General features: G+C 60.8%; 49 protein-coding genes, 1 tRNA gene and 2 pseudogenes. 20 read left to right on the forward strand and 32 right to left on the reverse strand.

What is annotated here, in order from left to right:
* Positions 1-182: 182 nt before the first annotated feature.
* The 6 genes from prpD to G7025_RS24960 all read right to left on the reverse strand — a co-directional run bounded on the left by prpD (position 183) and on the right by G7025_RS24960 (position 8401).
* A complete protein-coding gene (gene prpD, locus G7025_RS24935; RefSeq protein ID WP_181081670.1) occupies positions 183-1667 on the reverse strand; it encodes a 2-methylcitrate dehydratase in 1485 nt (494 codons plus the stop codon).
* A 31-nt stretch (positions 1668-1698) separates the two neighbouring features.
* Positions 1699-2889: a 2-methylaconitate cis-trans isomerase PrpF gene (prpF, locus tag G7025_RS24940; protein WP_181081671.1), complete on the reverse strand. Its 1191-nt coding sequence runs from the start codon at positions 2887-2889 to the stop codon at positions 1699-1701.
* An 11-nt stretch (positions 2890-2900) separates the two neighbouring features.
* A complete protein-coding gene (acnD, locus tag G7025_RS24945) occupies positions 2901-5495 on the reverse strand; it encodes a Fe/S-dependent 2-methylisocitrate dehydratase AcnD (protein WP_181081672.1) in 2595 nt (864 codons plus the stop codon).
* A gap of 136 nt (positions 5496-5631) precedes the next feature.
* Positions 5632-6759: a bifunctional 2-methylcitrate synthase/citrate synthase gene (prpC, locus tag G7025_RS24950; protein ID WP_181081673.1), complete on the reverse strand. Its 1128-nt coding sequence runs from the start codon at positions 6757-6759 to the stop codon at positions 5632-5634.
* 41 nt (positions 6760-6800) lie between these two features.
* Positions 6801-7694, reverse strand: a complete 894-nt coding sequence (gene prpB, locus G7025_RS24955) for a methylisocitrate lyase (RefSeq protein ID WP_122772418.1) — start codon at positions 7692-7694, stop codon at positions 6801-6803.
* On the reverse strand, positions 7691-8401 hold the full coding sequence (locus G7025_RS24960) for a GntR family transcriptional regulator (RefSeq protein ID WP_181081674.1): 711 nt from the start codon (positions 8399-8401) through the stop codon (positions 7691-7693). The genes prpB and G7025_RS24960 overlap by 4 nt, the downstream gene beginning before the upstream one ends.
* 268 nt (positions 8402-8669) lie before the next feature.
* On the opposite strand from G7025_RS24960, the gene rloA reads away from it, so the two are divergent.
* The 6 genes from rloA (at position 8670) to G7025_RS24990 (ending at position 14054) form a co-directional block, all read left to right on the forward strand.
* Positions 8670-9206, forward strand: a complete 537-nt coding sequence (rloA, locus tag G7025_RS24965) for a retropepsin-like aspartic peptidase RloA (RefSeq protein WP_181081675.1) — start codon at positions 8670-8672, stop codon at positions 9204-9206.
* A 5-nt stretch (positions 9207-9211) separates the two neighbouring features.
* The gene (gene rloB / locus G7025_RS24970) at positions 9212-10744 is read left to right on the forward strand and encodes an osmotic stress tolerance membrane protein RloB (protein WP_181081676.1); all 1533 of its coding nucleotides are present in this window, start codon (positions 9212-9214) and stop codon (positions 10742-10744) included.
* Positions 10744-11730, forward strand: coding sequence for an alpha-L-glutamate ligase-like protein (locus G7025_RS24975; protein ID WP_034099736.1), 987 nt, complete (start codon positions 10744-10746; stop codon positions 11728-11730). Before rloB ends, G7025_RS24975 begins: the two co-directional genes overlap by 1 nt.
* A 98-nt stretch (positions 11731-11828) precedes the next feature.
* The gene (gene pabB, locus G7025_RS24980; protein ID WP_181081677.1) at positions 11829-13172 is read left to right on the forward strand and encodes an aminodeoxychorismate synthase component I; all 1344 of its coding nucleotides are present in this window, start codon (positions 11829-11831) and stop codon (positions 13170-13172) included.
* A 223-nt stretch (positions 13173-13395) separates the two neighbouring features.
* Entirely contained in the window at positions 13396-13698 is a 303-nt protein-coding gene (locus tag G7025_RS24985) for a type II toxin-antitoxin system HigB family toxin (RefSeq protein ID WP_181081713.1), read from the forward strand.
* Complete coding sequence (locus tag G7025_RS24990) at positions 13698-14054, forward strand: helix-turn-helix domain-containing protein (RefSeq protein ID WP_040269126.1); 357 nt, start codon at positions 13698-13700, stop codon at positions 14052-14054. Before G7025_RS24985 ends, G7025_RS24990 begins: the two co-directional genes overlap by 1 nt.
* A 66-nt stretch (positions 14055-14120) precedes the next feature.
* Here the strand turns inward: G7025_RS24990 and thrH are convergent.
* Positions 14121-14737 (reverse strand): annotated as a pseudogene (gene thrH / locus G7025_RS24995) (bifunctional phosphoserine phosphatase/homoserine phosphotransferase ThrH).
* Positions 14738-14888: 151 nt separating this feature from the next.
* Between thrH and G7025_RS25000 the strand changes: the two are divergent.
* The 3 genes from G7025_RS25000 (at position 14889) to G7025_RS25010 (ending at position 18362) form a co-directional block, all read left to right on the forward strand.
* Complete coding sequence (locus G7025_RS25000) at positions 14889-15623, forward strand: phosphoadenylyl-sulfate reductase (RefSeq protein WP_181081678.1); 735 nt, start codon at positions 14889-14891, stop codon at positions 15621-15623.
* A 467-nt stretch (positions 15624-16090) separates the two neighbouring features.
* Positions 16091-17620, forward strand: a complete 1530-nt coding sequence (locus G7025_RS25005) for an NCS1 family nucleobase:cation symporter-1 (protein WP_181081679.1) — start codon at positions 16091-16093, stop codon at positions 17618-17620.
* Positions 17621-17633: 13 nt separating this feature from the next.
* The gene (locus G7025_RS25010; protein WP_181081680.1) at positions 17634-18362 is read left to right on the forward strand and encodes an aspartate/glutamate racemase family protein; all 729 of its coding nucleotides are present in this window, start codon (positions 17634-17636) and stop codon (positions 18360-18362) included.
* 13 nt (positions 18363-18375) lie between these two features.
* Here the strand turns inward: G7025_RS25010 and G7025_RS25015 are convergent, their stop codons facing one another.
* On the reverse strand, positions 18376-19299 hold the full coding sequence (locus tag G7025_RS25015) for a LysR family transcriptional regulator (RefSeq protein WP_181081681.1): 924 nt from the start codon (positions 19297-19299) through the stop codon (positions 18376-18378).
* A gap of 126 nt (positions 19300-19425) precedes the next feature.
* Between G7025_RS25015 and G7025_RS25020 the strand changes: the two genes are divergently transcribed.
* Positions 19426-20172, forward strand: a complete 747-nt coding sequence (locus tag G7025_RS25020) for a 3-oxoacyl-ACP reductase family protein (protein ID WP_181081682.1) — start codon at positions 19426-19428, stop codon at positions 20170-20172.
* Positions 20173-20219: 47 nt separating this feature from the next.
* Here the strand turns inward: G7025_RS25020 and G7025_RS25025 are convergent, their stop codons facing one another.
* The gene (locus G7025_RS25025; RefSeq protein WP_181081683.1) at positions 20220-20906 is read right to left on the reverse strand and encodes an HAD-IA family hydrolase; all 687 of its coding nucleotides are present in this window, start codon (positions 20904-20906) and stop codon (positions 20220-20222) included.
* Between the two features lie 164 nt (positions 20907-21070).
* Between G7025_RS25025 and G7025_RS25030 the strand changes: the two genes are divergently transcribed.
* The 3 genes from G7025_RS25030 (at position 21071) to G7025_RS25040 (ending at position 23202) form a co-directional block, all read left to right on the forward strand.
* On the forward strand, positions 21071-21649 hold the full coding sequence (locus G7025_RS25030) for a DUF4337 domain-containing protein (protein WP_181081684.1): 579 nt from the start codon (positions 21071-21073) through the stop codon (positions 21647-21649).
* 115 nt (positions 21650-21764) lie between these two features.
* Positions 21765-22100, forward strand: a complete 336-nt coding sequence (locus G7025_RS25035) for a hypothetical protein (protein WP_181081685.1) — start codon at positions 21765-21767, stop codon at positions 22098-22100.
* A gap of 61 nt (positions 22101-22161) precedes the next feature.
* Positions 22162-23202 (forward strand): DMT family transporter, encoded by a 1041-nt coding sequence (locus G7025_RS25040; protein ID WP_181081686.1) that lies wholly within the window; start codon positions 22162-22164, stop codon positions 23200-23202.
* 15 nt (positions 23203-23217) lie between these two features.
* Here the strand turns inward: G7025_RS25040 and G7025_RS25045 are convergent, their stop codons facing one another.
* Complete coding sequence (locus tag G7025_RS25045; protein ID WP_181081687.1) at positions 23218-24783, reverse strand: sensor domain-containing diguanylate cyclase; 1566 nt, start codon at positions 24781-24783, stop codon at positions 23218-23220.
* Positions 24784-24945: 162 nt separating this feature from the next.
* Here G7025_RS25045 and G7025_RS25050 point away from each other — a divergent pair, with 162 nt between their 5' ends.
* Positions 24946-25323, forward strand: a complete 378-nt coding sequence (locus G7025_RS25050) for a c-type cytochrome (RefSeq protein ID WP_181081688.1) — start codon at positions 24946-24948, stop codon at positions 25321-25323.
* A gap of 111 nt (positions 25324-25434) precedes the next feature.
* Here the strand turns inward: G7025_RS25050 and G7025_RS25055 are convergent.
* Positions 25435-25524 (reverse strand) — tRNA-Ser (locus tag G7025_RS25055).
* A gap of 320 nt (positions 25525-25844) precedes the next feature.
* Here G7025_RS25055 and G7025_RS25060 point away from each other — a divergent pair.
* The 3 genes from G7025_RS25060 to G7025_RS25070 all read left to right on the forward strand — a co-directional run bounded on the left by G7025_RS25060 (position 25845) and on the right by G7025_RS25070 (position 28548).
* Positions 25845-26537, forward strand: coding sequence for a crotonase/enoyl-CoA hydratase family protein (locus G7025_RS25060; protein WP_034099749.1), 693 nt, complete (start codon positions 25845-25847; stop codon positions 26535-26537).
* Positions 26538-26749: 212 nt separating this feature from the next.
* Positions 26750-27472: a 1-acylglycerol-3-phosphate O-acyltransferase gene (locus G7025_RS25065; RefSeq protein ID WP_181081689.1), complete on the forward strand. Its 723-nt coding sequence runs from the start codon at positions 26750-26752 to the stop codon at positions 27470-27472.
* Positions 27473-27576: 104 nt separating this feature from the next.
* On the forward strand, positions 27577-28548 hold the full coding sequence (locus G7025_RS25070; RefSeq protein WP_181081690.1) for a magnesium and cobalt transport protein CorA: 972 nt from the start codon (positions 27577-27579) through the stop codon (positions 28546-28548).
* On the opposite strand, the gene G7025_RS25075 is transcribed toward G7025_RS25070, so the two are convergent.
* The 3 genes from G7025_RS25075 to G7025_RS25085 all read right to left on the reverse strand — a co-directional run bounded on the left by G7025_RS25075 (position 28526) and on the right by G7025_RS25085 (position 32723).
* Complete coding sequence (locus tag G7025_RS25075) at positions 28526-29269, reverse strand: amidotransferase (RefSeq protein WP_181081691.1); 744 nt, start codon at positions 29267-29269, stop codon at positions 28526-28528. The two genes, G7025_RS25070 and G7025_RS25075, sit on opposite strands and share 23 nt — an antisense overlap.
* An 84-nt stretch (positions 29270-29353) precedes the next feature.
* Positions 29354-31501, reverse strand: coding sequence for a 3-hydroxyacyl-CoA dehydrogenase NAD-binding domain-containing protein (locus G7025_RS25080; RefSeq protein WP_181081692.1), 2148 nt, complete (start codon positions 31499-31501; stop codon positions 29354-29356).
* A 16-nt stretch (positions 31502-31517) separates the two neighbouring features.
* Complete coding sequence (locus G7025_RS25085) at positions 31518-32723, reverse strand: acetyl-CoA C-acetyltransferase (RefSeq protein WP_181081693.1); 1206 nt, start codon at positions 32721-32723, stop codon at positions 31518-31520.
* Positions 32724-33368: 645 nt separating this feature from the next.
* On the opposite strand from G7025_RS25085, the gene G7025_RS25090 reads away from it, so the two are divergent.
* Positions 33369-34175: a c-type cytochrome gene (locus G7025_RS25090; protein ID WP_181081694.1), complete on the forward strand. Its 807-nt coding sequence runs from the start codon at positions 33369-33371 to the stop codon at positions 34173-34175.
* A 50-nt stretch (positions 34176-34225) separates the two neighbouring features.
* Here the strand turns inward: G7025_RS25090 and G7025_RS25095 are convergent, their stop codons facing one another.
* From G7025_RS25095 to G7025_RS25165, 15 genes are all read right to left on the reverse strand, one after another.
* Positions 34226-35029 carry a transglutaminase family protein gene (locus G7025_RS25095; protein ID WP_181081695.1) on the reverse strand — a complete coding sequence of 268 codons (804 nt, stop codon included), beginning with the start codon at positions 35027-35029 and terminating at the stop codon, positions 34226-34228.
* On the reverse strand, positions 35026-35976 hold the full coding sequence (locus G7025_RS25100; RefSeq protein ID WP_181081696.1) for an alpha-E domain-containing protein: 951 nt from the start codon (positions 35974-35976) through the stop codon (positions 35026-35028). Before G7025_RS25100 ends, G7025_RS25095 begins: the two co-directional genes overlap by 4 nt.
* 4 nt (positions 35977-35980) lie before the next feature.
* Positions 35981-37390: a circularly permuted type 2 ATP-grasp protein gene (locus G7025_RS25105; protein WP_181081697.1), complete on the reverse strand. Its 1410-nt coding sequence runs from the start codon at positions 37388-37390 to the stop codon at positions 35981-35983.
* A gap of 70 nt (positions 37391-37460) precedes the next feature.
* Entirely contained in the window at positions 37461-37664 is a 204-nt protein-coding gene (locus G7025_RS25110; protein WP_181081698.1) for a hypothetical protein, read from the reverse strand.
* Positions 37665-37801: 137 nt separating this feature from the next.
* Positions 37802-38143, reverse strand: a complete 342-nt coding sequence (locus tag G7025_RS25115; RefSeq protein ID WP_181081699.1) for a ribonuclease E inhibitor RraB — start codon at positions 38141-38143, stop codon at positions 37802-37804.
* A 214-nt stretch (positions 38144-38357) separates the two neighbouring features.
* On the reverse strand, positions 38358-38594 hold the full coding sequence (locus G7025_RS25120) for a hypothetical protein (protein ID WP_181081700.1): 237 nt from the start codon (positions 38592-38594) through the stop codon (positions 38358-38360).
* 103 nt (positions 38595-38697) lie between these two features.
* Complete coding sequence (locus tag G7025_RS25125; RefSeq protein WP_181081701.1) at positions 38698-39303, reverse strand: START domain-containing protein; 606 nt, start codon at positions 39301-39303, stop codon at positions 38698-38700.
* 41 nt (positions 39304-39344) lie between these two features.
* Positions 39345-39599, reverse strand: a complete 255-nt coding sequence (locus tag G7025_RS25130) for a YkgJ family cysteine cluster protein (RefSeq protein ID WP_181081702.1) — start codon at positions 39597-39599, stop codon at positions 39345-39347.
* Between the two features lie 162 nt (positions 39600-39761).
* Positions 39762-40250 (reverse strand): translation initiation factor 2, encoded by a 489-nt coding sequence (locus tag G7025_RS25135; protein ID WP_181081703.1) that lies wholly within the window; start codon positions 40248-40250, stop codon positions 39762-39764.
* A gap of 114 nt (positions 40251-40364) precedes the next feature.
* Positions 40365-41804: an aminotransferase-like domain-containing protein gene (locus G7025_RS25140; RefSeq protein WP_017527404.1), complete on the reverse strand. Its 1440-nt coding sequence runs from the start codon at positions 41802-41804 to the stop codon at positions 40365-40367.
* A gap of 335 nt (positions 41805-42139) precedes the next feature.
* Positions 42140-42955 (reverse strand): OmpA family protein, encoded by an 816-nt coding sequence (locus tag G7025_RS25145; RefSeq protein ID WP_181081704.1) that lies wholly within the window; start codon positions 42953-42955, stop codon positions 42140-42142.
* On the reverse strand, positions 42952-43314 hold the full coding sequence (locus G7025_RS25150; protein ID WP_181081705.1) for a DUF4398 domain-containing protein: 363 nt from the start codon (positions 43312-43314) through the stop codon (positions 42952-42954). The genes G7025_RS25145 and G7025_RS25150 overlap by 4 nt, the downstream gene beginning before the upstream one ends.
* 9 nt (positions 43315-43323) lie before the next feature.
* Complete coding sequence (locus G7025_RS25155; RefSeq protein WP_181081706.1) at positions 43324-44142, reverse strand: substrate-binding periplasmic protein; 819 nt, start codon at positions 44140-44142, stop codon at positions 43324-43326.
* 82 nt (positions 44143-44224) lie between these two features.
* Complete coding sequence (locus G7025_RS25160; protein WP_181081707.1) at positions 44225-45154, reverse strand: electron transfer flavoprotein subunit alpha/FixB family protein; 930 nt, start codon at positions 45152-45154, stop codon at positions 44225-44227.
* A gap of 2 nt (positions 45155-45156) precedes the next feature.
* Positions 45157-45906, reverse strand: a complete 750-nt coding sequence (locus G7025_RS25165; protein ID WP_181081708.1) for an electron transfer flavoprotein subunit beta/FixA family protein — start codon at positions 45904-45906, stop codon at positions 45157-45159.
* 517 nt (positions 45907-46423) lie between these two features.
* Between G7025_RS25165 and G7025_RS25170 the strand changes: the two genes are divergently transcribed.
* The gene (locus tag G7025_RS25170) at positions 46424-48088 is read left to right on the forward strand and encodes an electron transfer flavoprotein-ubiquinone oxidoreductase (protein ID WP_181081709.1); all 1665 of its coding nucleotides are present in this window, start codon (positions 46424-46426) and stop codon (positions 48086-48088) included.
* Positions 48089-48250: 162 nt separating this feature from the next.
* Here G7025_RS25170 and G7025_RS25175 read toward each other — a convergent pair whose 3' ends face one another.
* The gene (locus G7025_RS25175) at positions 48251-49144 is read right to left on the reverse strand and encodes an AraC family transcriptional regulator (protein WP_181081710.1); all 894 of its coding nucleotides are present in this window, start codon (positions 49142-49144) and stop codon (positions 48251-48253) included.
* Between the two features lie 222 nt (positions 49145-49366).
* Between G7025_RS25175 and G7025_RS25180 the strand changes: the two genes are divergently transcribed.
* Positions 49367-50419 (forward strand): NAD(P)-dependent alcohol dehydrogenase, encoded by a 1053-nt coding sequence (locus G7025_RS25180; RefSeq protein ID WP_181081711.1) that lies wholly within the window; start codon positions 49367-49369, stop codon positions 50417-50419.
* Here G7025_RS25180 and G7025_RS25185 read toward each other — a convergent pair whose 3' ends face one another.
* Both G7025_RS25185 and G7025_RS25190 read right to left on the reverse strand, forming a co-directional pair.
* Positions 50420-51223 (reverse strand): IclR family transcriptional regulator, encoded by an 804-nt coding sequence (locus G7025_RS25185; protein WP_181081712.1) that lies wholly within the window; start codon positions 51221-51223, stop codon positions 50420-50422.
* 356 nt (positions 51224-51579) lie between these two features.
* A pseudogene (locus G7025_RS25190) lies at positions 51580-51684 on the reverse strand (L-arabinose ABC transporter permease AraH); the annotation flags it as partial.

Below are 51684 nucleotides of genomic sequence, written 5' to 3' on the forward strand. Positions count from 1 at the left end.
AGGTCAAAAGCGAGAGCAAGAGCGGCTCGCTTCGCATCGTGGTTAGGGTTGGTGGCTGCATGTCTTCGGTGAAAACATAGCCTGAGAAAATGAGGTTCTTGTAGTGAACGGGCTTGCTGTGGTGAGCAGGCTTGTCAAATCGTCGCACCGCCCCTGCCACAGGTTTAGCTCGGCGCATCCTGCTAGATCACGAACAAGTCCACGAAACGGTTGACCGGGGTGGCTTCAAGCTTCGCCTGATCCTTGCACAACGCAAAAATCTCGGCACTGCGCTGCGCGGTAAACCGCGTGGCCAGGTTGGCCTTGAACTTGTCTTCCAGCAATGGAATGCCCTGCGCCCGACGGCGGCGATGACCTATCGGATATTCCACCGCCACCTCTTCGGTGCAAGTGCCATCGGTAAAGAACACTTGCACCGCATTGGCAATCGAACGCTTGTCGGCCTCCAGGTATTCACGGCTGTAGCGCGGGTTCTCGACGATGACCATCTTGTTGCGCAGCACGTCGATGATCGGGTGCGCGGCATGGAAAGTATCCTCGTAGTGCTCGGCCACCAGGTTGCCGAACGCCAGGGGCACGGCGGTCATGTATTGCAGGCAGTGGTCGCGGTCGGCGGCGTTGGCCAGGGGGCCGACCTTGGAGATGATACGAATCGCTGACTCATGGGTAGTGATCACGATGCGTTCGACCTCGTGCAGGCGGTCCCTGACCTGCGGATGCAACCTCACCGCGGCTTCGCAGGCGGTCTGCGCGTGGAACTCGGCGGGAAAGCTGATCTTGAACAGCACGTTCTCCATCACATAGGTGCCATAAGGCTGACTCAAGCTGAATGCACGCTGGTCTTCGGGCTTGAGCGCCAAGTCCTTGTTGGTGTGGCTGAACAGTACGTCATAGAAACCCCATTGCGGCGCACTCAGCACCCCCGGGATGCCCATTTCGCCACGCAGCGCGATATCCGCCAGGCGTACGCCGCGACTTGAAGCGTCCCCCGCCGCCCAGGATTTGCGCGAACCGGCATTCGGCGCGTGGCGGTAGGTGCGCAACGCCTGGCCGTCAACGAATGCATGGGACAGCGCCGACAATAACTGCTCGCGATTGGCGCCCATCAGTTTGGCGCTGACCGCGGTGGAGGCGACTTTCACCAGCAGCACATGGTCGAGGCCGACACGGTTGAACGAATTTTCCAGGGCTAGCACGCCCTGGATTTCATGGGCCATGATCATCGCCTCCAGCACCGCGCGCAGGGTCAAGGGCGCATCGCCATTGGCCACGCGCTTTTGCGAGAGGTGATCGGCCACGGCGAGGATGGCGCCCAGGTTATCCGAAGGGTGGCCCCATTCGGCGGCGAGCCAGGTGTCGTTGTAGTCGAGCCAGCGCACGAGGCAGCCGATGTCCCACGCGGCCTTGACCGGGTCCAGCCGGAATGAAGTACCCGGCACCCGCGCGCCGAACGGCACCACCGTGCCCTCCACCATCGGCCCCAGATGCTTGGTGCATTCGGGGAAACGCAGGGCCAGCAGGCCGCAGCCGAGGGTGTCCATCAGGCAGTGGCGTGCGGTGTCCAGAGCGGCCTGGGATGCGATCCGATAATCGAGAACGTAATCGGCGATGTCCTGCAGGACCTGATCATAGTCAGGACGGTTGTTCTGGTCGACGTTGGCGCTCATGGCAGTTCTCCACAAGGATTGGTGTTGCGCTTTAGAAGGAGCCCCCGGGTACGCGCACGAAGCCTTCCATCAATACCCGGGCACTGCGGCTCATGATGGCCTTCTTCACCACCCATTCACCGTCCACCTGGGTGGCCTCGGCCCCCACGCGCAAGGTGCCGGACGGATGCCCGAAGCGCACGGCGTTGCGCTCGATGCCACCGGCCGCCAGGTTGACCAGCGTCCCGGAAATCGCCGCCGCCGTGCCGATCGCCACCGCCGCCGTCCCCATCATGGCGTGGTGCAACTTGCCCATCGACAGCGCGCGCACCAGCAAATCCACGTCGCCGGCCTTGATCGCCTTACCGCTGGAGGCCACGTAATCGGCGGGTTTGGCCACGAACGCGACCTTGGGCGTGTGCTGACGCTGGGCGGCTTCGTCCAGATGCTTGATCAAGCCCATGCGCAGAGCGCCATGGGCGCGCACGGTCTCGAACATCGCCAGGGCCTTGGGGTCGCTGTTGATCGCGCCTTGCAGTTCGGTGCCGGTGTAACCGAGGTCTTCGGCGTTGATAAAAATCGTCGGGATGCCGGCGTTGATCAGCGTGGCCTTGAACGTGCCGACGCCCGGCACCTCCAGCTCGTCCACCAGGTTGCCGGTGGGGAACATCGAGCCGCCTCCGCCCTCTTCGTCCGCCGCCGGGTCCATGAATTCCAACTGCACTTCGGCGGCCGGGAAGGTCACGCCGTCCAGTTCGAAATCGCCGGTTTCCTGTACCGCGCCGTCGGTGATCGGCACGTGGGCAATGATGGTTTTGCCGATATTGGCCTGCCAGATGCGCACCACGGCCACGCCATCGCGCGGCACACGGGCCGGGGCCACCAGCCCGGCGCTGATGGCGAACGAACCCACCGCCGCCGACAGGTTGCCGCAGTTGCCGCTCCAGTCCACGAAGGGCTTGTCGATGGAGACCTGGCCGAACAGGTAATCCACGTCGTGATCGGCGCGGGTGCTCTTGGCCAGGATCACCGTCTTACTGGTGCTGGACGTGGCGCCGCCCATGCCGTCGATTTGCTTGTCGTAGGGATCGGGGCTGCCGATCACTCGCAACAACAAGGCGTCGCGTGCCGCACCCGGCACCTGCGCCGACGCGGGCAGGTCCAGGAGGCTGAAAAAAACGCCCTTGCTGGTGCCGCCACGCATATAGGTGGCGGGGATTTTGATTTGCGGTGCGTGTGCCATGGTCATCCTCCTCAGGCGGTCGCCGCCGATTCCAGGAAGTCCTGGGCAAAACGCTGCAATACGCCACCCGCCTCGTAGATCGACACTTCTTCGGCGGTGTCCAGGCGGCAGGTGACCGGCACTTCGACACGGGCGCCATTCTTGCGGTTGATCACCAACGTCAGTTGCGCGCGCGGGGTGCGTTCGCCGACCACATCATAGGTTTCACTGCCGTCGATCTGCAGGGTGTGCCGGTTGGTACCCGGCAGGAACTCCAGCGGCAACACACCCATGCCCACCAGATTGGTGCGGTGGATACGCTCGAACCCTTCGGCGGCAATTGCTTCCACGCCGGCCAGGCGCACGCCCTTGGCCGCCCAGTCACGGGACGAGCCCTGGCCGTAGTCGGCGCCGGCGATGATGATCAGCGGCTGTTTGCGCTCCATGTAGGTTTCGATGGCTTCCCACATCCGCGTGACCTTGCCTTCGGGCTCGATGCGCGCCAGGGAACCCTGCTTGACCTTGCCGTTTTCCACCACCATTTCGTTGAACAGTTTCGGGTTGGCGAAGGTGGCGCGCTGCGCGGTCAGGTGGTCGCCACGGTGAGTGGCATAGGAGTTGAAGTCGACCTCCGGCAGGCCCATTTTCGCCAGGTACTCACCGGCGGCGCTGTCGAGCATGATCGCGTTGGACGGCGACAGGTGGTCGGTGGTGATGTTGTCCGGCAGCACCGCCAGCGGCCGCATGCCCTTGAGCGGCCGCGCCCCGGCCAGCGCGCCTTCCCAGTACGGCGGACGACGGATATAGGTGCTCTGCGGACGCCAGTCGTACAGCGGCGCGACTTTCGGGCCGGTGTCCTCGTGGATCGCGAACATTGGGATATACACCGCGCGGAACTGCTCCGGCTTGACCGACGCCTGGACCACCGCGTCGATTTCTGCGTCGCTCGGCCAGATGTCCTGCAGGCGGATCTCCTTGCCGTCGGCGTCGAAGCCCAGCACGTCTTTCTCGATATCGAAACGGATGGTGCCGGCAATCGCATACGCCACCACCAGCGGCGGCGAGGCGAGAAAGGCTTGCTTGGCGTACGGGTGGATGCGCCCATCGAAGTTACGATTGCCCGACAGCACGGCGGTGGCGTACAGGTCGCGGTCGATGATTTCCTGCTGGATCGCTGGGTCGAGCGCGCCGGACATGCCATTGCAGGTAGTGCAGGCGAACGCCACCACGCCAAAACCGAGTTTTTCCAGTTCATGGCCCAGGCCGGCTTCTTCCAGGTACATCGCCACGGTTTTCGAGCCTGGCGCCAGGGACGACTTGACCCACGGCTTGCGCGTGAGCCCCAGTTTGTTGGCGTTGCGCGCCAACAGGCCTGCGGCAATTACGTTGCGCGGGTTGCTGGTGTTGGTGCAACTGGTGATGGCGGCAATGATCACCGCACCGTCGGGCATTTGGCCGGGCACTTCGTCCCATTGGCCGCTGATGCCTTTGGCGGCCAGGTCGCGGGTGGCGACGCGGGCGTGCGGGTTGCTCGGGCCGGCCATGTTGCGCACCACGCTGGACAGGTCGAAGGTCAGGCCGCGCTCGTATTGCGCGCCCTTGAGATCGTCGGCCCACAACCCGGTATGGCGAGCATATTGCTCGACCAGCGCGACCTGCTGGTCTTCGCGGCCGGTGAGTTTGAGGTAGGCAATGGTCTGTGGGTCGATGTAGAACATCGCCGCCGTGGCGCCGTATTCCGGGGCCATGTTGGAGATGGTTGCGCGGTCGCCGAGGGTCAGTTTGGACGCGCCCTCACCGAAGAATTCCAGCCAGGCGCCGACCACTTTTTGTTGACGCAGAAACTCGGTCAGCGCCAGCACCATATCGGTGGCGGTGATGCCAGGCTGCAGTTCTCCGGTCAGTTCCACACCCACGCTTTCCGGCAGGCGCATCCACGACGCGCGGCCGAGCATCACGCTTTCGGCTTCCAGGCCGCCGACGCCGATGGCGATCACGCCCAGGGCATCCACATGCGGGGTATGGCTGTCGGTGCCGACGCAGGTATCGGGGAACGCCACGCCGTCGCGCACCTGGATCACCGGGGACATTTTCTCCAGGTTGATCTGGTGCATGATGCCGTTGCCCGGTGGGATCACGTCGACATTCTTGAAGGCTTTCTTGGTCCATTCGATAAAGTGGAAACGGTCTTCGTTGCGACGGTCTTCGATGGCGCGGTTTTTCTCGAACGCGTCCGGGTCGGAACCACCGGCTTCGACGGCCAGGGAGTGGTCGACGATCAGCTGTGTCGGCACCACCGGATTGACCTGCGCCGGATCACCGCCTTGCAGGGCGATGGCATCGCGCAGGCCGGCGAGGTCGACCAGTGCGGTCTGGCCGAGAATGTCATGACACACCACACGCGCCGGAAACCACGGAAAATCCAGATCGCGCCTGCGCTCGATCAACTGGCTCAGGGAGGCGTTGAGGGTGGCAGGCTCGCAACGGCGCACCAGGTTCTCGGCGAGTACACGAGAGGTATAAGGCAGCGTGGCATAGGCGCCGGGACGGATGGCGTCGACCGCCGCACGGGCGTCGAAGTAATCCAGGCGACTGCCGGGGAGCGGTTTGCGAAATTCAGTGTTCATCGTCAGGACTCGGTCACGGTGATTGCAAAAGGAGGACCTGCTCCGATCCAAAATTGAAATGCGACTTAATGTGGGAGGGGGCTTGCCCCTCCCACACTGGGTCCGGTTTCCACTTCGGGATCGTCGGTATTCCCATTCAGCGACGTTCGATTGGCACGAACTTGCGCTGCTCCACGCCGACGTACTCGGCGCTTGGACGGATGATGCGGTTGTTGGCGCGCTGCTCAAATACGTGGGCCGCCCATCCTGTAAGCCGCGAGCACACGAAGATCGGCGTGAACAGCTTGGTCGGGATGCCCATGAAGTGGTACGCCGAGGCATGGTAGAAGTCGGCGTTGGGGAACAGTTTCTTCTGTTCCCACATGGTTTTGTCGATGGCTTCGGAGACCGGGAACAGCACGGTGTCGCCTACTTCATCGGCGAGTTTTTTCGCCCAACCCTTGATCACTTCGTTGCGCGGGTCGCTGTCTTTGTAGATCGCGTGGCCGAAGCCCATGATTTTGTCCTTGCGCGCCAGCATGCCGAGGGTGCCTTCCACCGCTTCTTCGGCCGAGGCGAAGCGCTCGATCATCTCCATCGCCGCTTCGTTGGCGCCGCCGTGCAGCGGGCCGCGCAGGGAACCGATGGCGGCGGTGACGCAGGAATACAGGTCCGACAAGGTCGAGGCACAGACCCGCGCGGTGAACGTCGAGGCGTTGAATTCATGTTCGGCGTAGAGAATCAGCGATACGTTCATGACTTTTTCATGCAGCTCGCTCGGTTTCTTGCCGTGCAGCAGATGCAGGAAGTGAGCGCCGATGCTCGGCTCGTCGCTCACGCAGTCGATGCGCTTACCGTCGTGGCTGAAGCGATACCAGTAGCACATGATCGCCGGGAATGCGGCGAGCAGGCGGTCGGTGACATCGCGCTGGGCGCCGAAGTCTTTTTCCGGCTCGATATTGCCCAGAAACGAGCAACCGGTGCGCATCACGTCCATCGGGTGGGCGTCGGCGGGGATACGTTCGAGCACTTCTTTGAGCGCCTGCGGCAGGTCGCGCAACGTGCTCAGCTTGGCACTGTAGGCCGCCAATTCGGTTTTGCTCGGCAACTCGCCGTACAACAACAGGTAGGCGACTTCTTCGAATTGCGCGTCGGCGGCCAATTCACGCACGTCGTAGCCGCGATAGGTCAGGCCGGCACCGGCCTGGCCCACGGTGGACAGTGCAGTCTGCCCGGCCACCTGGCCACGCAGGCCGGCGCCACTCAATACTTTTGCTTCAGCCATGGTTCTTCTCCAATTTTGTAATTATCAGGGAGGCGCTGCGCTTATTTCTTGGCGGCGAACAGCGCGTCGAGCTTCTGCTCGAAGGTGTGGTAGTCGATGCGATCGTAAAGCTCCATGCGCGTTTGCATGGTGTCGATCACGTTCTGTTGGGTGCCGTCGCGACGGATCGCGGTGTACACGTTTTCGGCGGCCTTGTTCATGGCGCGAAAGGCCGAGAGCGGGTACAGCACCAGGGAAACATCCGCAGATTTCAACTGTTCGGTGGTGTACAACGGGGTCGAGCCGAATTCGGTGATATTGGCCAGGATCGGCGCTTTTACCCGCGCGGCGAACAGTTTGTACATCTCAAGCTCGGTGATCGCTTCCGGGAACACCATGTCGGCACCGGCTTCGATGCACGCAGCGGCACGCTCCAGCGCGGACTCCAGGCCTTCGACGGCGAGGGCATCGGTGCGCGCCATGATCACGAAACTGTCATCGGTGCGCGCGTCCACGGCGGCCTTGATGCGGTCGACCATTTCCTGCTGGGATACGATTTCTTTGTTCGGACGATGGCCGCAGCGCTTGGCGCCCACCTGGTCTTCGATATGAATGGCGGCCGCGCCGAACTTAATCATCGACTTGACCGTGCGCGCCACGTTGAAGGCCGAGGAACCGAAGCCGGTGTCCACATCCACCAACAGCGGCAAATCGCACACGTCGGTGATGCGCCGCACGTCGGTCAGTACGTCGTCCAGCCCGGTGATACCCAGGTCCGGCACGCCCAGGGAACCGGCGGCCACCCCGCCACCCGAGAGATAGATGGCCTTGAAGCCGGCGCGCTTGGCCAACAGCGCATGGTTGGCGTTGATCGCGCCGACGACCTGCAACGGGTGCTCGCTGGCCACCGCGTCACGGAAGCGCTGGCCGGGTGTGCTTTTGTTGTTCGAACTCATGACTCACCTCTATCAGGGGCGCCGCCTGGGAAATGACGGGCAATATTGCGTTTGGAAGCGCCGATATGCCGGCGCATCAATAACTCGGCCAGTTCGCCGTCGCGATCGGCAATCGCATCAAGAATGCGGTGATGCTCGGCAAACGCCTGGCGGGGGCGGTTGGGCGTGGTGGAGAACTGGATGCGGTACATGCGCACCAACTGGTACAGCTCGCCGCAGAGCATCTGGGTAAGCGTGCGGTTGCCCGCGCCTTGAATGATGCGGTAATGAAAGTCGAAGTCGCCTTCCTGCTGGTAGTAGCCGACACCGGCCTGGAACGCCGCGTCCCGCTCATGGGTGTGCAGCACCTGGCGCAGCTCTTCAATCTCGGCATCGGTCATGCGCTCGGCGGCCAGGCGACAGGCCATGCCTTCCAGGGATTCGCGGATTTCGTACAGTTCGATCAGCTCGGCATGGCTGAGCGAAACCACCCGCGCGCCTACGTGCGGCACCCGCACCAGCAGGCGCTGGCCTTCCAGGCGGTGGATCGCTTCACGCAGCGGGCCACGGCTGATGCCGTAGGTGCGCGCCAGCTCCGGTTCGGAAATCTTGCTGCCGGGGGCGATCTCACCTTTGACGATGGCTGCCTGGATCCGCCGAAAGACGTTCTCCGACATCGTTTGGGACTCGTCTGACGCCACCGTCGGAAGTTCTGATTGAACCGGCATATTGTCGACACCTTGAAAACCAATGCGGCAAAAACTAGCCAATCAATCACGCTTAGTCAAAGAATAAATGCATATTGTCGACAATCGTCTAATAACCTCGACGTGTCGCTTAGGAGCATGGCCGGCTGCCAGCGCTGGCGCCAGAAAAGCATCATGCTAGAATGCCCGCCGCCTTTGCCTGACATCGCTTGATGAAACGGCGCACCAGAGATTGCGCAGTCATGCCAGTCGCCATGAATGAACATCGCACTGCACCGCGTCAGGATCTATGAGACTCAAGCCCCTCCCCCTAATGTTTTGCCTGTTGTCCATCCCGAGCCTCGGCGCCGCCGCCGAGAAGACCGTGTATGGCCTCAACGAATATGCCCAATTGGCCGGTATCGACCTGGAAGTCGCCGCCAAATTGGACACCGGTGCCAAGACCGCCTCCCTCAGCGCCCGCGATATCAAGCGTTTCAAACGCAACGGCGAATCCTGGGTGCGCTTCTACCTGGCCATCGACACCGCCCATTCCCACCCCATCGAACGCCCCCTGGCCCGCGTCAGCAAGATCAAGCGCCGCGCCGGTGACTACGACCCCGATGAGGACAAGAACTACACCGCCCGCCCGGTGATTGCCCTGGATATCTGCATGGGCACCGCTTTACGCAGCATAGAAGTGAACTTGACTGACCGCAGCGCTTTCCAATATCCGCTGCTGATCGGCTCCGAAGCGCTCAAACGCTTTGATGCGCTGGTCGACCCCAGTCTTAAATATGCAGCAGGCAAACCTGCCTGCGCCGCCGACGCTCATACCGCCGAGTAAACCGAATGCGCTCTCTGACCCTGCACCTGAAAATCCTCATCACCCTTCTGGTGGTGCTGGGCATTTCGGTCACCGCCTACCAGATCTTCGTGCTGGGGATCCCCGTGACCGAGGACGCCACGGATGACCTGTGGAACATCGACGCCAAGGTCGAGTTCGTCGCCAGCCCCAAGGACCCGGTCAAGATCCAGATGTTCGTGCCGCCGTTGAGCCGTGACTTCGTCAGCCTCAACGAGAGCTTCATCTCCAATAACTACGGGGTGAGCGTCAACCGCATCGACGGCAATCGCAAGGTCACCTGGTCGGCGCGCCGGGCCAAGGGCAACCAGACCCTGTATTACCGCCTGGTGCTGACCAAGCGCTACAGCGGCGAAAAAGCCAAGATCAAAGGCCCGACCTTCCGTGACAGCATCGCCGTGGAAGGCCCGGAAAAAATCGCCGCCGAAGCCCTGCTGGCGCCGATCCGCCAGCACTCGGCCGACGTCGAGACCTTTATCACCGAAGCCATCAAGCGCACCAATAACCTCAACGATGACAATGTGAAGCTACTGCTGGCGGGCGACCCCTCGACGCCGCACAAAGCCAAGATCGTCGAGCTGCTGCTGTCCATCGCCCACGTGCCGGTGGAAAAAGTCCACACCATCCGCCTGGTCGCCGACCAACCGCAAACCCCGGAACTGTGGCTGCGCAGCTTCAATGGCAACGACTGGCTGTACTTCAACCCGGAAACCGGCGAACCGGGCCTGCCCGCCGACCGCCTGCTGTGGTGGACCGGCGATGAAAACCTGATCACCGTCGATGGCGGCAAGAAAGCCATGGTCACCTTCAGCCTCAACAACAGCGAAATGAACGCGATTCGCCTGGCCAAGCTGACCGACGAAAACACCGACGCCAATTTCCTCGAATACTCGCTGTACGGCCTGCCGCTGCAGACCCAGCAGACCTTCATGATCATGGTGATGATCCCGATCGGCGTGCTGGTGATCCTGATCCTGCGCAACCTGATCGGCCTGCAGACCCTGGGCACCTTCACCCCGGTGCTGATCGCCCTGGCGTTCCGTGAAACACAGCTGGGCTTCGGGATTGTGTTGTTCACCATCATCACCGCGCTGGGGCTGTCCCTGCGCTCGTACCTGGAACACTTGAAACTGCAGATGCTGCCGAGGTTGTCGGTGGTGCTGACGTTTGTGGTGGTGTTGATCGCCGCGATCAGCCTGTTCAGTCATAAGTTGGGGCTGGAGCGCGGCTTGTCGGTGGCGCTGTTCCCGATGGTGATCCTGACCATGACCATTGAACGCCTGTCGATTACCTGGGAAGAACGCGGCGCCAGCCATGCCCTGAAAGTGGCGATCGGTACGCTGTTCGCTGCGTCCCTGGCACACATCATCATGAGCGTGCCGGAGCTCATCTACTTTGTGTTCACCTTCCCGGCGATCCTGCTGATCCTGGTGGGCTTCATGCTGGCCATGGGTCGTTATCGCGGCTATCGCCTGACCGAACTGGTGCGGTTCAAGGCCTTCCTCAAGGCTGATTCGTAATGTTCGGCTTCTGGAAGACCTGGAAAGCCCTGGAGGCGCGGGGGATCATGGGCATCAACCGGCGTAATGCCGACTACGTGCTCAAGTACAACAAGCGCAGCCTGTACCCGATCGTGGATGACAAGATCATCACCAAGGAGCGGGCGCTGGCGGCCGGCATCCATGTGCCGGAAATGTACGGGGTGATCTCCACCGAAAAGGAAATCGACAAGCTCGACGAGATCATCGGCGGGCGCAGCGATTTCGTGATCAAACCGGCCCAGGGCGCCGGCGGTGACGGCATCCTGGTGGTGGCCGACCGCTTTGAAGGGCGCTACCGCACGGTGTCCGGCAAGATCATCAGCCACGAGGAGATCGAACATCAGATTTCCAGCATTCTCACCGGGCTGTACTCCCTGGGCGGCCACCGCGACCGCGCGCTGATCGAATACCGCGTGGTGCCCGACCAGATCTTCAAAAGCATCAGTTACGAAGGCGTGCCGGACATCCGCATCATCGTGCTGATGGGGTACCCGGTAATGGCCATGCTGCGCCTGCCGACCCGGCAGTCCGGCGGCAAGGCCAACCTGCACCAGGGCGCAATCGGCGTGGGCGTCGACCTGGCCACCGGCCTGACCCTGCGCGGCACCTGGCTGAACAACATCATTACCAAACACCCCGACACCACCAACGCGGTGGACGGCGTGCAATTGCCCAACTGGGACGGTTTCATGAAGCTCGCGGCGGGCTGCTATGAACTGTGCGGGCTGGGCTATATCGGCGTGGACATGGTGCTCGACCAGGAAAAAGGCCCGCTGATCCTGGAGCTGAATGCACGGCCGGGGCTGAATATCCAGATCGCCAACGACTGCGGCCTGACCTTGCGTACCCATGCGGTAGAGGCGCGGCTGGAAGAACTGAAGGCTGCCGGCGTGACGGAAACCGTGGAAGAGCGGGTGAAGTTCGTGCAGGCGATGTTCGGCCATATTCCGCCCGTTGAAGGCTGATCCGGCCTTCGAACTGTCTATCCCCGACATCCCCTCTAGGAGCAAATCCTACAGGGGACTACAATCCCCTCCCCCGCGTCCTGGCTGATCCACCCCGCATGTCGACCTGCACCGTTTATCCGCTGCCCTACCGGGCCAACCCCGCTGAGTATTTCGCGGCGATTCGCCACGCCCCCGGTGCGGTGCTGCTCGACAGCGGCCGCCCGACGGCCGACCGCGGCCGCTATGACCTGCTCAGCGCCTGGCCGGAGACCACGTTGACGGTATCGCCTGACGAAAGCGGTGAGCATTTCCTGCAACGCCTGCGGGAAAACCTTACGCAGTTGGGTAAGGCCGACCTGCCGGCAGGATATGACCTGCCGTTTGCCGGCGGTTTGATCGGCTATTTGAGTTATGACTTCGGCCGGCATCTGGAGCAGATGCCGACCCTGGCGGTAGACGATCTGCATCTGCCGGATGCACGCTTGGGCCTGTATGCCTGGGCGCTGGTCAGTGATCACCTGGCGCAGACCAGCCAATTGGTGTTTCATCCGGCCCTGATCGACAGCGAACGGCAACGGTTAATGGCGCGGTTCACTCAAGCGCCCGTCGCCACTTCGGCCACCTTCGGGCTCCAGGGGCCGATGACGCCGGATATCACAGCGCAGGCGTACCGCCAGGCCATCGTGCGCATCCAGGACTATATCCAGGCCGGCGACTGCTACCAGGTCAATTTCGCCCAGCGCTTTCGCGCGCCGTGCAGCGGCGATCCCTGGGCCGCTTACTGCGCGTTGCGCGAAGCCTGCCCGACACCGTTTTCCGGGTTCCAGAGCCTGCCCGACCAGGGCGCGGTTCTCAGCCTGTCGCCGGAACGCTTCGTGCACATCAGCGAGCGTCGGGTCGAAACCCGCCCGATCAAGGGCACCCGCCCGCGCGGCCACACACCCGAAGAAGACGCCGCCCACGCCGCGGACCTGCTGGCCAGCCCCAAGGATCGCGCGGAAAACCTGATGATCGTCGACCTGCTGCGCAACGACCTGGGCCGTACCTGCCGCACCGGTTCGGTCAGCGTGCCGCAGCTGTTCAGCCTGGAAAGCTACCCCAACGTGCACCACCTGGTGAGCAGCGTCATCGGCACCCTCGCCGACGACAAGGACGCCCTGGACCTGATCGCCGGCAGCTTCCCCGGCGGCTCCATCACCGGCGCGCCGAAAATCCGCGCCATGCAGATCATCGATGAACTGGAACCGACCCGGCGCGGCCTGTACTGCGGCTCGCTGATGTACCTGGACGTACGCGGCGAGATGGACAGCTCGATTGCCATCCGCAGCCTGTTGGTCAAGGACGGGCAAGTGTGCTGCTGGGGCGGCGGCGGGATCGTGGCGGACTCGCAGTGGGAGGCGGAGTATCAGGAGTCGTTGACGAAGGTGGCGGTGTTGTTGCGGACGTTGGAAGGGTTGTAGAGGCTGGGGAGTCGACTGGGGGCAAGCCCTCTCCCGCTGGAAAAAGCCTGAATCAGAACCGCGCTGGACTGGGTTCGAGGGGGAGGATAGGTTCCAAATCCGACTATCCACCGCCGGTTGTGAAGGACCACATGAAGCGACTGTCTGCTTGCCAGAAATCATTTCCTCGTTTGCATATCCCCTTGACCGCACCTATCATCTCCCAAATTGGGAGGACGCGGCGATGAGAATAATTGCGCGGTCCACCCTGCGAACATTCTGGGAAAGCCATCCCGCTCATACCGATGCAAAAGCCCCCCTCACCGAATGGTATCGCCACGTGGAACAGGCCATTTATCCGACACCGCAAGCGCTGAAAGCACAGCTCAGGACAGCAAGCATTCTGAAGAGTGGCAGAGTTGTATTTAACGTGGGCGGCAATAAGTATCGAATGATCATGGCTATCGATTATCAGCGACAACTTGGCTTCATACGTTTCGTGGGAACCCATGCGCACTACGATCAAATCAATGCGGAGACCATCTGATGAACATCAAACCCATTCATAGTCAGGAAGATCTGACCGCCGCGCTCGCACGCGTCGAGCAGCTATGGGGCGCAGAAGCCGGCTCGCCCGAAGGTGATGAACTGGAGATCCTGGCCATCTTGATCGAGAAATACGAGGCCGAACACTTCCCGATGCCTGGGTCGGATCCAGTGGAAGCGATTAAATTCCGCATGGAGCAGTTGGGCATGACAGCCCGCGATCTTGAGCCTTTCATTGGTACGAGCGGGCGTGTTTCCGAAGTGCTGAATCACAAGCGCAAGTTGAGCTTGTCGATGATCAAACGCCTACATGAAGGCCTGCGCATTCCTTACGAAAGCTTGCTGGCAGGCAATTGAGGCTCAGGCTTAACTTGCGCCCCATCGGGGCTTGCACCGATGGGGCCCTCAGTCGCGCTAAAAGCTTTAAAGACTCAACGACCGATTCGACGCCTTGATAAATTCCTGCTTCAACGCCTCGAACGTATGCACCGCCGGAAACTGCGGGAATTCGCGGATCACATTGTCCGGCGCATGGAACAAAATCCCCTGGTCAGCCTCACCCAACATAGTGGTGTCATTGTAGGAATCGCCGGCGGCGATCACGCGGTAGTAGAGGCTCTTGAAGGCCAGTACCGATTGGCGCTTGGGGTCTTTCTGGCGCAGTTGGTAGCTCACCACGCGATCGGTCTCGTGGTGATGAGGCGGTGGCAGAGCAAGGTCGGGAAACCCAGCTGGCGCATCAGCGGCTGGGAAAATTCATAGAAGGTGTCGGACAGGATCACCACCTGGAAGCGTTCGCGCAGCCAGTTGACGAACTCGACGGCGCCCTCCAGCGGCTTGAGGCTGGCGATCACTGCCTGGATATCGGCGAGTTTCAGGCCGTGTTCGTCGAGGATGCGCAGGCGCTGTTTCATCAGCACATCGTAGTCGGGAACGTCCCGGGTGGTGGCCCGCAGGGATTCGATGCCGGTTTTTTCGGCGAAGGCGATCCAGATTTCCGGCACCAGCACCCCTTCCAGGTCAAGGCAGGCGATTTCCACAAGACACTCCATATTGGTGTTATTGGTTGAGCGAACAAAAGGACTGCCGAACTCTAGCGATTCAAGCCCGTGGCCGCAACGCAGGACGGTTTTTGGTACCATCGCCCACCTATAGAGCGCTCAGCGCCACTGACCTGCAGGAACCGTGCTGATGAACCAAGCCTTCGACGTCGTTGGACTCGCCGCGACTTACGCCAATAAATCTGCCCAGGACATCCTCAAACTGGCGTTCAGCCAGTTCGGCGACGACCTGTGGATCTCTTTCAGCGGTGCCGAGGATGTGGTGCTGGTGGACATGGCCTGGAAGCTGAACAAAAACGTCAAAGTGTTCAGCCTCGACACCGGTCGCCTCCATCCGGAGACCTACCGGTTTATCGAACAGGTCCGTGAGTTCTACAAGATCGACATCGAACTGATCTCGCCCGACCAGAGCAAGCTGGAACCTTTCGTCAAGGAAAAGGGGCTGTTCAGCTTCTATAAGGACGGTCACGGCGAGTGCTGCGGTATCCGCAAGATCGAGCCGTTGCGCCGCAAACTCGCCGGCGTCAGCGCCTGGGCCACCGGCCAACGCCGCGACCAGAGCCCCGGCACTCGCAGCCAGGTGGCGGTGCTGGAAATCGACACAGCGTTTTCCACCCCGGAACGCACCTTGTACAAGTTCAACCCGCTGGCGCAGATGAGCAGCGAAGAAATCTGGGGCTACATCCGCATGCTGGAGCTGCCTTACAACAGCCTGCACGAACGCGGCTTTATCAGCATCGGCTGCGAGCCATGCACCCGCCCGGTGTTACCGAACCAACACGAACGCGAAGGCCGTTGGTGGTGGGAAGAAGCCACGCAGAAAGAATGCGGGCTGCACGCCGGGAATATCATCAGCAAAGCCTAAGGGCTGACGCAGTTAAATAGGTGGGAGGGGGCTTGCCCCCGATAACGGTGGATCAGCCAGCTTAGCGCTGTCTGACACTGCGCTATCGGGGGCAAGCCCCTCCCACATTTGTTTTGAGTTTAACTTTTCGATGTACACACACTTGTAACCATAGGTGCCATTTATGTGTGCAATTCTCAGAAATCCGCACCATAAGGTAACACCGGTTCCGCATCATCCTGCGTACTGGCGAATAGCCCTGCCTCAACAGAAAAATAAATAGCTGTTCAAACGGTCAATTTATATCGCTTTGAATTCAGATAGTTATTTATCCCACCTATAAAAACGAAATTACCCACAGTTTTGATAGATCCAAAACTGGCACGCATGTGGCTTAAGGTGAAAAGCGCTTTGTATACAATAAATACAAAACCTACATACACTTTGCCATCCGCGGCTTTGCTGCAGATGCCTTGGAGCCTGCCGGAATGCGTACAAGCCTCTCGAATGACATCGCACTGGATCTGCCCTCCTGCGCCGTGAACCATCAGGCCATGAGCCCTGGCCCGCTGGTGCTGAGCCCGCGCCTGCACAACAAGGACCTGGCGCCGACCAAGGTGGAAGGCCGCCGCTGGGGGCGCTACAGCATCTTTGCGCTGTGGACCAACGACGTGCACAACATCGCTAACTATTCATTCGCCATCGGCCTATACGCCCTGGGCCTGGGCGGCTGGCAGATACTGCTGTCCCTGGGGATCGGTGCGGCGCTGGTGTACTTCTTCATGAACCTGTCGGGGTACATGGGGCAAAAAACCGGCGTGCCGTTTCCCGTGATCAGCCGCATCAGCTTCGGTATCCATGGGGCGCAGATACCGGCGTTGATCCGTGCGGTGATCGCGATTGCCTGGTTCGGTATCCAGACCTACCTGGCTTCGGTGGTTTTCCGCGTGCTGCTGACAGCGATTCATCCAGGCTTTGCCGATTACGACCACAACTCGATCCTCGGCCTGTCGACCCTGGGCTGGGTATGTTTCGTGGCGATCTGGTTCGTGCAACTGGTGATCCTGGCCTATGGCATGGAAATGGTGCGGCGCTATGAAGGGTTTGCCGGCCCGGTGATTCTGCTGACCATGGCCGCCCTGGCCGGCTGGATGTACTTCCAGGTGGACGGCCATATTGCCTGGTCGGTCCGCGAGCCGCTGAGCGGCGGTGAGATGTGGCGCAATATCTTTGCCGGCGGCGCGCTGTGGCTGTCGATCTACGGCACGCTGATTCTCAATTTCTGCGATTTCGCGCGGTCCTCGCCGTGCCGCAGGACCATCGTGGTCGGCAACTTCTGGGGCCTGCCGGTGAATATCCTGGTGTTCGCCGCCATCACCGTACTGCTGTGCGGCGGGCAGTTCCAGCTCAATGGTCGAGTGATCGAGAGCCCCACCGAGATCATCGCGGCGATCCCCAACACCCTGTTCCTGGTGCTCGGTTGCCTGGCCTTCATGATCGTGACGGTGGCGGTGAATATCATGGCCAACTTCGTCGCGCCGGCCTTTGTGCTGAGCAACCTGGCGCCCAAGTACCTGAATTTCCGCCGCGCCGGGCTGATCAGCGCCACCGTGGCGGTGCTGATCCTGCCGTGGAACCTCTACAACAGCCCGCTGGTGATCGTGTACTTCCTTTCGGGCCTGGGCGCTCTGCTCGGGCCGCTGTATGGCGTGATCATGGTCGATTACTGGCTGATCCGTAAAAGCCAGGTGAACGTGCCGCAGCTCTACAGCGAAGACCCACTGGGCGCCTATTACTACAGCCGTGGGGTCAACTTGCGCGCGGTGGCGGCGTTTATTCCGGCGGCAGTGATCGCCATCCTGCTCGCCTTGCTGCCGGGGTTCGCCAGTGTATCGCCGTTTTCCTGGCTGTTTGGCGCCGGTATTGCAGGACTGCTGTACCGGCTGATCGCCAAGCGCCAGCCTTTCTATGCCGATGTCAGCGGCGAAAGCATTGCAGTCGATAACGTCAGTCATTAATCAAGGACACCCCATGCGCATCCTCGTGGTCAACGTCAACACTACCGCCTCCATCACCGAAACCATTGCCCAACAGGCGCGGGCCGTGGCGGCACCGGGCACCGAGATTGTCGGGCTCACCCCGTATTTCGGCGCCGAATCGGTGGAGGGCAACTTCGAAAGCTACCTGGCTGCCATCGCCGTGATGGACCGCGTGATGGCCTATGACCAGCCGTTCGACGCGGTCATCCAGGCCGGCTACGGCGAACACGGTCGCGAAGGCCTGCAGGAGTTGCTCAACGTGCCGGTGGTGGACATCACCGAAGCGGCCGCCAGCACTGCCATGTTTCTTGGCCATGCGTACTCGGTGGTGACCACCCTGGACCGCACCGTGCCATTGATCGAAGACCGCCTGAAACTGGCCGGCCTGTACGCGCGCTGTGCCTCGGTACGCGCCAGCGGCATGGCCGTGCTGGAACTGGAAGAAGACCCATTGGCCGCCATGGAGGCCATCGTGCGCCAGGCCGAGCGGGCCATCCACGACGACAAGGCCGAGGTAATCTGCCTCGGCTGCGGCGGGATGGCCGGGCTGGATGAGCAGATTCGCCAGCGCACCGGCGTGCCGGTGGTGGACGGCGTAACGGCGGCGGTGACTATTGCCGAATCGCTGGTGCGACTGGGGTTGTCGACGTCGAAGATCAGGACCTATGCCACGCCAAGGCCGAAGAAGGTGATCGGCTGGCCGGGGATGTTCGGGCGATAGGCCCACGATTCGATTAAACCGCGCTGAACCGCTGCCCCAGACGCTGTTCGGCAAACTGCTCGATGATGAAATCCACAAAGGCCCGGGTTTTGCCGGGCAGCAGCTTGTGCTCGGCGTAGTAGATGGAAATATTGCCATCGTCCACATACCACTCAGGCAGCACCCGCACCACCGCGCCACTGTCCAGAAACGGCACCGCCATGGGCATGCTCACCAGCGCAATGCCCAGGCCCTGGGCGCTGGCGCAGCAGGCGGCTTCGGAGTCGCTCAGGGTCATGCGCGGTTTGAGTGTGAGGGGGCGCTGTTCACGCTCGGGACCGGTCAACTGCCAGGTGCGCACGCGGCCGGTTTGCGGCGAGCGGATCAGGATGCCCAGGCAGCGCCCCAGGTCTTCGGGCCCTCGCACCAGCGGGCGTGTGGCCAGGTAACCCGGCGACGCCACCAACACTCGATGGGCTGGCGCCAGTTTGCGCGCCACCACGCCCTGAGGCAGTTCGAAGCCACCACCGATGGCCGCATCGAAGCCCTGGCCGATCAGGTCTACCTGGCGATTATCAAAGTGCCAGTCCGGGCTGATATCCGGAAAGCGTTCGATGAATCGCGCCAACAATGGCATCACATAACGATTGCCGAACACAGTGCCCATGCTCACCTTGAGTGTGCCCACAGGCCGCCCTTCGGCGCTGGCCAGGTTGGCTACGGCGTTCTGGATGGTGATAAGGCTGCCGCTGACTTCATCGAGGAACAGCTTGCCGGCTTCGGTGAGGGTCAGGCGCCGCGTGCTGCGCTGAAACAGACGCACACCGAGGCGCGCTTCAAGCTTGGCCACGCTTTTGCCCACCGCCGCAGGGGTCAGGCTCAAGTGCCGCGCAGCCTCGGCAAAGCTGCCGCCTTCGGCGCTGCGCACAAAGCATTCGATACTGCCAAAGCTTTCCATATCGCCCCACTCTAAACTTCTGGTTTACACAGACTATAGCAATCACGGTCTACCGGCCTGAGCGAGCGAGGTCGATACTCGGCTGCAACCACAAGGCATACCGCCTTGAACAGACAGGAGATCGACATGACTGCACACACCCTCAACGGCAAAGTCGCCTTGATCCAAGGCGGCTCGCGCGGCATCGGCGCCGCGATCGTCCAGCGCCTGGCCGCCCAAGGCGCTGCCGTGGCCTTTACTTACGTCAGCTCGGCGGCCAAGGCTGAGGCTTTGCAGAACAGCGTGATCAACGCCGGCGGCCAAGCCCTGGCCATTCACGCCGACAGCGCCGATGCCGCCGCGATCCGCAACGCGGTCACCGCCACCGTCGAGGCATTCGGCCGTCTGGATATTCTGGTGAACAACGCCGGCGTGCTGGCCATCGCCCCGCTGGAAGACTTCACGCTGGAAGACTTCGACCAGACCCTCGCGATCAACGTGCGCAGCGTATTCATCGCCACCCAGGAAGCCGCCAAGCACATGAGCGAAGGCGGCCGCGTGATCAATATCGGCAGCACCAACGCCGAGCGCATGCCCTTCGGTGGCGGCGGGCCGTATGCCATGAGCAAAGCCGCGCTGGTCGGTTTGACCAAGGGCCTGGCACGAGACCTGGGGCCGCGTGGCATCACCATTAACAACGTGCAGCCTGGGCCGGTGGACACCGACATGAACCCGGCCAACAGCGACTTTGCCGAGAGCCTGATCGGCTTGATGGCCATTGGGCGGTACGGACATGTGGAGGAGATCGCCAGTTTTGTGGCGTATCTGGCGGGGCCGGAAGCGGGATATATCACAGGCGCGAGCCTCACCATCGACGGTGGCTTCAGCGCCTGACCCAGTGCAGGAGGGGCTTGCCCCTCTCACCTGTTGACCGTGTCGATTCAGGTCATCGGCGGTAAGCCATAGGCCGCCAGATCAAAGTCCGCGAGCTTGCGGATGATCTGGTCGGCGTGGTGGTACTTGCTGTCGGCCATGGCTTCATCGGGCACGGCGATGGCAGTCATCTGGGCGGCCTTGGCAGCGGTCACGCCGAACGGCGAATCTTCGAACACCAGGCAATCTTTGGGATCGACACCCAGGCGGCGCGCGGCGGTGAGGAAGATGTCCGGCGCGGGCTTGGCCGCGCCGACTTCCGGGTCGTCCGCCGTGACGATGGTGTCGAACAACGCAAACCACTCGCGGTGCAAGGTGGTCTTGTGTCCGAACGAATTGCGCGACGAGCTGGTGCCCACGGCAATCGGGATGTTGTGCGCTTTCAAGTGCCGCACCAAAGCCTCAGCGCCGGGCATGCCAAGGGCCTTGGGGAAACGCTCGCTCATCAGCGGTTCGCGGATCTGCAGAAACTCGGCCGGAGTGATCGGCAGTTCCAGCGCCTTGACCACGTATTCAGCCAGGTCCTGAGCCCCACGCCCGATGATGTGCTGCTTGATACCCCAGTCGTAGGTACGGCCGTAGCGTTCGGCGATAATCTGCGTCACTTCGGTGTAGATGCCTTCGGTATCCAGCAATAACCCGTCCATATCGAAAATCACGGCCTTGATCGGGACAGCGGTACGCGGTGCATTCATCACAACGGATCCTTGGGAGAACGACTAAAAGGGTTCAGCACAATAACGGTGACACCGACACGCGGGCAACCTTTAGGGCGCGGTTGATCCCGCGTCGCGTACAGGATCGCGACAGCTTGGCTGGTGAAGAATCAGTATCCCTCACGCCGTTCACAGACGCCGCCATGTCCGAAGCCTTCGAAGTCCCGAGCCCCCACGAAAAACATATCGAACACACCACCGAACACGCCCACGCCCGCGGGGATAGTTTCGCCAGTCGCATCGCCGTGATGACCGCGTTGATGGCCACCCTCGGCGCCATGCTCAGCTACCAGGCCGGTTCCACCGAGAGTGAAGCGGCGATGGACAAGAACAACGCCGCGATCATCAAGACCGAAGCCGCCAACCAGTGGAATTACTACCAGGCCAAGTCCAGCCGACAAAACCTGGCGGAGCTGGCCACCCATATCCCCGGCGTGGATGCCGCGCATTACCGGGAAGAGATCGAACGCTACAAAAACCAGAAGGAGGCCGTGCGCCAACAGGCAGAAAAGCTTGAAGCCACTTCACGGGAGTGGGATGAAAAATCCGAACAGGCGCTGCATCGGCACCACCGCTGGGCCCAGGCGATGACTGCGATTCAGATCGCGATTTCGTTGGCGGCAATTACTTTGTTGACGAGGAAGGAATGGTTGAAGCGGCTTTCTTATACGGCCGCAGGCGTGGCCATGGTGCTGGGCGGGTTGGCGTGGCTGCATGTTTAGCCAGCGCGGCGTGAGCGAGCCTAATCGTTCAGATTCGTTTCAATTCGTCAGAGCAGCGATTACAGTACGCGCCCCCAGGAATTGAATCCTGGGCTTTAGTTCATGGAGTTACACAGTGAAGTACGTCAGCAAAGTGGTTGCAGCAGCAGTACTCGGTTTCACCCTGGCCGGCTGCACCGGCACCGCCATCAAATCCCCACAGTACGACAGCAGCCAATACACCGTGCTGGGTCACAGCGAAGCCAGCGCCACCGGCATCATGTTGTTCGGCCTGATCCCGATCGGTCAGAACAGCCGTTTCGTGCGCGCGCAGCAAGCCGCCATCCAGGCTAAAGGCGGCGACGCGCTGATCAATACCCAAGTGCAGGAAAAATGGTTCTGGGCCTGGGTGCTCAGCGGCTACACCACCAAGATCTCCGGTGATGTGGTCAAGCTGAAAACCGCGCACTAAATCGCCCGGGCGCTCGCCCACGCCCGCGACGTATCATGGGCCGACCTTTCGAGGATGGCCCATGAACCTCAGTATCGTTTACGCCCTCTGCGCCGCCGCCCTGTTCGGTGCCAGCACCCCGCTCGCGAAACATTTCGGCATGGGCCTCTCGCCCCTCCTGCTGGCCGGTTTGCTGTACCTCGGCAGCGGCCTCGGCCTCGGCGTGGTACGCCTGATCCGCGATCGCGGCTGGCGGCCCAGCGGGCTGAAGCCCCTTGAATGGCCCTGGCTGCTGGGCGCCATCCTCTTCGGCGGCATCCTCGGCCCCGTTGCCCTCATGTATGGTTTGATCCGCACCGCAGGCGCGACCGCTTCACTGCTGCTCAACCTGGAATCGGTACTTACCGCCCTGATCGCCTGGCTCGTGTTCCGAGAGAACGCCGACCGCCGTATCGTGCTGGGGATGATCGCGATTGTGCTGGGCGGCGTGGTGTTGTCGTGGTCCGACGGCGTCGGCGCCGGTCACGACTGGAGCGGGCCGCTGGCGGTCGCGCTGGCCTGCCTGTGCTGGGGCATCGATAACAACCTGACGCGCAAGGTCTCTGCCTCCGATGCGGTGTTTATCGCCGGCATCAAAGGCCTGATCGCCGGCCTGGTGAATACTGCCCTGGCCGTTTACCTCGGCGCACAATGGCCGGCGGCCACATCGTTGGCGCCGATCCTGCTGGTGGGCTTGCTCGGCTACGGCATCAGCCTGGTGCTGTTTGTACTGGCGTTGCGCGGCCTGGGCAGCGCGCGCACGGGGGCCTACTTCTCCACCGCCCCCTTCCTTGGAGCGGTCCTGGCCGTTCTGGCGCTGGGCGAGTCGGTATCGAACGCGTTCTGGATCGCCTCGGCATTAATGGCGGCAGGCGTGTGGCTGCACCTGACCGAACGCCACGCCCACGAACATCAGCACGAAGCCACGGAACACGGCCATCGGCATGTGCATGACGAACATCATCAGCATGAACATGCCTTTGAATGGGACCCGAAAGAGCCTCACAGCCATGTGCATGTGCACAGCCCGCTCAGGCATAGCCATGCGCACTTTCCGGATGTGCATCATCGACACCGGCATTGAGCGCCTGGCCGCAGCTCAGTCCGGCACCGGCTCAACCACCACGCGATTGCGTCCGCCTTGCTTAGCCTGGTACAGCAATTGATCCGCTCTCTCGAGGACGGCAGATATCGACTCGCCATCAGCACGCCACAAAGCCACCCCGAGTGAGACCGTAACATGCCCGACGGTCTCGATGCTGGCTGCCTCAATCGAGGCGCGCAGCCGCTGAGCAACGTCGGCCGCTGTGTGCAGTGAACTGCCCGGCAATAACAGGACGAACTCCTCCCCACCTACCCTGCAAGGCAGGTCGTTGGCGCGTGAATTCTGTTGCATGAGTTGAGCAACGGCACGCAGCGTTTCATCCCCCACGCCGTGCCCGAACGTATCGTTGACGCGCTTGAAATGGTCAATGTCGATGGACACCACGGCGAACGCTTTGCCCGCCTCCTGCCAGAGTGACAGAACGTCCTGCATCGCACGGCGATTGGCCAGCCCTGTCAGGGTATCCGTGTGGGCCTGCTGATTGAGCTTGCCGATCTTTTCCTGCAACAGGGTTGCCCCCAGCAACAACGCTCTGCGGATCTGCCAGCTTTCAAAATAGCGCGCCGGTACAGCGCTGATGCGCGCATAACTGTCCGGCGTGTCCAAGCGTTTGGCACAGTCGGCGAGCCGCGACAACGGGGCCGAAATTCTGGTCCCCAACCACCAGATCAGAATGATCCCGAACAGCCCCAGCGGCGCGATACCTTGAGCGATTTTGATCATTGTCCGGCGCAGGACTGCCTGGATATTTTCCAGGGGCTGCTGCGAGATCACGCCCCACCCGCTGCTGGGCACTTGAGCAAAGCCGGCGAGCATTTCCACACCGTGCTCATCCACAGCCTGCAATGTGCCCGCGGCCTCTTTGAGCGATGCATCGGCGATCAAATCCGCGCCCCTCACGCTGCCTATCTGCTCGGGATAATTGTGATAGAGCACCCGGCGGGCGCCGTCGATCAAGTAGAAATGCGCGCCGTCTTTACGCACATTCGTGTCCATGAGGGCTTGAAGGGTATTGCTCTGCTCCAGCCGAATAGTGCCGCCGATCAAGCCCAGGTACTGCCCTTTCACATCGAATATGGGATGAGAGATAAAGACCACCAGGTTGCCGGTGATGGATCTGAAGGCGTTGCTGATTTTCGCCGTGCGCAGACTCAGGGGCTCTTTGTGCTGCAACGTACGGCCGTTGAGCTGAAGGCTGTCGGGGGCAGAAGCAACGATGGTGCCGTCCGCGTCGGCGACCAGTACGGAGTTGAAACTGGCATCCTGCTCAACCAGGCGTTTGGCTTCCCGAGTCAACGCACTGTTGTCGCCAAACGTTTTGCCAATCCCGGCTGAACCGTACTTCAACTTATCGAGGTCGGCGTTCAGTACCTGCTCGACACTGCGAGCAATACGGGCGGCATAGGCCTGGTTGGCGTCCAGTGCATTTTCAATCAGCTCTTGCTTCTGAATCTTGAACATCACCCAGAAACTGTTGGCCAGCGTCGCAACGGCAGAAAACAGGACAAAAATAAGAATCAGGCTACGCAGGTTGAGTGTGGGCTTCGGTCGAGTGGTCATTTACGCAATCCGGGTGAGGCGCAGGGGGTACAACAAACAAGTTAAAGTATGAATCGCCCGGTACACCGGCAGGAATGCGGGCTTCTCACACCAAGCTTGGCACCCATCGGGCGGTTAGAAAATGGAATTCGGATCTGCTTTGGATAATAGGGCTGCAGCCACATGAAAATGCTCGTCATCGCCTCACTGGGAATGCTGTCGCTGTCCCAGGTATCACTCGCCTCCGCAGACACTGCCAACGGCAAATCCCTCTTTTTACAGCGATGCTCTATGTGTCACGGGCCAGACCTCAAAGCGACGGGCCCTTTAGCGAGAAAAAGCACCCCGCCCACGCCTGACCTGACCACACCGGCTTTCAAGCAACGTTTAAATGAATACCCAGGTGTTATCGTGGCGTCAGTCATCCTTCGCCCAAATGGCAACTTGATTCCGAGGACCTTGCAGGAAAATGGTGTAAAGCTGCCGGCGCACGCATGGAGCGTTCAGGATCTGCGGGACTTGAATGACTATATGCGAGGGGTGATTGTAAAAAGTCGGTGACGAGACAGGGGCTGGGCACTACCTACCGTGCCGGGCCTTGTATTTGCGAACCCCAGAAACCACAAACCCCCGGCTCTTTATAAGAAACCAGGGGTTTGCGTTTGTAGAATGTGGCGGTGAAGGAGAGATTCGAACTCTCGATACAATTTCTTGTATACACACTTTCCAGGCGTGCTCCTTAAGCCACTCGGACACTTCACCGTATCTCGTCAAACCAGTTCAGTCTGTCGAGGCGCGCTAATGTAGTCGAAAGCCTTTCTGATGGCAAAGGTTTTTTTCAGAATATTCATGCGGTTAGCCGGCTATGCCGGAGCCTGCCCGGCGCGGGGTGGCGATTGTGCCATTCTCGGGCACTGCTGATGCCGGTCTTAAGGCTTTGCCGCGCCACGCCGCAGGCCGTCTACGCTTGGGCACGCGTGAAAAGCCTGACTGGGCAGTCAGTCATGGCGCTTTACCCGGGCGGGCGCGGTGGGTAACGTCTGCTGCATTCTTCTATAACAAGCCCTACAAGGAACCGCGTCATGAGTGAGCTGATTGCCTACCACCTCGAAGACGGTATCGCGACCCTGACCTTGAGCAACGGCAAGGTCAACGCCATTTCCCCTGCGGTGGTCAGTGCGTTTAACGAAGCGCTGGACCAGGCCGAGAAGGATCGGGCGGTGGTGGTGATCACCGGCACGCCGGGAATTCTGTCCGGGGGTTACGATTTGAAGGTGATGACCGCCGGCCCTAAAGAAGCAATCGGCCTGGTGACGTCGGGCTCCACATTGGCGCGGCGCCTGTTGTCGCACCCGTTCCCGGTGATTGTGGCGTGCCCTGGGCATGCGGTGGCCAAGGGCGCGTTTCTGTTGTTGTCGGCGGATTATCGGATCGGTGTCGAAGGTCCGTTCAGCATCGGCCTCAACGAAGTGATGATCGGCATGACCATGCACCACGCCGGCATCGAGCTGGCGCGGGACCGTCTGCGCAAATCGGCGTTTCATCGCTCGGTGATCAACGCCGAGATGTTCGACCCGCAGGGCGCATTGCAGGCCGGCTTCCTCGACAAGGTGGTCGCCCCCGAAGAACTGCACGCAGCAGCCCTGGAAGCTGCACGGCAATTGAAGAAGATCAACATGAACGCCCACAAACACACCAAATTGAAAGTGCGCAAAGCGCTGCTGGAAGCGCTGGACGAGGCGATCATCCAGGATCAGGGCCATATTCTGAGCTAAGTCCTTCGTTGCGTGCGTCTAAGCCCGACCTTGCGTCGGGCTTTGTCTTACAGCCATATCTGAAAAAACTCCCGCCGCTCTAGGCTGGAGTCTCTGACAGATACAGAAACATGCCCTCAAACATCGCCCATCTCCTCACTCTATAGCGCCAATTGCCGAATACAGTGCACATCCGTACACTGCGCCCCCTTTTGTTTCGATAGGCCATGTGGATGCTTTTTCTGTTACGGATGGTGCTGATGAGCCTGCACTTTATAGTCGCCGGGGTGCTGGGCGTGCTGATCGGCGTCTGCCGTCCGTTCAACCCGGACAACAGCCGCCTGTGCGCCCGTCTCTATGCGGTGCCTGCCATGTGGTTGCTGGGGCTGAAGGTGAAGGCCGATGTCGACTCGCTGCGCCATAAACCGGGCACCTGCGTGATTATCGCCAACCATCAGTCCAACTATGACTTGTTCGTGTTCGGCACCGTGGTGCCCCACCGTACCGTGTGCATCGCCAAGAAGAGCCTGAAATGGGTGCCCTTGTTCGGCCAGTTGTTCTGGCTGGCGGGCAATGTGTTGATCGACCGGGGCAATGCGCACAAGGCGCGCCGGGCGATGCTTACCACCACACGCACACTGCAACACGAAGACACGTCAATCTGGGTATTCCCGGAAGGTACGCGCAACCTGGGCAAGGGCCTGCTGCCCTTCAAGAAAGGCGCGTTTCATATGGCGATTGCCGCCGGCGTGCCCATCGTGCAGGTATGTGTCAGCAATTACGTCACCCATATGCAACTCAATCGCTGGAACAGCGGTGATGTGCTCATACGCTCGTTGCCACCTATTCCTACCGTTGGCATGACCTCGGAGGATATCCCAGCCTTGATGCAAGCCTGTCAGGCGCAGATGGATGCGTGCATTAAGGCAATGGATGGGCAACTGAACAGCGTGTAATCCCGTCTCCTTTGCAGGCCTGGGGTTGCTCGCTGCTCCAACGGAACGCCATTCAGGCTAAGCTGCCCAACATCTGTCCCCTCCTATAAGAAGTGATCAGCACCATGGGTAGAGTTGTTGCGGCCGCCGTGTACAGCGCCGGAAAGAAAGTCACCGATATCACCCTTGATGAAGGCGCGGCATGGGCCGCCAAACCCGGCCATTTTGTATGGATCGGCCTGGAAGAGCCCAACGCCCAGGAATTGGCCAACCTGCAACGCCAGTTCAACCTGCATGAACTGGCCATCGAAGATGCCTTGGAAAAACACAGCCGTCCCAAGCTGGAAACCTTTGGCGACGCGCTGTTTATCGTCACTTACTCGCCGGTGCGCGAGAACGGCAAACTGATATTTATTGAAACCCATATTTTCGCCGGCAACGGTTACGTGATCACCGCGCGCAACGGTCATTCGGCGTCCTACGGTTTTGTGCGCCAGCGCTGTGAGGCGCGGCCGCTGTTGCTGGAGCATGGGGAAGATTTCGTACTGTATGCGCTGCTGGATTTCGTCACGGAAAACTACCAGCCGGTCAGCGAGGCGATTCACGCCGAGATCGATGAGCTGGAGCGCAATGTGCTGTGCAGTTCGTTGAGCGAACGCGATATCCAGAACCTGCACAGCCTGCGGCGCGATGTGCTGCGGCTCAAACGTCATGTGGCGCCGATGGTGGAGATCAGCCAGGAACTGCAAAAGCTGAGCTTCCCGTTTATCGACAAAAACATGCGCCCGTACTTCCGTGACGTGCAGATTCATGTCACACGTCAGATGGAAGACCTGACGACCCTGCGCGACATCGCCAGCCAGACCATCGAGATCGGGGTGTTGCTGGAGGCGTCGCGCCAGAGCGTGGTGCAGCGCAAATTCGCCGCCTGGGCGGCGATCCTGGCGTTCCCCACTGCGGTGGCAGGGATTTACGGGATGAATTTCCAGAACATGCCCGAGCTGCAATGGCACTACGGCTACTTTGCGGTGCTCGGGCTGATTGCGGTGGGATGCACCAGCCTATGGGCCAGTTTCAAGCGCTCGGGATGGCTTTAACTTCGGCCTCGGGCGTGTGCGCCACGAAGCGCATCATCCATTCCGCCACGGTGACGCCGTGGTGCTCGCGTGCCAGGCTGGCCACACCGTTTGAGTACACCTTTTCACCCAAGGTTGTCTGAAGAATCTCCAGCAACTCGCGCGAATAGTCCTGGATAAATTCCGGGTGGCCCTGAAAGCACAGCACCTGATCGCCGATGTGGTATGCGGCGAACGGGCAAAACTCGCTGGAGGCAATGACCTTGGCGCCCTCCGGCAAGGTGGTCACCTGGTCCTGATGGCTGATCAGCAGGGTCAGTTCCGGCACCTCGGGGCTCATCCAGGGGGTCTTGGCATCCAGCGTGTAATCATGGATGCCCATGCCCCAGCCTTGAGTGGCGCGCTCGGCTTTGCCACCCAGCAGCAGTGCCAGCAACTGGTGACCGAAACAGATGCCCAGCAATTTGTCGCCGCGCTTGTAACGCTCTAGCAGGTAGGTTTTGAGCGTCTGGATCCACGGGTCGGTACCGAAAGAATCGGCCTTGCTGCCGGTAACCAGGTAGGCGTCAAACCGCTCATCGTCCGACGGGTATTTTCCGTTCACCACGTTGTACACGACAAACTCGGCAGGGATCGGCTGCTTGGCGAACAGGCGCTTGAACATCTGCCCGTAACCTTGGTACTGATCGATCAAGCCTGGACGCAGGATATCGGTTTCCAGGATGCAGACGCGTAGCGACATAAAAAATACCTGACACGGCGATGGGAATATTGAACACCTCAAGCCTGCCTGCAAACCTACCTGCAAAGCAAGCCCCCGCCGCACCTATACAAAGCGCTGCCCGCGCGCGGCCTTCTCCAGCAACAACGCCGGCGGTGTGAACCGCTCGCCATACTGTTCGGCCAGATAGCGGGCGCGGGCGATAAAGTCGTTCAGGCCGTACTGATTGATAAATTGCAGCGCGCCGCCGCTCCACGCGGCAAAGCCGATGCCCAGGATCGAGCCCACATTGGCGTCCGCCGTGGACATCAACACGCCCTCCTCCACGCAGCGCACGGTTTCGATGGCCTGGATAAACAGCAACCGGTCGCGCACGTCCTGGGATGCAATCCGTTGTTCGGGCCGCTCGAAACGTTGTTTAAGCTCAGGCCAGAGGTATTTCTGCGCGCCACTGGGGTATTCATAAAAACCGCCGCCGGCGGCCTTGCCTGGCCGTTTGAATTGATTGACGAACAGGTCGATCAGCGCTGTGGCTGGATGGGCCCGCATCGCCTTACTTTCGGCCTGCAGGTCCTTGGCGGTTTGCTGTCGGATATGGTTCATCAGGCTGAGGGAGACTTCATCGGACACCGCCAGCGGCCCTACCGGCATGCCCGCCTTGCGCGCTTGCATCTCGATCAACGGCGCGGCCACGCCCTCGCCCAGCAGGGCGATACCTTCGCTGGTGAACGTGCCGAACACCCTTGAGGTGAAGAAGCCGCGACTGTCGTTGACCACGATAGGAGTTTTTTTGATCCGGCGTACGAAATCAAAGCTGCGGGCCAGGGTTTCATCCGAGGTGCGCGCGCCCTTGATGATTTCCACCAGCGCCATCTTGTGCACCGGGCTGAAGAAATGCAGACCAATAAACCTGGCCGGGTCCGGCACCGCCGTGGCCAAGCCACTGATGGGCAAGGTGGAGGTGTTGGATGCGATCACCGCGTCGGCCCCCACCACACGTCGGGCGGCGGCTGACACGGTCGCCTTGAGTTCGCGGTCTTCAAACACCGCTTCAATGATCAGGTCACAGCCGGCCAGGTCGCTGTCATCTTGAGTAGGATGGATCCGCGCCAGGATGCTTTCGCGTTGTTCAGCGCTCAATTGCCCACGGCCGAGCTTCTTGTCGAGCAGGGCCGCCGAATGCGCCTTGCCTTTCTCGGCCGCCGCCAGGTTGATGTCCTTGAGCACCACGTCGATCCCGGCACTGGCGCTGACATAAGCGATACCCGCGCCCATCATGCCCGCGCCGAGCACGCCGAGCTTGCGCGTCACACAAGGCGCAATACCCTGCGGGCGTGAACGGCCGGCGTTGATGTCATTGAGCTGGAACCAGAAGGTGCCGATCATATTTTTAGCCACTTGCCCGGTGACCAGTTCGGTGAAGTAGCGGGTTTCGATCAGATGGGCGGTCTCGACGTCCACCTGGGCGCCTTCGACGGCGGCGCAGAGGATTTTCTCCGGCGCAGGGAAGCAGCCGTGGGTTTTGCTGCGCAGGATCGATGGCGCAATCGCCAGCATTTGCGCGATTTTGGGGTGCGACGGTGTCCCGCCGGGGATCTGGTAGCCCTTGTGGTCCCAGGGCTGTCTGGCCTCGGGATTGGCAAGAATCCAGGCACGAGCCAGGGCCAGCATCGCCTCGCGGTCCGTGGCCAGCGCATGGACCAAACCGGCCTGCAGTGCTTGCTGCGGCCGCAATTTTTTCCCTTCGAGCAAATACGGCAGGGCTTTTTCCAGGCCCAGCAGGCGCACCATGCGCACCACGCCCCCGCCGCCGGGCAGTAAACCCAGGGTGACTTCCGGCAACCCCAGCTGTATCGATTGATCGTCCAGGGCGATGCGGTAATGACAGGCCAGGCAAATCTCCCAGCCACCGCCCAGTGCCGCACCATTGATGGCAGCCACCACCGGCCTGCCCAAGGTCTCCAGGCGACGCAACTGCGCCTTAAGCACCCGCACACCGTCGTAGAACGCCTTGGCGTCGGCCTTCTCGACCTTGATCAACTCGTTGAGGTCGCCGCCGGCGAAGAACGTCTTCTTGGCCGAGGTCATCACCACGCCGGCGATGTGGTCCTTTTCCGCTTCCAGCCGTGTGACGGTGGCGGCCATGGCCTCGCGATATACAGCATTCATGGTGTTGGCGCTCTGGCCGGGCAGGTCGAGGGTCAGCACTACGATCCGGTCCTGGCCTATTTCGTAACGAATGGCATCGGTCATGACTAATTCCTAAGGCTCAGAGACGTTCGATTACAGTGGCGATACCCATGCCACCGCCCACACACAAAGTGGCCAGGCCGTAGCGCTGTCGGCGTGCCTCCAGTTCGTCGAGCAAGGTGCCCAGGATTGCGCAGCCGGTGGCGCCCAACGGGTGCCCCATGGCGATCGAGCCGCCATTGACGTTGACCCGCGCCGGGTCGATGCCCATGTCCTTGATGAACTTGAGCACCACCGAGGCGAAGGCTTCGTTGACCTCAAACAAGTCGATGTCTTCCACACGCAAACCGGCCTTGGCCAAGGCCTTGCGGGTGGCCGGAGCGGGGCCGGTGAGCATGATGGTGGGATCGGTGCCGGTCACCGCTGCGGCGACAATGCGCGCCCGTGGCTGCAGCCCCAGCTCCCGGCCCTTGGACTCGGAACCGATCAGCATCAGCGCGGCACCGTCGACGATGCCGGAACTGTTACCCGGCGTGTGCACATGGTGGATGCGCTCCACATGGCTGTAGATCCGCAACGCGGTGGCGTCGAAGCCCATCTGCCCAATCATCTCGAAACTGGGTTTGAGCTGGCCGAGCCCCTGCAGGGTGGAGTCAGCGCGGATAAACTCATCATGATCCAGCAGCACAATGCCGTTCTGGTCCTGCACCGGGATCAGCGACTTGCTGAAAGAACCGTCCGCACGGGCCCTGGCTGCTTTCTGTTGAGACTGTAAGGCAAAGGTATCGACGTCCTCACGGGTGAACCCTTCCAGCGTGGCGATCAGGTCCGCACCGATACCCTGGGGGGTGAAATGGCTGTGCAGGTTGGTCTGCGGGTCGAGCACCCAAGCGCCACCGTCGCTGCCCATGGGCACGCGGGACATGGATTCGACACCGCCGACCACCACCAGGTCTTCAAAACCTGAACGCACTTTCATCGCGCCCAGATTGACCGCCTCCAGGCCCGAGGCACAGAAGCGATTGACCTGTACGCCGGCGACGCTGATGGCCCAGTCGGCGACTAGTGCGGCAGTCTTGGCGATGTCGGCCCCCTGGTCGCCCACCGGGGTCACGCAGCCGAGCACGATGTCATCCACTTGCCGAGTGTCGAGGTCGTTGCGTTGCGCCAGCGCCGTGAGCAACCCGGCGGCCAGGTTGACCGGTTTGACACTGTGCAAGGCGCCATCAGCCTTGCCTTTGCCACGGGGCGTGCGTATCGCATCAAAGATCAAAGCTTGGGTCATGACATCCTCGAAACGTGCATATGAGCCCTTACCTTAAGCCCGATTGACACGGTTTCAATGACGGATGCGCTCACAGCCTTTGACCCTCACGCTCGGACGAACGGTAGGTTCCTAAGCTAATTGCCGGATTAATCGTTTTAGCTGTCTAGCCAAGGCATTGGCGCCAAGATGGCGTTGTGCCTCATGCCTTTTTAAGCAGAAATGCTGATTAGCTGATACGAAATGGATCTAAGTGAGGAAGAACGAGGGCTCTAAGGTTCAATCAGTAAGAAGTTGCTGCCGGGTTTTGCCGGGGCAGTTGTAAGAAAAGCGACACGTCACTGCGCCATACTGAAATATCACGGCACGTATTTGACGCTCAGGAATAACAACAAAAGGCAGTCAGCCATGTTCAAGCATTCGAAAGTTCGTCAGGCGGGACTCATTCTGTTCGCCACCACACTGATATTGATCCTGCCCAACCTGACCAAGGTCATTGGGTGATCGTTCAGCCCCCGTATTCTGTGCACTCACTGCATCAGAATTGCAGTTTTTGGCAGCACCTGCCGGGTCTTCGCGTAAAGCGATGCCGTGGCAGGGGCTGTCTTTTTACGCGCGTTTTTCCGGTATCGTGAGCGCTGTCGCCCTTCTTACCGAGCGCTCCTCTTGAAATCGATCCTCGCTCTTCTCCTCGTGCTGATTGCCCTGCCGGTTACGGCGGCATCCTTGACCCTCGAACTCGATCACGAGAGAAAGACCTGGCAGACCGCCGACTTGCTCACGCATCCGGATGCACAGACGGTGCGCATCGCTGATGACGTTTCCTACAAGCACGCCATGACTTATCGCGCAGTCCCCATGGCGGTGCTCCTGCAGGGCTTGAAGCCGGAGCACCATGTGCAAGCCGTTGCACTGGATGGCTTCGCCGCCGAGTTAAGCGCTGGCCCATTGCTGCAGAGCCACGGCGCCCGCGCCTGGCTGGCGGTGGAGGACCCGGCGCACCCCTGGCCCGCCCTCGCCGACGGCAAACCCAGCGCGGGGCCGTTTTACCTGGTGTGGACCGACCCGCAGGCCGGGCCTGTCAGCCCCGAACAATGGCCGTTCCAGATTTCCAGCATCAAGCAGTTAAAAACCGTGGCAGAGCGCTTTCCGGCTCTCTTGCCCGACCCGCAGCTGGCGGCCGACGATCCGGTCAATCAGGGTTTTACGCTGTTTCAGAAAAACTGCCTGGCATGCCATCGCCTCAACGGCGCGGGGGATGCGCAGGTGGGGCCGGATCTGAATATTCCCTACAACCCAACGGAATATTTCGCCGGGGATTTCCTCAAGCGCTACATCCGCGACCCGCAAAGCCTGCGGCATTGGCCACAGGCAAAAATGCCGGCGTTCGCCGCCAGCGTGTTGCCGGATCCTGAGCTGGACCTGCTGGTGGGCTATCTGAAGCACATGGCGGAGCGTAAGCAGCAGCGGTAAATCTCAGCGATGACCTCCGTTTGGCCGGTGAGCTTCGCGGCGGTGCCCGATTATTGCTGCTGGACTGAAATCACGGGCATCGGCGCCACCGATACCTTGGCGTGCATTTGTTCATGCCCACCGCCTCGGCGCATGCCGCGAACCGGGCAGGCGTCAAGATAGTCCAGGCCCACCGCCAGCTTGAGGTGGCGTTCCGGCCGGGCCAGACGGTTGGTCACGTCGAAGCTGTACCAGGCGTTGTCCAACCAGGCTTCGGCCCAGGCATGGCTGGCCAGGTGCGTGCTGTCCTCGCTGTACAAATACCCCGACACATACCGCGCCGGAATACCGAGGCTGCGTGCGCAGGCCAGGAATACATGGGTATGGTCCTGGCACACGCCCGCGCGGCCGGCGAACGCGTGGGCGGCACAAGTGTCGACTTCGGTGGCGCCGGGCGTGTAGACCATGGCCTCGTTGAGCGCGTGCATGAGGTCGATCAGCGCGCTGCGGTCACGCCCTTGACGACAGTGCTGCCGAGCGAAGCCGCGCAGGGCTTCATCGGACTCGGTCAGGCGGGTACCGCGCAGGAACGGATAGGCCGACTGCTGCTCATGCTCGGCTTCGCGCAATTCATCGATATCCACTTGGCCACGGGCGCCGATGATGATGGCGTCGTGGGGCTCATCCAGGGTCAACACGTGCAGGATATTACCGAACGGGTCGATCTGCGCGCGAACCGGGCGCGGCAGGTCGAGCTGCCAACTGAGTACCTGCTGCCGTTCGCTGTCGTGGGGCGTCAGGCGCAGGTACTGGATGCTGGCGCGCACCTGGTCTTCGTAGTGGTAGGTGGTTTCGTGGCTGATCGAAAGTCTCATGCCGCCTCCAGGTAGGAATGGTAGATGGCATCGCCCAAGTGGCGGACCAGGGGAATAAAGTCGGTCAGCCAGGCGTGCAGGCCTTCCTCCAGGATTTCATCAATGGCGGTAAAGCGCAGGCGCGCATCCATCTCTGCGGCCAGGCGCTGTGCCGGGCGGCCGTTCAGGCCGGGCAGGCTGGCGAGGATCTGATCGATCTCTTCGCTGCAGGCGCGCAGGGAGCGCGGCACATCGGCGCGCAACAGCAGCAACTGGGCCACTTGCCGGGCGCCGGGAGCGTCACGATAAATTTCGGTGTAGGCCTCGAACGAGGACAGCGCGCGCAGCAACGCGCTCCACTGATAGTACGCGTGAGCGGTGCCGTCGGTGACCGTGTCGGCATGGTCGCCGGCCATTTCATACCGCGCATCCAGCAGGCGCAAAGTGTTGTCGGCGCGCTCGATAAAGGTGCCCAGGCGAATAAACCGGAACGCGTCATTGCGCATAATGGTGCCGTAGGTTGCGCCGCGAAACAGGTGGGAGCGCTCCTTGACCCACTCGCAGAAACGGCTCATGCCATAGCGGCTCAGGCCTTGTTGAGCGATTTCACGAATATCCAGCCAAGTGGCATTGATGTTTTCCCACATGTCGGCGGTGATTCGCCCACGCACCGCATGGGCGCTGGCCCGCGCGGCGCCCAGGCAGCTGTAGATGCTCGCGGGGTTGGCCGCGTCCAGGGCAAAGAAGTGCAGCAGACGCTCGGCGTGTAACTGGCCGTGACGCTCGTGGTAATCCTCCAGGGTGCCGGTGATCAGCAGCGGCATCGCCAGTTCATGCAGGCCATCGCCGCGCCCGTCCTGGGGCATCAGCGACAGCGAATAACTGACATCGAGCATGCGTGCGAGGTTTTCCGCGCGTTCCAGGTAGCGCGACATCCAGTACAAATCCGAGGCAGTTCGACTCAACATGGCATCAGTCCTCCACGACCCAAGTGTCTTTGGTGCCGCCGCCCTGGGACGAATTGACCACCAGCGAGCCCTCGCGCAGGGCCACGCGCGTCAGGCCGCCAGGCACCACGCGGGTGTCCTTGCCGGACAGCACGAACGGGCGCAGGTCGATATGGCGCGGGGCGATACCATTCTCGACGAAGGTCGGGCACGTGGATAAACACAGCGTCGGCTGTGCGATATACGCATGGGGCTTGGCTTTGATGCGGGCGCGGAAGGCTTCGATTTCCGCCGCCGTGGACGCCGGCCCGACCAACATGCCGTAGCCGCCGGACCCTTGGGTTTCCTTGACCACCAGTTGCGGCAGGTGGGCGAGCACGTGGGACAATTCGTCGGGCTTGCGGCACTGAAAGGTCGGAACATTCTGCAGGATCGGCTCCTCATCCAGGTAAAAACGGATCATGTCGGTGACGAAGGGGTACACCGACTTGTCATCCGCGACCCCGGTGCCGATGGCGTTGGCCAGCACCACATTGCCCGAGCGATAGGCGGCCAACAGGCCCGGCACCCCGAGCATGGAGTCCGGGTTAAAGGCCAACGGGTCGAGGAACGCGTCATCGAGGCGGCGGTAGATCACATCCACCGCCTTGGGACCGTCGGTGGTGCGCATGAACACGTGATCGTCGCGCACGAACAGGTCGGCACCTTCCACCAGTTCCACGCCCATTTCCCGGGCGAGAAAAGCATGTTCGAAAAAAGCACTGTTGAACCGCCCTGGGGTCAGCACCACCACGCTGGGGTTATCCAGGGCGCTTGCGCTTTTGAGGGTGTCGAGCAGCAGGTTGGGGTAGTGGTCGATCGGCGCAATACGCTGGGCAGCGAACAATTCGGGGAACAGGCGCATCATCATCTTACGGTCTTCGAGCATGTAGCTGACGCCGCTGGGTGTACGCAGGTTGTCTTCCAATACGTAGTAAGTGCCGTCGCCATCACGGACGAGATCGACCCCGGCGACGTGAGCATACACATCGCGGTGCAGATCCAGGCCCTGCATGGCCAGTTGGTATTGCTCGTTGGCCAGCACCTGCTCGGCGGGAATGATCCCGGCCTTGATAATGCGTTGTTCATGATAGAGGTCGGCAAGGAACAGGTTCAGTGCCTTGACGCGCTGGATGCAGCCGCGCTCGACAATCCGCCATTCGCTGGCCGGAATACTGCGCGGGATGGTGTCGAAGGGAATCAGGCGCTCGGTGCCCTGTTCATCCCCGTAAAGGGTGAAGGTGATCCCGGCACGGTGAAACAGCAAATCGGCTTCGCGCCGACGCTGGGCCAGCAGTTCAGCGGGGGTCTGGGCCAGCCAACGGGCGAATTCGCGGTAGTGAGGCCTGACCTGCCCTGCCCCATCGTACATTTCGTCGTAATAAGTGCGGATCATGCCGTACTCCTTGTCACTCGGACGCCAGAACCATCGCAAGGCCCGTGCCATCGGCATAAACACTTAAGAATCAGCGAGTTGTATAAATACGAAGCACCATGCGCACCTTCCTGGTGCGCAGATTGCCCGGTGTGTGGTCGCGCGCTTCATCGCAATGCAGGCTTTGACTATCAAGAGCATAGTCAGAGTTGATTTCACCGGCCTGCAAAGCTTGCGGATAATCGCCACCATCTGCTGAACAGACCTTCAGCGCTCCACTCTTCCCTTCGGCCACCCTACTCGGGTGGCTTTTTTTTGGTGCATGAAAAGAGCTCGCAGAATGCGCCGGGCTTTGCCTACGGCACAAACAACATCGGCCGACCCGAAGGCCAGCCGATGCGTGGTGTTGTTGCGAGTGCGGGCAGTGTCGAACTACATCGGCAGGCCGCGCACCTCCTGTTTGACGCCCCACCCCTCGATAATGCCACCGAGGGGCTCGACCACTGCTTCAAAGTCCTGCTCGAAATCTCCTATGCCGTCGTAGGTTGCAAACATGACCTTGCTCAGTTCCAGGTACCACGCGCCATCGTCGCGCGCGCTGACCTGGGCGTTCAGGGACTCTCCACGAAACTCGCCCGCCGCCCTGCGCGCCCGTTCTTCATCCGGGAAAATCGCGTAGAACTCGATGGGGTGGAAACGTGAGAAATCGAAACCGCCTTCTTTCATGCGGCGCAGAACGTGGGTGCTGATGTCTTCTTGATAGGCTGTGCTCATGAAAAGTGCTCCTCAAGACCGATGGATAGACTTTCCGTGCTCCCCGAAGCCCGCGCCCTGCTGGCGCGGAGGCTACGGCAATGACCTCACCGCGGGAAAACAAGCATGTAGCTGACAAGACCAGACCTTAGCGATTCATTCGCTGATCTCGTTTGCAGAGTAGCGCGAAGCAATCACCTCCACCAGAGGCGCTTGCCAGGCCTACAGGGAATATTCAGGCAGAGGGAGAAATATCGAGGATCTGGATACTGTTCTGGTCTTTGAGGATCTTGACCGTCGGCTCCGGCTTGCGTCCCTCAAGGTCATTGAGGTCGAGCTCGGCGGCGACCGGCACCAGTTTGCTGCGAATCATGTGCGCAGCGTCTTCGAGGCTGGGCGCTTGTTCGCAGGTGAACAGCTCTACGGTTTTTACGCCGTGATCATCAACGAAGGTAATTTGCCACGTTTGCATCGGTGCCTCCTCGATAAAACCCATGTGTGGGCTCACTTCTATCTGGACCTTGGGGGTTCGCCAAACGTTCCACCCAAGGCAGGGGGCACCCGATCAATCGCGCTTATTTTTCCGCGCGCGCTTTAAGCGCCTTGAGGGTGTTGAACGGCGCGTCGACCACGAACTTGTTGGCCAGCCACGAAGGCACGCTGCCGCCTGGCTCGGTGTGCACCTGGTAAGTCACTTCGGTCTCATTTGCTCCCTTAGGGACCAGTTTCCAGAAGCCCTCGACTTGAGCGACACGCACGTAGCCTTTTTCTTCGGGCTTATAGGTCGGCACGCCCTGCAACGTGCGGGTTACGTTGCCGTCGGCATCCTTGGTGGTAGTGACATGGATGTAAGAATCGCGGTCGGTCACCGGGAACGGCGCCTTGAACTGGGTGTAGGTCCAGGCTTCATCGCCTTTTTTGTCGACCAGCTTCTGGGACTTGCACTCATGAATCCACGAACAGGCACCGGCGACATCTTCCTGCAGGGCCTGGACCTTGGCGACAGGCGCCTTGATCGTGGTCACACCGCGATACGCCTTATATTTGGAGCCGGCGACTTCGCTCAGGGACACCTTGATGCCGTCTTCATCCTTGGCAACCTGCCAATCCTCAGCCTGGGCAGTGGCGGCAAATACCAGCGTAAAACCGCACACGACAGCTATTCGTTTCAGCGAACCCATTGTTGTATTCCTTATTGTTGAAGTTCCGATAGTAAAGCCCATCAAGCCGCCGTCATCTGTTCCCACCAGCCGATCAGGCGGATCGCATCGGCCTGGTCGGTGCCGCACACCTCGATATCAGCCTTGAAATCACTGCATACCGCCGGTCGCTCCGGTTGGCCGAACAGTTGGCACAGCAGTTCGACCGACAGGTGCGCGCAGCGTTCGCCCGCCGGTTTGCCATTGGGCATGCCGGGCAGCGGCGAACTGATGGAGGGGGCGATGCAGCAAGCGCCACAGCCTTCACGGCATTTCATGACCAGTGGGTCCTCGACGACTCAATAGGGATGGCCGGGCTAGACTACGCCCTTAAACAGCCGTTTTAAAATGGTCCAACAGGGGTTTTATGCAGAAAACCGAAGTGACCGACCAGTCCGCGACAAATGGTCGAAGGGTCATCTTGCAAAGGTAGGAAGCGCTTACTGTTTGAATTCGAAATCCAGCGCGGCACCCTCTACCTCGCGCCGCTCTTCATTGCGCAATTGCAGGCGCATTTCGTTACTGAGCAGACGTCCGTTGATCTGGAAATCGCTTTTATCGGTGGGTTTCTCACCGAACATCGGCGGCAGCAGTGGCACGCTCTTAGGCTGCGGCAAGGTGCCCAGCGGCTGCAGGTGCCGGACCATGTCCGAGGGCAGCGACAGATCCAATTGGGCCGGTGGCAATTTGGTCTCGGCCACTTCATGGGCGGATTTGGCCTTCCTGGCCGCCGTACGTTTCTTGGCGTTGGTGGTGTTTTTCTTCACGGCAGGCGCTTTTTTTGCCGGAGCGGGCGTTTTCGCGGGAGTGCTCTGCTCACTGCCGGCGGCCGGCTTGTTTTCGCTCACAGGCGCCGCCGCCAGCGCGGTGTGGACGTTGCACAGGCTTAACAGGCCAATTACCAGAACAGCTCGGAACATCGAGGTCATATCGCCTACAGCATTAAAGGCAGAGGGCCATATGCTCGCTTGTTGTGCGCGCCATGACAAGCGCGGTGATTAGCCAGCTATCGGCATAGCCCTGTTTTGCACGCTCATCAGCGCTCAAAAACCGGCAGCGGTTTCCTGGCACAACTGGCTCGCCAGCATGCCCAACGTCATCAGCGCGCGCTCTGCCTCGCGGTTCCACGGCGTGCCGCAGTTAAGGCGGATGCAGTGGTTGAATTGCTCGGTATTACTGAAGATCAACCCTGGCGCGATGCTGATGCCCTGTTGCAGTGCACGTACGTGCAGTTCCTGGGTATTGACCCGTCCTGGCAAACTGACCCACAGGATGAAGCCGCCGGTGGGACGGGTCATCTGCGTGCCCTCCGGGAAGTATTGCTGCACCGCCAATTGAAAGGCGCTGAGGTTCTTGCGGTATTCCTGACGGATGTAGCGCAAATGTCGGTCGTAGCCGCCGTTCTCCAGGTACGCAGCCACGCCCATTTGAGTCACGCTGCAGGCCGAGTGGGTGCTGAACATTTGCAGGCGCTGGATTTCCTGCTGGTACTTGCCGGCAATCATCCAACCAATACGCACCCCCGGCGACAACGTCTTGGAGAAGCTCGAACAATAGATCACCCGATCCAGGCGATCATAGGCTTTCAGGGCCTTGGTGCGGCCCAGCTCGAACATCAGCTCGCCGTAGATGTCGTCCTCGACAATCTGAATATCGAAATCCGACGCCAGGCGCAGCAACTGCTTCTGACGCTCCTCCGGCATGGTGCCACCCAGCGGGTTGCTCAGCCGCGTGGTCAGCACCAGCGCCTTGATCGACCACTGGTTCGCGGCCAGTTGCAGCGCCTCCAGGCTCATGCCGGTGGACGGGTCGCTGGGGATCTCAATGACTTTGAGGCCCAGCAGATCCGCCAATTGCAGCAAGCCGTAATAGGTGGGGGATTCCGCCGCGATCAGATCGCCGGGGCGAGTCAGCACGCGCAGTGACATCTGCAACGCATCGACGCATCCGTGGGTGATCACCACTTCGGAAGGGTCCACCACCACCCCGGCATCGCGCATGCGGATAGCGACCTGGCGGCGCAGCGGCTCGAAGCCGGGACTGAACATGTAGCTGAACGCGCGCGGGCTCTGGAAACGCGTGACCTTGGCCAGTTGCTGATGCAACGCGCGCACCGGCAGGTAATCGACGCTCGGGACTGCGGCGCCCAGGGGAAAAACCCCTTCGCGGCGCGACTCGCCCAATACCTGCTGGATGATGCTGCTGCGCGTGACCAGCCCCGGACGCTCGACCCGTGCGATATCCGGCGTGGGCGCGGTGAGCGCGGGGGTCTGGTGTACGTAATAACCGGACTGCGGTCGCGCCCTGATCAGCCCCTGGTCTTCGAGGTTGGCATAAGCCTGCAATACCGTGGCATGGCTCACATTGAGCTGGGAGCTCATCTTGCGTACGGAAGGCACCCGTTCGCCCGGTTGATAGACACCACGCCGGATATCCTCAGCCAACTGCTGAGCGATACGTTGGTAGAGCAGAAGATTGGTCATGTCGCAGCACTCGATTTCACGGGCATTTTATTTTTGTGTGAAACATACCGGCACAGTTTAGAAGTGTACGGGGACAGTTGCCACAATAGTCGAGCGTGGCTGGCAGTGACAGCAAAAACTGTAAGGGTGGTGGAGAGAGCTTTCAGGCTTATGCAGAAAAAAGCAGGAGGGGCGGTGCGACGATTCGATTGGCCCGATAGCGGTGCGTCAGTGACAGCTGGGCTGACTGACCCACCGCGATCGGGGCATGGGTATCGACTTCTCTTCAGTGAACACCTCACCTGCGAGCCTGAGGCTTTTGGGGTGAGCCCCACCTTGTCAATCAGTCCAAGGCTTCAGCGGGCGGCGCCCAACTGGCCCTTGGCGTCGGAGAATACGATTTCTACCCGGCGGTTCTGCGCACGACCGCGCTCGGAAGCATTGGCTTCCACTGGATACTGGTCGCCATAGCCTTCGACCTGGATGCGTTTTTCATCAATGCCCAGGTCTACCAGAACGTCAGCCACCGCCTGCGCGCGATCACGCGACAGTTTGAGGTTTTCCTGTTCGCCACCGGTACTGTCGGTGTAGCCCTCGATGCGTACCACGCGCTTGGGGTTCAGTTGCAGGAATTGCACGATCTTGAGCACGGTGCGATTGGCCGAGTTTTTCAGTTCCGCTTCGCCGGTGTCGAACAGCACGTCACCCAGGGTCATCACCAGGCCGCGATCGGTCTGGGTAGTGGCCAAACTTGCGATCTGCTCTTCAAGCCACTTGCCCTGTTGCTGCACGCTGCTCAATTTGCTTTCGCGCAGGGCCAGTTGCAGGCGCTGACGCTCCAGCTCAAGTTTGGCGCCGCGTTCTTCATTCAGTGCCTGCTCGGTATGTTCGCGGGCGATGGCGCTGTAGCGCTGGCTCAGGTAGGCGTAGTGCACGACGTCATTGCCGCTGCCCCAATAGCTGGACAGTCGGTCGGCCCTGGCCAGGGATTCACCGGCGCGGATCACGTCCTTGGGCGCGATGCGCAGCACATTGGCATCTTCCTTGACCTTCTGGAAGTCGCTGCCGGCCTGCTGCAATGCCTGCTCGCTGTTGGGATGGCTGGCACACCCGCCCAGTACCGCACTGGCCAACAACGTTGCAAAGCCCAGACCTCGGATCGTCAGGCTCATTGGGCATCTCCCAATTGCAGTTGCTTGCGCAGGCGCGTGATGCGGGTATTGAGCACGTTCAGTTGTTCCTGGCTTTTGCGGGTCAGCACCTTGGCCTCGGCCAGACGCGCATCCAGCTCGGCCTGCTCAGCACGCATGCGCGCATGTTTGAAGGATTGGTCGGCCATGTCGGCCCTGGCCCGGGCAAATTTATCCTCGGCCAGCTTCAGCTCGGGCGAGTCATCGGCATTGGCACCGACGGCACTGGCCTGTTCGAGAGCCTGCTGAGTAAGGCGTATTTGTTCATTCGGCGCAGGATCGGCTGCACATCCCGCCAGAGCGACAACGGCGAGGGCCGCGAAAAGAGGTCGAAGAGTCACTGAAAATCCCTACTTTGTTGGGGTGCCGACGGGTTGTTGCAATTGCGCCTTCCAGCGCTCGATATTGCGCTGCAGTGCAGCTTGCACCCCATCGGACCCGCGCAATTCTGTCATCTTTTTGGCCAGCTGTCCGCGCAGCCACGGATCATTACAGGCCGAGTTGTGAGAAATCGCCAGGTACAGGCCGGGCTGATCGACCGGTACATCGCGGGCGACCAAGTCATTGCTCATGCCCAACGACTGCGCCATGGCCATGCCGGAATAACGCCCGGCCAGAACATAATCCACCTCGCCCAGCAGCAGTTTCTGGAACGCTGGGGTCAAGGTGGGAAAGCGTTGCAGGCTCAACTGCTGGCCCGCGAAGGTTTCAAAACCACGGCTCAGCCGCGCGCGTTCCGACACCGCGCCCTGATGGCCGTGCAGATCCGCAGCCGTGGCGTAAGCCAGCGTCGAGTCTTTGCGCGTCCAGACCAGGTAATCGTTCTGCATCAGGGCTGGATGAATGTAGTCAAAGTTTTCCAGCTCGCCGACATTTAGCGGCGCATCGGCCAACATATCCATGCGCCCGCTGCGTGCTTCATCCAGGGCCAGGGCGCGCTTGCCGCCGTAAAGCAGATCGATCTTTACACCCAGGTCCTTGGCCACTTGCTGCAACACATCCGCGGTGGCGCCAATCAAGCGCGTAGGGTCTTGCGGGTCGCGCCACAATAAAGGCGGTGCATCCGGGCTGCCGGTAATCACCAGGCGGTCACATTTACCGGCGGCCAGCGACAAGGTCGGCAGCAACAGTGTGAAACCCAGCAGCGCAGTCCAGGGACGCAATTGCATGGTGCATTTCTCCGATAGGCAAAAAGCCGGGCAAAAAAAACCCGGTCATACGACCGGGCTCTTTATAAGTGAAGCGACTGGATTAGACCAGCTTCTCCAACTCGGGTACGGCTTCGAACAAGTCCGCCACCAGGCCGTAATCGGCCACCTGGAAGATCGGAGCTTCTTCGTCCTTGTTGATCGCGACGATCACTTTGGAGTCTTTCATACCGGCCAGGTGCTGGATCGCGCCGGAGATACCGACGGCGATGTACAGCTGTGGCGCAACGATCTTGCCGGTCTGGCCGACCTGCATATCGTTGGGCACAAAACCTGCGTCCACTGCGGCGCGCGAAGCGCCAACCGCGGCGCCGAGCTTGTCGGCCAGGGCGTACAGGTGTTTGAAGTTGTCACCGTTCTGCATGCCACGCCCGCCTGAAACGACGATCTTGGCAGCGGTCAGTTCAGGACGATCGGACTTGGCCAGTTCTTCGTTGACGAAGCTGGATGTGCCGGCGTCATGAGCAGCCGCAACGGCTTCAACAGCAGCCGAACCGCCTTCTGCAGCAACCGGGTCGAAACCGGTGGCACGCACGGTGATCACTTTGATGGCGGCGGTCGACTGTACGGTAGCGATGGCGTTACCGGCGTAGATCGGGCGTTTGAACGTGTCGGCGCTTTCGACCGAGATGATCTCGGAGATCTGGTCAACGTCCAGCTGCGCGGCTACGCGCGGCAGGATGTTTTTACCGTTGGAGGTGGCGGCCGCCAGGATGTGGCTGTAGCCCTTGCCCAACTCGGCGACCAGCGGCGCAACGTTTTCCGGCAGCTGATGCGCGTAGGCCGCGTTGTCAGCGTTCAGAACCTTGCTCACACCGGCGATTTTCGCAGCGGCTTCAGCAACGGCGCCCGCGCCCTGGCCGGCAACCAGTACGTGAATGTCGCCACCGATCTTAGCGGCGGCAGCCACGGTGTTGAGGGTGGCCGGAGCCAGCACCTTGTTGTCGTGTTCGGCGATTACCAAGATAGTCATGTTCAGATTACCTTCGCTTCGTTTTTCAGTTTCTCGACCAGTTCAGCCACCGACTTGACCTTGATGCCCGCGCTGCGTGCAGCCGGCGCTTCGACTTTGATGGTCTTGTTGGTGGAGGCGGTGGAAACGCCCAAGGCATCCGGAGTCAGCGACTCGAGCGGCTTTTTCTTGGCTTTCATGATGTTTGGCAGGGACGCATAGCGCGGCTCGTTCAAACGCAGGTCGGTGGTGACGATGGCCGGCAATTTCAGGGAAACCGTCTGGGCGCCGCCGTCGATTTCACGGGTCACGGCAACGCTGTCGCCGCTCACTTCGACTTTGGAAGCGAAGGTGCCCTGGCCGTAACCGGTCAGTGCTGCAAGCATCTGGCCAGTCTGGTTGTTGTCGCTGTCGATGGCTTGTTTGCCGAGGATCACCAACTGGGGCTGTTCCTTGTCGACAACGGCCTTGAGCAGCTTGGCCACGGCCAGAGAGGTCAGGTCCTCGGCGGACTCGACCAGGATGGCGCGGTCGGCACCCAGGGCCAGGGCAGTACGCAACTGCTCTTGAGCGGTGGTCGGGCCGATGGACACTACGACGATTTCAGTCGCGACGCCTTTCTCTTTCAGGCGCACCGCTTCTTCAACAGCGATTTCACAGAAAGGGTTCATCGACATTTTGACGTTAGCAAGATCGACGCCGGAATTGTCCGCCTTGACGCGAACTTTCACGTTGTAATCGACAACGCGTTTGACAGCTACAAGAACCTTCATGGATTCCTCGTTACTCTCCGGTGAAAAGAAAGTCGCCTAGGCGAACCTGGCGGTTGATGCTCATCGGCACACAAGGGCACCTCCAAAAACATCCGCAGCGGCGAATCGACAGTAAAATGCAGACCGTTCGTCAGGAGTGACTGGGAGGTCATTCTCTATCGCGGCGTGTAAACTGCGCGCCACCCTCTGCACGCGTACCCGCCGTTCATGCCGTTGCATTGCTTTTGGACGTGCTCTTGAAACCTGCTGTCTGCCTACGGTAAGCGCAAAACCGACCGTATCTTGACCGGAACGCCTATTCTGGTCAATACGGCAAAATGGTCAGTCATAAGCCGCGTTGCTTTGATTTACCTAGCCTGCGGGCAATTCAAACAAACGTTTGTATTGGACGCTGTCGGTGGTCTATATATAATGCGCCACCTAGAGAGAGAGGTGGGTCTTGCCCTGTCTGCAAGACGAAACCGAACCTCCACCCATTAGAAAAAAAGCCTGTTGAGCCTTGAGTAGGAGATAGCCTGTGGAACGCGAATACATGGAATTCGACGTGGTCATCGTCGGCGCTGGCCCGGCTGGCCTGTCCGCCGCCTGCCGACTGAAGCAGAAGGCCGCCGAAGCCGGTAAGGAAATCAGCGTCTGCGTGGTCGAGAAAGGCTCTGAAGTCGGCGCCCATATCCTCTCCGGTGCCGTATTCGAACCACGCGCCCTGAATGAATTGTTCCCGGACTGGAAAGAACTCGGTGCCCCGCTCAACACCCCGGTGGTGCGCGACGACATCTATGTACTGCGCAGCAGCGACACCTCCACCAAGGTGCCTGACTTCTTTGTGCCCAAGACCATGCACAACGAAGGCAACTACATTATTTCCCTGGGCAACCTGTGCCGCTGGCTGGCCCAACAGGCCGAAAACCTCGGTGTGGAAATCTACCCCGGCTTCGCCGCCCAGGAAGCACTGTTCGATGAAAACGGCGTGGTGCGCGGGATCATCACCGGCGACCTCGGCGTCGACCGTGAAGGCAACCCCAAGGAAGGCCTCTACACCCCCGGCATGGAGCTGCGCGGCAAATACACGCTGTTCGCCGAAGGCTGCCGTGGCCATATCGGCAAGCAACTGATCCAGCGTTTCAACCTGGACAGCGATGCCGACGCCCAGCACTACGGCATCGGCCTCAAGGAAATCTGGGAAATCGACCCGGCCAAGCACCAGCCAGGCCTGGTGGTGCACACCGCCGGTTGGCCGCTGGACATCATGAGCGCCGAGAACACCGGTGGCTCGTTCCTGTATCACCTGGAAAACAACCAGGTGGTGGTGGGTCTGATCGTCGACCTGTCCTACAGCAACCCTTTCCTGTCGCCGTTCGATGAGTTTCAGCGCCTCAAGCATCACCCGGTACTGGCTCAGTACCTGGAAGGCGGCAAACGCGTCAGCTACGGCGCCCGCGCCATCTGCAAAGGCGGCCTGAACTCACTGCCGAAGATGGTCTTCAAAGGCGGCGCGCTGATCGGTTGCGACCTCGGCACCCTGAACTTCGCCAAGATCAAAGGCAGCCACACTGCCATGAAGTCCGGCATGCTCGCCGCCGATGCCGTGGCCGATCGCCTGTTCGCCGCGTCCGAAGGCGGCGATGAACTGACCGCCTACGTCGACAGTTTCAAGTCCAGCTGGCTCTACGAAGAACTGTTCGCCACACGCAACTTCGGCCCGGCGATGCACAAATTCGGCCCGATCCTCGGCGCCGGCTTCAACTGGTTCGACCAGAACATTCTGGGCGGCAAGATGCCGTTCACGCTGCACGACACCAAGCCGGACTACGCCTGCCTGAAACTGGCCAAGGACAGCCAGAAAATCGATTACCCCAAGCCCGACGGCAAATTGAGCTTCGACAAGCTCAGCTCGGTGTTCATCTCCGGTACCAACCACGAAGAAGAGCAGCCGTGCCACTTGAAATTGAAAGACCCAAGCATCCCGATCGGCACCAACCTGCCGCTCTACGATGAACCGGCGCAGCGCTACTGCCCGGCCGGGGTGTATGAAGTGGTGACGAAAGAAGACGGTGAGAAACGCTTCCAGATCAACGCCCAGAACTGCGTGCACTGCAAGACCTGTGACATCAAGGACCCTTCGCAGAACATCACCTGGGTCACGCCGGAAGGCGCGGGCGGGCCGACTTACCCGAATATGTAAGCCAGACAAGGCTCCCAAATGGGAGCCTTTTTTATAGTTAACATCAATCCAATGTGGGAGGGGCTTGCCCCCGATATCGGTGGTGAGTTGCAGAAATGCTGACTTCACACCGCCATCGGAGGCCCGTTCGCACCTTGGGATTTGTTTCTTCGCCTGAACTCCCTACGCCGCTCGTTCTTCACCCGGATTGCGCAAAAAGTAGCGCTTATATTCCCGACTGAACTGCGACGTACTCTGATACCCCACGCTGTGTGCCGCCTGCGCCACGCCCATGCCGTCCACCAGCAGCAATTGCTGGGCCTTGAGCAGGCGCAGCCGTTTGAGGTACTGCACCGGCGACAACAACGTGCAACGCTTGAAATGCTCGTGAAAGGTCGACGCGCTCATATGTGCGTAGCCGGCCAGGGTCTCGATATTCAGCGGCTCGGCGTAATGGGCATGCAGGTGATTCAACGAGGTGGCGATGCGTGAGAATTGCCCCTGTTGCTCTACCAGCGCGCGCAGCACATCGGCCTGGGGCCCGCGCAAGGCGGTAAACAGCAATTCGCGCACCCGCGATGGGCCGATGATCCGGCTTTCCAGCGGATCGTGCAGGCACTGCAACAGCCGCTCGACGCAGCCGCGCATCGCTTCGTCGAGCACCACCGAACTCATCGATGCCAACGTCTGCGCAGCGGGCGGCGGACCGGCCTGAATACCCATGGCCATGACCAGCTCGCCAAGCACCACGCGGTCGATCGCCACCGTCACGCCCAACAGCGGTGCACCAGGCGCCATGGCGAAGGTCTCGCACTCGAACGGCACCGGCATCGCCTGGATCAGATAGTGCCCGGCACCATACTCCAGCGTGCGCGGTCCCAGGTACGCGACCTTACTGCCCTGAGCCACGAACATCAGGCTCGGCTCATAGATCTGCGGGCCGCGTGCCACATCACAACTGGCACGCAAAACCTGTACGCCAGGCAAGTGGGTCGGGGAGAAACCGTCACGGGTCGTGAGGCCCTCGATCAAGGAAACCAGCGTGGCGTTGGCGTCGAGATGGCGGGTCAATAGCATAAAAGCAGTTCTCGGGAGTTTTCAGATCTGAGCGTCAGCAAGCTTCAAGCCTCAAGCTGCAAGAGAGCGCGCAGTTTATAGCTTGCGGCTTGCAGCTTGCTGCTTTTAGCTGCTCCCCCGGAGCTTTAGGCATAAGACTCGGAGCAATCGCCATGGCCGCCAACCAAGTCGATGGGGACAATGGCCCGCCTCACTTGCCATTGCTTTTGCGAGGTTCTCCCCATGTACACCGCCATCGGTTACGCCGCCCAGTCGGCCACCACTCCCCTCGCCCCCATGAGTTTCCAACGTCGCAGCCCACGGGCCGACGACGTGGCCATCGAGATTCTGTACTGCGGCGTCTGCCACTCCGACATCCACCAGGCGCGCAACGAGTGGGGCATCGCCGTCTACCCGCTGATGCCCGGCCATGAGATCGTCGGCAAAGTCACCGCCGTGGGCGCCAGCGTCACCGCGCACAAAGTCGGCGACCTGGTGGGCGTGGGCTGCATGGTCGATTCGTGCCGCCAGTGCCAGGCCTGCCAGTCGGACCTGGAGCAATACTGCCTTGAAGGCCCGACCATGACCTACGCCACCCCCGACCGCGTGGACGGCAGCAACACCATGGGCGGCTACTCCGACAGCATCGTGGTCAGCGAGCATTTTGTGGTAAAGATCCCGGCCAAGCTCGACCTGGCCAGCGCTGCGCCGATCCTGTGCGCGGGCATCACCACCTACTCGCCGCTCAAGCACTACGGCGTGAAGGCCGGCGACAAGGTCGGGATTCTCGGCATGGGCGGCCTGGGCCACATGGGTATCAAGTTCGCCAAGGCCATGGGCGCCGAAGTGACGCTGTTCACCCGCTCCGCGAGCAAGGCCGAAGAAGGCCGCCGCCAGGGCGCCGATCATGTGATCGTGTCCACCGATGCCGAGCAAATGAAAGCCGCCGTCGGGCAGTTCGACTTCCTGCTGGACACCATTCCGGTGCAGCACGACCTGAACCCCTACCTCGATACCCTGCGCTTTGACGGCGTGCATATCCTGGTGGGCCTGATCGAGCCAGTGGACCCGCCCGTCAACGCCGCCAAGCTGGTGCTGGGCCGTAAAGTGCTGGCCGGCTCGTTGATCGGGGGTATTGCCGAAACCCAGGAAGTCCTGGATTTCTGTGCCGAGCATGACATCACCTGCGATATCGAAATGCTCGACATCCGCCAGATCAACGAGGCTTATACCCGCATGATCGCCGGCGATGTGAAGTACCGCTTTGTCATCGACATGGCGACCCTCAAGGTCTGATCAGGCCTTGGCGCCCAACTCCGCCGACAGCCGCGCTGCGACCTGTTTGATCACAGGGATCAGCTCGGCCATTTTTTCCAGCGGCATGTAGGGCACGGTACTGGCGATGCTGATGCCGGCGACGATCCGCCGGCTGGCATCGCGCACCGGTGCAGCCACGCAACGGATCGACGGTTCGTTGTCTTCCAAGTCGAAGGCATAACCACCCGCTACGTACTCGTGCATGCGTTGCTCGAACTGCGCCCAGGATTGCTCAGGATGGTGGGGCCACTGCAGATTCTTCCCGCCTGCCGGCAGGCTGGCGTCGTACAAGCGTTGCCATTCCTGTACCGAATCATCCAGCAACATCGCCTTGCCCACCCCGGTACGCGCCAACGGCATGCGGTGGCCGACCCGCGAGCGCATTTCCGGCCCGTAGCGGCCTGGGTTCTTGTGCAGGTAAAGCACGTCGTCGTGTTCACGGATGGCCAGGTGGATGGTGTCGCCGGTCAGCGCCGAGAGCTCGTCCAGATAGGGCACTGCCAGGGTGACCAGCGGCAACTCTTCGCGTGCCTGAAACCCCAATTCGATCAACTTGGGGCCCAGCAGATAACCGACTTGCGGCACCACACGCAGGTAACGCTCGTCCACCAGGCAACTGGCCAGGCGGTGAGTGGTGCTGCGGGTGGTGCCGATGCGCCTGGCGATCTCTTTCAGATCCCGCGCACCCGCCGCCACCGCTTGCACCACCCCCAGGCCACGCAACAGGGTCTGGGTGCCGGTGGGAGCGGCGTCTTTGGCGGGGGTGTGGGCGTTTTCCTGCATATCGGGCCTATTGGGAAGTACGAAAACGGGCGCCATTATGGCAAATACCCGAGGGCAACACAGTGGGGATATCTATGTGGCGGGGGGGGGCTTTGCCCGATGCTGTGGGTCAGTTTGAACATCCGGGTCTGACACATCGCTATCGGGGGCAAGCCCCCTCCCACCTTTTGATTTCACATGACCAGGGCTCAGCTTTGTTTCAAGTGCTCGATCACCGCTGCCGCACCAGCATCGAACCGCAGTACTGTGGGAGGGGGCTTGCCCCCGATTACGGAGTGTCAGGCTGCAATTTGCTTCTGATACACCGCTATCGGGGGCAAGCCCCCTCCCACACTCAGTCCTCACATGGCCTGGAGTCAGCGTTGTTTCATGCGGTCGATGACCACGGCCAGCAGCAGGATCGAACCTCGAATCACATATTGGTAGAAGGTGTCGATGTTCTTCAGGTTCATCGCGTTCTC

Source organism: Pseudomonas lurida (assembly GCF_013522705.1).
Taxonomy (GTDB): domain Bacteria; phylum Pseudomonadota; class Gammaproteobacteria; order Pseudomonadales; family Pseudomonadaceae; genus Aquipseudomonas; species Aquipseudomonas quebecensis.

What these genes read in the sequence shown, in the direction of transcription:
- rloB (WP_181081676.1), top strand. Translation starts at nt 9,212, where the DNA reads ATGCGCTCTCTGACCCTGCACCTGAAAATCCTCATCACCCTTCTGGTG.
- prpB (WP_122772418.1), bottom strand. Translation starts at nt 7,694, where the DNA reads ATGAGTTCGAACAACAAAAGCACACCCGGCCAGCGCTTCCGTGACGCG.
- rloA (WP_181081675.1), top strand. Translation starts at nt 8,670, where the DNA reads ATGAGACTCAAGCCCCTCCCCCTAATGTTTTGCCTGTTGTCCATCCCG.
- G7025_RS25115 (WP_181081699.1), bottom strand. Translation starts at nt 38,143, where the DNA reads ATGAGCACAGCCTATCAAGAAGACATCAGCACCCACGTTCTGCGCCGC.
- G7025_RS25100 (WP_181081696.1), bottom strand. Translation starts at nt 35,976, where the DNA reads ATGTTGAGTCGAACTGCCTCGGATTTGTACTGGATGTCGCGCTACCTG.
- G7025_RS25175 (WP_181081710.1), bottom strand. Translation starts at nt 49,144, where the DNA reads ATGCTATTGACCCGCCATCTCGACGCCAACGCCACGCTGGTTTCCTTG.
- G7025_RS25135 (WP_181081703.1), bottom strand. Translation starts at nt 40,250, where the DNA reads ATGACCTCGATGTTCCGAGCTGTTCTGGTAATTGGCCTGTTAAGCCTG.
- G7025_RS25040 (WP_181081686.1), top strand. Translation starts at nt 22,162, where the DNA reads ATGAACCTCAGTATCGTTTACGCCCTCTGCGCCGCCGCCCTGTTCGGT.
- prpC (WP_181081673.1), bottom strand. Translation starts at nt 6,759, where the DNA reads ATGGCTGAAGCAAAAGTATTGAGTGGCGCCGGCCTGCGTGGCCAGGTG.
- G7025_RS25045 (WP_181081687.1), bottom strand. Translation starts at nt 24,783, where the DNA reads ATGACCACTCGACCGAAGCCCACACTCAACCTGCGTAGCCTGATTCTT.
- G7025_RS25165 (WP_181081708.1), bottom strand. Translation starts at nt 45,906, where the DNA reads ATGAAGGTTCTTGTAGCTGTCAAACGCGTTGTCGATTACAACGTGAAA.
- G7025_RS25065 (WP_181081689.1), top strand. Translation starts at nt 26,750, where the DNA reads ATGCTTTTTCTGTTACGGATGGTGCTGATGAGCCTGCACTTTATAGTC.
- acnD (WP_181081672.1), bottom strand. Translation starts at nt 5,495, where the DNA reads ATGAACACTGAATTTCGCAAACCGCTCCCCGGCAGTCGCCTGGATTAC.
- G7025_RS25015 (WP_181081681.1), bottom strand. Translation starts at nt 19,299, where the DNA reads ATGGAAAGCTTTGGCAGTATCGAATGCTTTGTGCGCAGCGCCGAAGGC.
- G7025_RS25155 (WP_181081706.1), bottom strand. Translation starts at nt 44,142, where the DNA reads ATGCAATTGCGTCCCTGGACTGCGCTGCTGGGTTTCACACTGTTGCTG.
- G7025_RS25005 (WP_181081679.1), top strand. Translation starts at nt 16,091, where the DNA reads ATGCGTACAAGCCTCTCGAATGACATCGCACTGGATCTGCCCTCCTGC.
- G7025_RS25085 (WP_181081693.1), bottom strand. Translation starts at nt 32,723, where the DNA reads ATGACCCAAGCTTTGATCTTTGATGCGATACGCACGCCCCGTGGCAAA.
- G7025_RS25105 (WP_181081697.1), bottom strand. Translation starts at nt 37,390, where the DNA reads ATGATCCGCACTTATTACGACGAAATGTACGATGGGGCAGGGCAGGTC.
- prpF (WP_181081671.1), bottom strand. Translation starts at nt 2,889, where the DNA reads ATGGCACACGCACCGCAAATCAAAATCCCCGCCACCTATATGCGTGGC.
- G7025_RS25130 (WP_181081702.1), bottom strand. Translation starts at nt 39,599, where the DNA reads ATGAAATGCCGTGAAGGCTGTGGCGCTTGCTGCATCGCCCCCTCCATC.
- G7025_RS25180 (WP_181081711.1), top strand. Translation starts at nt 49,367, where the DNA reads ATGTACACCGCCATCGGTTACGCCGCCCAGTCGGCCACCACTCCCCTC.
- G7025_RS25000 (WP_181081678.1), top strand. Translation starts at nt 14,889, where the DNA reads ATGAACCAAGCCTTCGACGTCGTTGGACTCGCCGCGACTTACGCCAAT.
- G7025_RS25185 (WP_181081712.1), bottom strand. Translation starts at nt 51,223, where the DNA reads ATGCAGGAAAACGCCCACACCCCCGCCAAAGACGCCGCTCCCACCGGC.
- pabB (WP_181081677.1), top strand. Translation starts at nt 11,829, where the DNA reads ATGTCGACCTGCACCGTTTATCCGCTGCCCTACCGGGCCAACCCCGCT.
- G7025_RS24975 (WP_034099736.1), top strand. Translation starts at nt 10,744, where the DNA reads ATGTTCGGCTTCTGGAAGACCTGGAAAGCCCTGGAGGCGCGGGGGATC.
- G7025_RS25070 (WP_181081690.1), top strand. Translation starts at nt 27,577, where the DNA reads ATGGGTAGAGTTGTTGCGGCCGCCGTGTACAGCGCCGGAAAGAAAGTC.
- G7025_RS25080 (WP_181081692.1), bottom strand. Translation starts at nt 31,501, where the DNA reads ATGACCGATGCCATTCGTTACGAAATAGGCCAGGACCGGATCGTAGTG.
- G7025_RS25050 (WP_181081688.1), top strand. Translation starts at nt 24,946, where the DNA reads ATGAAAATGCTCGTCATCGCCTCACTGGGAATGCTGTCGCTGTCCCAG.
- G7025_RS25140 (WP_017527404.1), bottom strand. Translation starts at nt 41,804, where the DNA reads ATGACCAATCTTCTGCTCTACCAACGTATCGCTCAGCAGTTGGCTGAG.
- prpD (WP_181081670.1), bottom strand. Translation starts at nt 1,667, where the DNA reads ATGAGCGCCAACGTCGACCAGAACAACCGTCCTGACTATGATCAGGTC.
- G7025_RS24960 (WP_181081674.1), bottom strand. Translation starts at nt 8,401, where the DNA reads ATGCCGGTTCAATCAGAACTTCCGACGGTGGCGTCAGACGAGTCCCAA.
- G7025_RS25120 (WP_181081700.1), bottom strand. Translation starts at nt 38,594, where the DNA reads ATGCAAACGTGGCAAATTACCTTCGTTGATGATCACGGCGTAAAAACC.
- G7025_RS25145 (WP_181081704.1), bottom strand. Translation starts at nt 42,955, where the DNA reads ATGAGCCTGACGATCCGAGGTCTGGGCTTTGCAACGTTGTTGGCCAGT.
- G7025_RS24990 (WP_040269126.1), top strand. Translation starts at nt 13,698, where the DNA reads ATGAACATCAAACCCATTCATAGTCAGGAAGATCTGACCGCCGCGCTC.
- G7025_RS24985 (WP_181081713.1), top strand. Translation starts at nt 13,396, where the DNA reads ATGAGAATAATTGCGCGGTCCACCCTGCGAACATTCTGGGAAAGCCAT.
- G7025_RS25030 (WP_181081684.1), top strand. Translation starts at nt 21,071, where the DNA reads ATGTCCGAAGCCTTCGAAGTCCCGAGCCCCCACGAAAAACATATCGAA.
- G7025_RS25020 (WP_181081682.1), top strand. Translation starts at nt 19,426, where the DNA reads ATGACTGCACACACCCTCAACGGCAAAGTCGCCTTGATCCAAGGCGGC.
- G7025_RS25125 (WP_181081701.1), bottom strand. Translation starts at nt 39,303, where the DNA reads ATGGGTTCGCTGAAACGAATAGCTGTCGTGTGCGGTTTTACGCTGGTA.
- G7025_RS25095 (WP_181081695.1), bottom strand. Translation starts at nt 35,029, where the DNA reads ATGAGACTTTCGATCAGCCACGAAACCACCTACCACTACGAAGACCAG.
- G7025_RS25060 (WP_034099749.1), top strand. Translation starts at nt 25,845, where the DNA reads ATGAGTGAGCTGATTGCCTACCACCTCGAAGACGGTATCGCGACCCTG.
- G7025_RS25160 (WP_181081707.1), bottom strand. Translation starts at nt 45,154, where the DNA reads ATGACTATCTTGGTAATCGCCGAACACGACAACAAGGTGCTGGCTCCG.
- G7025_RS25025 (WP_181081683.1), bottom strand. Translation starts at nt 20,906, where the DNA reads ATGAATGCACCGCGTACCGCTGTCCCGATCAAGGCCGTGATTTTCGAT.
- G7025_RS25010 (WP_181081680.1), top strand. Translation starts at nt 17,634, where the DNA reads ATGCGCATCCTCGTGGTCAACGTCAACACTACCGCCTCCATCACCGAA.
- G7025_RS25075 (WP_181081691.1), bottom strand. Translation starts at nt 29,269, where the DNA reads ATGTCGCTACGCGTCTGCATCCTGGAAACCGATATCCTGCGTCCAGGC.